The 56,426-nt window shown below is 71.9% G+C and carries 59 protein-coding genes (1 of these 59 running past the window's edge); 12 read left to right on the top strand and 47 right to left on the bottom strand.

Annotated elements, in window-relative coordinates; all coding sequences use genetic code 11:
- The 5 genes from ACYVP9_RS04770 to lgt form a co-directional block, all read right to left on the bottom strand.
- Window positions 1-804: the 5' portion of an acyl-CoA dehydrogenase family protein gene (locus ACYVP9_RS04770; RefSeq protein WP_460603550.1), read on the bottom strand. The gene continues 426 nt to the left of window position 1, outside the view; 804 of the gene's 1,230 nt are visible here — the first part of the coding sequence; the start codon lies at window positions 802-804; its stop codon lies beyond the left edge, outside the window.
- A 3-nt stretch (window positions 805-807) separates the two neighbouring features.
- The gene (locus tag ACYVP9_RS04765; protein ID WP_460603549.1) at window positions 808-1,824 is read right to left on the bottom strand and encodes a phosphotransferase family protein; all 1,017 of its coding nucleotides are present in this window, start codon (window positions 1,822-1,824) and stop codon (window positions 808-810) included.
- A gap of 34 nt (window positions 1,825-1,858) precedes the next feature.
- Window positions 1,859-3,196: a C40 family peptidase gene (locus tag ACYVP9_RS04760; RefSeq protein WP_460603548.1), complete on the bottom strand. Its 1,338-nt coding sequence runs from the start codon at window positions 3,194-3,196 to the stop codon at window positions 1,859-1,861.
- A 91-nt stretch (window positions 3,197-3,287) separates the two neighbouring features.
- The gene (locus ACYVP9_RS04755) at window positions 3,288-4,028 is read right to left on the bottom strand and encodes a VIT1/CCC1 transporter family protein (protein WP_460603546.1); all 741 of its coding nucleotides are present in this window, start codon (window positions 4,026-4,028) and stop codon (window positions 3,288-3,290) included.
- On the bottom strand, window positions 4,000-4,989 hold the full coding sequence (gene lgt / locus ACYVP9_RS04750) for a prolipoprotein diacylglyceryl transferase (protein ID WP_460603545.1): 990 nt from the start codon (window positions 4,987-4,989) through the stop codon (window positions 4,000-4,002). The genes ACYVP9_RS04755 and lgt overlap by 29 nt, the downstream gene beginning before the upstream one ends.
- A gap of 31 nt (window positions 4,990-5,020) precedes the next feature.
- Between lgt and ACYVP9_RS04745 the strand changes: the two genes are divergently transcribed.
- Together ACYVP9_RS04745 and ACYVP9_RS04740 are read left to right on the top strand one after the other, a co-directional pair.
- Window positions 5,021-5,998 carry a quinone oxidoreductase family protein gene (locus tag ACYVP9_RS04745; protein ID WP_460603544.1) on the top strand — a complete coding sequence of 326 codons (978 nt, stop codon included), beginning with the start codon at window positions 5,021-5,023 and terminating at the stop codon, window positions 5,996-5,998.
- A 101-nt stretch (window positions 5,999-6,099) separates the two neighbouring features.
- Window positions 6,100-6,792 carry a lysozyme gene (locus ACYVP9_RS04740; protein ID WP_460604290.1) on the top strand — a complete coding sequence of 231 codons (693 nt, stop codon included), beginning with the start codon at window positions 6,100-6,102 and terminating at the stop codon, window positions 6,790-6,792.
- 7 nt (window positions 6,793-6,799) lie between these two features.
- Here the strand turns inward: ACYVP9_RS04740 and trpA are convergent, their stop codons facing one another.
- Both trpA and trpB read right to left on the bottom strand, forming a co-directional pair.
- Entirely contained in the window at window positions 6,800-7,597 is a 798-nt protein-coding gene (trpA, locus tag ACYVP9_RS04735; RefSeq protein ID WP_460603543.1) for a tryptophan synthase subunit alpha, read from the bottom strand.
- Window positions 7,594-8,820 (bottom strand): tryptophan synthase subunit beta, encoded by a 1,227-nt coding sequence (trpB, locus tag ACYVP9_RS04730; protein ID WP_460603542.1) that lies wholly within the window; start codon window positions 8,818-8,820, stop codon window positions 7,594-7,596. Before trpB ends, trpA begins: the two co-directional genes overlap by 4 nt.
- A gap of 130 nt (window positions 8,821-8,950) precedes the next feature.
- On the opposite strand from trpB, the gene ACYVP9_RS04725 reads away from it, so the two are divergent.
- From ACYVP9_RS04725 to ACYVP9_RS04710, 4 genes are all read left to right on the top strand, one after another.
- Window positions 8,951-9,724, top strand: a complete 774-nt coding sequence (locus ACYVP9_RS04725; RefSeq protein ID WP_460603541.1) for a hypothetical protein — start codon at window positions 8,951-8,953, stop codon at window positions 9,722-9,724.
- Window positions 9,717-10,295 carry a class I SAM-dependent methyltransferase gene (locus tag ACYVP9_RS04720; protein ID WP_460603540.1) on the top strand — a complete coding sequence of 193 codons (579 nt, stop codon included), beginning with the start codon at window positions 9,717-9,719 and terminating at the stop codon, window positions 10,293-10,295. The genes ACYVP9_RS04725 and ACYVP9_RS04720 overlap by 8 nt, the downstream gene beginning before the upstream one ends.
- A complete protein-coding gene (locus tag ACYVP9_RS04715; RefSeq protein ID WP_460603539.1) occupies window positions 10,292-10,735 on the top strand; it encodes an HIT family protein in 444 nt (147 codons plus the stop codon). The genes ACYVP9_RS04720 and ACYVP9_RS04715 overlap by 4 nt, the downstream gene beginning before the upstream one ends.
- An 84-nt stretch (window positions 10,736-10,819) precedes the next feature.
- A complete protein-coding gene (locus tag ACYVP9_RS04710) occupies window positions 10,820-11,275 on the top strand; it encodes a hypothetical protein (RefSeq protein ID WP_460603537.1) in 456 nt (151 codons plus the stop codon).
- A 213-nt stretch (window positions 11,276-11,488) separates the two neighbouring features.
- On the opposite strand, the gene ACYVP9_RS04705 is transcribed toward ACYVP9_RS04710, so the two are convergent.
- Window positions 11,489-11,971, bottom strand: coding sequence for an RrF2 family transcriptional regulator (locus ACYVP9_RS04705; protein ID WP_460603536.1), 483 nt, complete (start codon window positions 11,969-11,971; stop codon window positions 11,489-11,491).
- Window positions 11,972-12,050: 79 nt separating this feature from the next.
- Between ACYVP9_RS04705 and ACYVP9_RS04700 the strand changes: the two genes are divergently transcribed.
- On the top strand, window positions 12,051-12,812 hold the full coding sequence (locus ACYVP9_RS04700) for an SDR family oxidoreductase (protein ID WP_460603535.1): 762 nt from the start codon (window positions 12,051-12,053) through the stop codon (window positions 12,810-12,812).
- A gap of 52 nt (window positions 12,813-12,864) precedes the next feature.
- Here ACYVP9_RS04700 and ACYVP9_RS04695 read toward each other — a convergent pair whose 3' ends face one another.
- Window positions 12,865-13,917 carry a DUF3533 domain-containing protein gene (locus tag ACYVP9_RS04695; protein ID WP_460603534.1) on the bottom strand — a complete coding sequence of 351 codons (1,053 nt, stop codon included), beginning with the start codon at window positions 13,915-13,917 and terminating at the stop codon, window positions 12,865-12,867.
- A gap of 79 nt (window positions 13,918-13,996) precedes the next feature.
- Here ACYVP9_RS04695 and ACYVP9_RS04690 point away from each other — a divergent pair, with 79 nt between their 5' ends.
- Window positions 13,997-14,617, top strand: coding sequence for a TetR/AcrR family transcriptional regulator (locus ACYVP9_RS04690; RefSeq protein WP_460603533.1), 621 nt, complete (start codon window positions 13,997-13,999; stop codon window positions 14,615-14,617).
- Between the two features lie 3 nt (window positions 14,618-14,620).
- Here ACYVP9_RS04690 and trpC read toward each other — a convergent pair whose 3' ends face one another.
- The 9 genes from trpC to ACYVP9_RS04645 all read right to left on the bottom strand — a co-directional run bounded on the left by trpC (window position 14,621) and on the right by ACYVP9_RS04645 (window position 22,612).
- Window positions 14,621-15,433, bottom strand: coding sequence for an indole-3-glycerol phosphate synthase TrpC (gene trpC / locus ACYVP9_RS04685; RefSeq protein ID WP_460603532.1), 813 nt, complete (start codon window positions 15,431-15,433; stop codon window positions 14,621-14,623).
- A gap of 64 nt (window positions 15,434-15,497) precedes the next feature.
- The gene (locus ACYVP9_RS04680; RefSeq protein ID WP_460603530.1) at window positions 15,498-16,124 is read right to left on the bottom strand and encodes a Trp biosynthesis-associated membrane protein; all 627 of its coding nucleotides are present in this window, start codon (window positions 16,122-16,124) and stop codon (window positions 15,498-15,500) included.
- Window positions 16,121-17,632 carry an anthranilate synthase component I gene (locus ACYVP9_RS04675; protein WP_460603529.1) on the bottom strand — a complete coding sequence of 504 codons (1,512 nt, stop codon included), beginning with the start codon at window positions 17,630-17,632 and terminating at the stop codon, window positions 16,121-16,123. Before ACYVP9_RS04675 ends, ACYVP9_RS04680 begins: the two co-directional genes overlap by 4 nt.
- Window positions 17,629-17,982: a phosphoribosyl-AMP cyclohydrolase gene (gene hisI / locus ACYVP9_RS04670; protein WP_460603528.1), complete on the bottom strand. Its 354-nt coding sequence runs from the start codon at window positions 17,980-17,982 to the stop codon at window positions 17,629-17,631. Before hisI ends, ACYVP9_RS04675 begins: the two co-directional genes overlap by 4 nt.
- 22 nt (window positions 17,983-18,004) lie before the next feature.
- Window positions 18,005-19,573 (bottom strand): sensor histidine kinase, encoded by a 1,569-nt coding sequence (locus ACYVP9_RS04665; RefSeq protein WP_460603527.1) that lies wholly within the window; start codon window positions 19,571-19,573, stop codon window positions 18,005-18,007.
- Between the two features lie 20 nt (window positions 19,574-19,593).
- Window positions 19,594-20,313: a response regulator transcription factor gene (locus ACYVP9_RS04660; protein ID WP_460603526.1), complete on the bottom strand. Its 720-nt coding sequence runs from the start codon at window positions 20,311-20,313 to the stop codon at window positions 19,594-19,596.
- A gap of 102 nt (window positions 20,314-20,415) precedes the next feature.
- On the bottom strand, window positions 20,416-20,970 hold the full coding sequence (locus tag ACYVP9_RS04655) for a hypothetical protein (protein ID WP_460603525.1): 555 nt from the start codon (window positions 20,968-20,970) through the stop codon (window positions 20,416-20,418).
- A gap of 58 nt (window positions 20,971-21,028) precedes the next feature.
- A complete protein-coding gene (gene hisF, locus ACYVP9_RS04650; RefSeq protein ID WP_460603524.1) occupies window positions 21,029-21,844 on the bottom strand; it encodes an imidazole glycerol phosphate synthase subunit HisF in 816 nt (271 codons plus the stop codon).
- 42 nt (window positions 21,845-21,886) lie between these two features.
- Complete coding sequence (locus ACYVP9_RS04645; RefSeq protein ID WP_460603523.1) at window positions 21,887-22,612, bottom strand: hypothetical protein; 726 nt, start codon at window positions 22,610-22,612, stop codon at window positions 21,887-21,889.
- Between the two features lie 146 nt (window positions 22,613-22,758).
- Here ACYVP9_RS04645 and ACYVP9_RS04640 point away from each other — a divergent pair, with 146 nt between their 5' ends.
- A complete protein-coding gene (locus tag ACYVP9_RS04640) occupies window positions 22,759-24,021 on the top strand; it encodes an MFS transporter (protein ID WP_460603522.1) in 1,263 nt (420 codons plus the stop codon).
- Here ACYVP9_RS04640 and ACYVP9_RS04635 read toward each other — a convergent pair.
- The 7 genes from ACYVP9_RS04635 to hisD all read right to left on the bottom strand — a co-directional run bounded on the left by ACYVP9_RS04635 (window position 24,018) and on the right by hisD (window position 30,173).
- On the bottom strand, window positions 24,018-25,418 hold the full coding sequence (locus ACYVP9_RS04635; RefSeq protein WP_460603521.1) for an APC family permease: 1,401 nt from the start codon (window positions 25,416-25,418) through the stop codon (window positions 24,018-24,020). The two genes, ACYVP9_RS04640 and ACYVP9_RS04635, sit on opposite strands and share 4 nt — an antisense overlap.
- 119 nt (window positions 25,419-25,537) lie before the next feature.
- Window positions 25,538-26,257 carry a 1-(5-phosphoribosyl)-5-[(5-phosphoribosylamino)methylideneamino] imidazole-4-carboxamide isomerase gene (gene priA, locus ACYVP9_RS04630; RefSeq protein WP_460603520.1) on the bottom strand — a complete coding sequence of 240 codons (720 nt, stop codon included), beginning with the start codon at window positions 26,255-26,257 and terminating at the stop codon, window positions 25,538-25,540.
- Window positions 26,254-26,589, bottom strand: a complete 336-nt coding sequence (locus ACYVP9_RS04625; RefSeq protein ID WP_460603519.1) for a hypothetical protein — start codon at window positions 26,587-26,589, stop codon at window positions 26,254-26,256. Before ACYVP9_RS04625 ends, priA begins: the two co-directional genes overlap by 4 nt.
- The gene (hisH, locus tag ACYVP9_RS04620) at window positions 26,586-27,188 is read right to left on the bottom strand and encodes an imidazole glycerol phosphate synthase subunit HisH (RefSeq protein WP_460604289.1); all 603 of its coding nucleotides are present in this window, start codon (window positions 27,186-27,188) and stop codon (window positions 26,586-26,588) included. The genes ACYVP9_RS04625 and hisH overlap by 4 nt, the downstream gene beginning before the upstream one ends.
- Complete coding sequence (gene hisB, locus ACYVP9_RS04615; protein ID WP_460603518.1) at window positions 27,188-27,781, bottom strand: imidazoleglycerol-phosphate dehydratase; 594 nt, start codon at window positions 27,779-27,781, stop codon at window positions 27,188-27,190. The genes hisH and hisB overlap by 1 nt, the downstream gene beginning before the upstream one ends.
- The gene (locus ACYVP9_RS04610; RefSeq protein WP_460603517.1) at window positions 27,778-28,872 is read right to left on the bottom strand and encodes a histidinol-phosphate transaminase; all 1,095 of its coding nucleotides are present in this window, start codon (window positions 28,870-28,872) and stop codon (window positions 27,778-27,780) included. The genes hisB and ACYVP9_RS04610 overlap by 4 nt, the downstream gene beginning before the upstream one ends.
- Window positions 28,869-30,173, bottom strand: a complete 1,305-nt coding sequence (hisD, locus tag ACYVP9_RS04605) for a histidinol dehydrogenase (RefSeq protein WP_460604287.1) — start codon at window positions 30,171-30,173, stop codon at window positions 28,869-28,871. The genes ACYVP9_RS04610 and hisD overlap by 4 nt, the downstream gene beginning before the upstream one ends.
- 64 nt (window positions 30,174-30,237) lie before the next feature.
- On the opposite strand from hisD, the gene ACYVP9_RS04600 reads away from it, so the two are divergent.
- Window positions 30,238-30,918 (top strand): LON peptidase substrate-binding domain-containing protein, encoded by a 681-nt coding sequence (locus ACYVP9_RS04600; RefSeq protein WP_460603516.1) that lies wholly within the window; start codon window positions 30,238-30,240, stop codon window positions 30,916-30,918.
- Here ACYVP9_RS04600 and ACYVP9_RS04595 read toward each other — a convergent pair.
- From ACYVP9_RS04595 to ACYVP9_RS04510, 18 genes are all read right to left on the bottom strand, one after another.
- A complete protein-coding gene (locus ACYVP9_RS04595; RefSeq protein WP_460603515.1) occupies window positions 30,829-31,530 on the bottom strand; it encodes a hypothetical protein in 702 nt (233 codons plus the stop codon). The genes ACYVP9_RS04600 and ACYVP9_RS04595 overlap by 90 nt on opposite strands.
- Complete coding sequence (locus ACYVP9_RS04590) at window positions 31,527-32,072, bottom strand: hypothetical protein (RefSeq protein WP_460603514.1); 546 nt, start codon at window positions 32,070-32,072, stop codon at window positions 31,527-31,529. Before ACYVP9_RS04590 ends, ACYVP9_RS04595 begins: the two co-directional genes overlap by 4 nt.
- A gap of 21 nt (window positions 32,073-32,093) precedes the next feature.
- Entirely contained in the window at window positions 32,094-32,492 is a 399-nt protein-coding gene (locus ACYVP9_RS04585; protein ID WP_460603513.1) for a DUF427 domain-containing protein, read from the bottom strand.
- 34 nt (window positions 32,493-32,526) lie between these two features.
- Window positions 32,527-36,042: a DNA polymerase III subunit alpha gene (gene dnaE / locus ACYVP9_RS04580; protein WP_460604286.1), complete on the bottom strand. Its 3,516-nt coding sequence runs from the start codon at window positions 36,040-36,042 to the stop codon at window positions 32,527-32,529.
- 169 nt (window positions 36,043-36,211) lie between these two features.
- Window positions 36,212-36,688 carry a hypothetical protein gene (locus ACYVP9_RS04575; RefSeq protein ID WP_460603512.1) on the bottom strand — a complete coding sequence of 159 codons (477 nt, stop codon included), beginning with the start codon at window positions 36,686-36,688 and terminating at the stop codon, window positions 36,212-36,214.
- A gap of 2 nt (window positions 36,689-36,690) precedes the next feature.
- Window positions 36,691-37,053, bottom strand: coding sequence for a response regulator (locus ACYVP9_RS04570; RefSeq protein ID WP_460603511.1), 363 nt, complete (start codon window positions 37,051-37,053; stop codon window positions 36,691-36,693).
- Window positions 37,050-37,538, bottom strand: coding sequence for a chemotaxis protein CheX (locus ACYVP9_RS04565; RefSeq protein WP_460603510.1), 489 nt, complete (start codon window positions 37,536-37,538; stop codon window positions 37,050-37,052). The genes ACYVP9_RS04570 and ACYVP9_RS04565 overlap by 4 nt, the downstream gene beginning before the upstream one ends.
- Complete coding sequence (locus ACYVP9_RS04560; protein ID WP_460603509.1) at window positions 37,535-37,903, bottom strand: response regulator; 369 nt, start codon at window positions 37,901-37,903, stop codon at window positions 37,535-37,537. The genes ACYVP9_RS04565 and ACYVP9_RS04560 overlap by 4 nt, the downstream gene beginning before the upstream one ends.
- Before the next feature lie 13 nt (window positions 37,904-37,916).
- On the bottom strand, window positions 37,917-38,741 hold the full coding sequence (locus ACYVP9_RS04555; RefSeq protein ID WP_460603508.1) for a CheR family methyltransferase: 825 nt from the start codon (window positions 38,739-38,741) through the stop codon (window positions 37,917-37,919).
- On the bottom strand, window positions 38,738-39,898 hold the full coding sequence (locus tag ACYVP9_RS04550; protein ID WP_460603507.1) for a protein-glutamate methylesterase/protein-glutamine glutaminase: 1,161 nt from the start codon (window positions 39,896-39,898) through the stop codon (window positions 38,738-38,740). The genes ACYVP9_RS04555 and ACYVP9_RS04550 overlap by 4 nt, the downstream gene beginning before the upstream one ends.
- Window positions 39,899-39,997: 99 nt before the next feature.
- Complete coding sequence (locus tag ACYVP9_RS04545) at window positions 39,998-40,864, bottom strand: hypothetical protein (RefSeq protein WP_460603506.1); 867 nt, start codon at window positions 40,862-40,864, stop codon at window positions 39,998-40,000.
- Window positions 40,865-40,939: 75 nt separating this feature from the next.
- Window positions 40,940-42,478, bottom strand: a complete 1,539-nt coding sequence (locus ACYVP9_RS04540; protein ID WP_460603505.1) for a GAF domain-containing protein — start codon at window positions 42,476-42,478, stop codon at window positions 40,940-40,942.
- A 41-nt stretch (window positions 42,479-42,519) separates the two neighbouring features.
- Window positions 42,520-44,154 (bottom strand): methyl-accepting chemotaxis protein, encoded by a 1,635-nt coding sequence (locus ACYVP9_RS04535; RefSeq protein ID WP_460603504.1) that lies wholly within the window; start codon window positions 44,152-44,154, stop codon window positions 42,520-42,522.
- Window positions 44,155-44,167: 13 nt separating this feature from the next.
- Window positions 44,168-44,593, bottom strand: coding sequence for a chemotaxis protein CheW (locus ACYVP9_RS04530; protein WP_460603503.1), 426 nt, complete (start codon window positions 44,591-44,593; stop codon window positions 44,168-44,170).
- Entirely contained in the window at window positions 44,590-46,947 is a 2,358-nt protein-coding gene (locus tag ACYVP9_RS04525; protein ID WP_460603502.1) for a chemotaxis protein CheA, read from the bottom strand. The genes ACYVP9_RS04530 and ACYVP9_RS04525 overlap by 4 nt, the downstream gene beginning before the upstream one ends.
- Window positions 46,948-47,103: 156 nt before the next feature.
- The gene (locus tag ACYVP9_RS04520) at window positions 47,104-47,601 is read right to left on the bottom strand and encodes a L,D-transpeptidase (protein WP_460603501.1); all 498 of its coding nucleotides are present in this window, start codon (window positions 47,599-47,601) and stop codon (window positions 47,104-47,106) included.
- A gap of 135 nt (window positions 47,602-47,736) precedes the next feature.
- Window positions 47,737-48,402 (bottom strand): YdeI/OmpD-associated family protein, encoded by a 666-nt coding sequence (locus tag ACYVP9_RS04515; protein WP_460603500.1) that lies wholly within the window; start codon window positions 48,400-48,402, stop codon window positions 47,737-47,739.
- A complete protein-coding gene (locus ACYVP9_RS04510) occupies window positions 48,399-49,781 on the bottom strand; it encodes a hypothetical protein (protein ID WP_460603499.1) in 1,383 nt (460 codons plus the stop codon). Before ACYVP9_RS04510 ends, ACYVP9_RS04515 begins: the two co-directional genes overlap by 4 nt.
- A 189-nt stretch (window positions 49,782-49,970) precedes the next feature.
- On the opposite strand from ACYVP9_RS04510, the gene otsB reads away from it, so the two are divergent.
- Complete coding sequence (gene otsB / locus ACYVP9_RS04505; RefSeq protein ID WP_460603498.1) at window positions 49,971-50,759, top strand: trehalose-phosphatase; 789 nt, start codon at window positions 49,971-49,973, stop codon at window positions 50,757-50,759.
- 34 nt (window positions 50,760-50,793) lie between these two features.
- Window positions 50,794-52,548 carry a serine/threonine-protein kinase gene (locus ACYVP9_RS04500; RefSeq protein WP_460603497.1) on the top strand — a complete coding sequence of 585 codons (1,755 nt, stop codon included), beginning with the start codon at window positions 50,794-50,796 and terminating at the stop codon, window positions 52,546-52,548.
- 3 nt (window positions 52,549-52,551) lie between these two features.
- Here ACYVP9_RS04500 and ACYVP9_RS04495 read toward each other — a convergent pair whose 3' ends face one another.
- From ACYVP9_RS04495 to ACYVP9_RS04480, 4 genes are all read right to left on the bottom strand, one after another.
- A complete protein-coding gene (locus ACYVP9_RS04495; protein ID WP_460603496.1) occupies window positions 52,552-53,979 on the bottom strand; it encodes an alpha,alpha-trehalose-phosphate synthase (UDP-forming) in 1,428 nt (475 codons plus the stop codon).
- 31 nt (window positions 53,980-54,010) lie between these two features.
- Complete coding sequence (locus ACYVP9_RS04490) at window positions 54,011-54,871, bottom strand: RluA family pseudouridine synthase (RefSeq protein WP_460604285.1); 861 nt, start codon at window positions 54,869-54,871, stop codon at window positions 54,011-54,013.
- 53 nt (window positions 54,872-54,924) lie between these two features.
- A complete protein-coding gene (lspA, locus tag ACYVP9_RS04485; RefSeq protein ID WP_460603495.1) occupies window positions 54,925-55,497 on the bottom strand; it encodes a signal peptidase II in 573 nt (190 codons plus the stop codon).
- 47 nt (window positions 55,498-55,544) lie between these two features.
- The coding region (locus tag ACYVP9_RS04480; RefSeq protein WP_460603494.1) for a TraR/DksA family transcriptional regulator at window positions 55,545-56,426 on the bottom strand (882 nt) is incomplete at its 5' end.

Here is a 56,426-nt window from a genome sequence, read left to right as displayed (position 1 = left end):
GATGCGGCCGGGACCCAGCCGGGCCTGGGCCATCATGAAGCCGCCGCCCTCGGGCCCGAGCAGGTTCTCGGCGGGCACGCGCACGTCGTACTCGATCTCGCCGTGGCCGCCGTGCGGACCGTCGTCGTAGCCGTAGACGCTGGTCGAGCGGTGGATCGTGACACCCGGGGTGTCGAGCGGTACCAGGATCATCGAGTGCCGCGCATGGCGCGGGCCGTCCGGGTCGCTGACACCCATGACGATCGCGACCTCGCACTCCGGACGCAGCGCCCCGGTCGACCACCACTTGCGACCCCGCACGACGTACTCGTCCCCGTCACGGGTGATGGCGGTCGCGATGTTGGTGGCGTCGGACGACGCGACGGCCGGCTCGGTCATCGAGAAGCACGAACGGATGGCGCCGTCGAGCAGCGGCTGCAGCCAGCGTTCGCGCTGCTCGTCGGTGGCGAACATGGCCAGCAGCTCCATGTTGCCCGTGTCGGGCGCGGAACAGTTCATGGCCTCGGGCGCGATCGCCAGCGAGCGGCCGGACAGTTCGGCGATCGGCGCGTAGTCGAGCACGGTCAACCCGGCGCCGAGGCCGGGACCGATGTGCTCGGGCATGAACAGGTTCCACAGCCCCTGCCGGCGCGCCTCCTGTTTCAGCCCGCCGAGCACCTCCGGGGTACGGAACGGCGTGCCGGCCGACCGGTTGGCCGCGGCCTGCCGCTCGAAGGTGTGCTCGGCGGGATACACGTGCTCGTCGAGGAACGCGCGCACCTGCTCCTGCAGCTGCTGCGAGCGCTCGCTGTGCGCGAAGTCCACGGGTCAGGCCTCCAACAGGTCGATGGACCGCTGCAGCAACACCGGGACGCGCTCGCCGAAGGTGTCGAAGCCCTCGCCGACGGTCTTGCCGGCGAGGAAGCGGTTGTGGATGCCCTCCGAGACGACGGCGAGCTTGAAGTACCCGAACGCGACGTACCAGTCGAGCCGGGAGAGGTCGCGCGGCGAGCGTCGCGCGTACCGCTCGACGAGCTGGTCGGACGTGAGGAACCCGTCCGCGGGCGCCATGAGGGGCATGACCGTGGCGTCCTCGGCGGCCAGGCCCTGATAGACGACGAGCAGGCCGACGTCGGCGAGCGGGTCGCCGAGCGTGGCCATCTCCCAGTCGACGACGGCGGCGATGCGCTCGTGCGACCGGTCGAAGATGACGTTCGTGAGGCGGTAGTCGCCGTGGACGATCGCGGACGCCGACTGCTCGGGCAGTGTGCCGTTCAGCAGCTCGACGGTACGGGCGAGTTCGGGGCGCTCCTGCGTCTCGGACGCCTGCCACTGCTGGCTCCAACGCTTGACCTGCCGCGCGAGGAAACCCTCGGGTCGCCCGTAGTCGGCCAGCCCCACGGCGGACGGGTCGACCTCGTGCAGGTCGACGAGGGTGTCGACGAGCACCTCGCAGCAGCGCGTCGCGTCGGCCGGGGTGAGGCGGTCGAGCGCCTCGCGGGTGTCGAGCACGACGCCGTCGACGAAGTGCATCAGGTAGAACGGCGCGCCGATGACGTCCTTGTCCTCGCACAGCGCGACCGGCGTGGCGACGGGGACGGCGGTGTCGCGCAGCGCGCTGATCATGCGCCACTCGCGGGTCATGTCGTGCGCGGTCGGCAACACGTGTGCCAACGGCGGGCGGCGCAACGCCCAGGTCGACGTGCCGTCCGAGACGCGGTAGGTGAGGTTCGACCGTCCGCCCGCGATCACGGACGCCTGCAGCGGGCCCCGTCGCACCCCGGGGTGCTCGGCATCGAGCCAGGCGGTCACGGCGTCCAGGTCGAGTCCGGGCAGGTCCGTCACGGAAGCCGACCCTAGAGACCGACCGGTCGGTCGGTCAAGGGGTCGCGACGCCCCCGGCCGACGAGGCCCCGACCGTCGGCAGCACGACCACCGGCGGGTTCGAGGACGCCGACGGCGCGGGACTCGGCGTCGTGCGCGACGGCGTCGGGCGGGGCACCGGCCGGACGGTCGGACGTGGCCGCGGCCGCGACGGCGTCGCGGAGGACGACGGCGCCGGCCGCGGCGTCGTCGGTGGTGCTGTCCGCGGTGCCGTCCGCGGGGCCGTCCGCGGGGTTGTGCGTGGCGGCGCCACGAACGCGATCGTGGACGGCTGCGAGGCCGCGCCCCACGACGTGTGCGCCACGACCTGGACGGCGCCGGGCCGGTGCGCGGGAAGGCGCAGGGTGAGCGAGGTGGCGGACCGGCGGACGAACGACCGGACGGTGCGCTGGCCGACGGCGACGTGGTCGACGCCGTCGAGCCCGGTGCCACGCAGGGTCACCGTGCCCCCACGGGTGGACGTCCGCACGCCGTCCGCGAGGGTGGGCGTCGCGCCGGTGAGCGGGCGCACGGCGCCGCGGTAGGTGCCGTCCGACCGCATCAGCTGCGCGAGCGGCACCCGCTGCACCACCCCGCCGCTCTGCGGCGCCTCGATGACCATGCCGTCACCGTCGTAGATCGCCACGTGCCCGATGCCGTCGGGGATGTAGCTCGAGAAGAACACGAGGTCGCCGGGACGCAGCTGCGCGACGGTCGGGCGGAACGCACCCGACTCCGCCTGGAACTGCGCGAAGTGCGGCAGCTGCCGGTACGGCGACCAGGCGTAGATCATGAGCCCGGAGCAGTCGAAGCCGACGATGCGGCAGTCGAGGTCGGCGCCGCTGCCCTTCTCGCAGCGCCCCGTCGACGGGCCGGTGCCGGTGCCCCCGGCCCACGAGTAGGGCAGGCCGAGCCACGACCGGGCGCGGGCGGCCGCCGCGAGACCCATGGCCGGGGTCCACCGTGGCGACGCCGGCGCTTCCGCGACGTCGCGGTGCGCGGCACGCACCGCGGCCGAGCGCGCCTGCGCCTGCCGCGCCGTCAGACCGCCCTGGATCGGGTCGTCCATCGACATCGGCGCCGGTCCGGGCGGCGGACCCGGTCGGACGGCCCGCGCCGGCGCGCCGACGCGCGTCGGGACCGCGGTCGACGCGGCGGGGGCGGCGGGAGCGACCCGGTCCGGCCCGGCGGCCGCCGCCGCCGGACGCTCGCCGACGACGTCGCGGACGGGATCGCCCGCGAGCGCGTACGAGGCGCTGGTGCCCACCAGCAGCACGGTCAGCAGCGCGCCCTTGAGAGCGTGGCGACGAGCGGACCGCGCCGTCACGGCGCGCAGGAACACGGGGGGCAGCACGAGGGGGAACACTCCGCACGGGGCGACGACTGAACAAGAACCACACACGTCGTACCCGCTCCGGTGACCGTGATCACCGACGTCCGCCAGGTCAGCCCACGGTCGCGCCGAACAGCGATCCGACCCCGTACGTGACGGCTGCCGCCACCAGGCCGAACAGCAACTGGCGCGCCCCGCCGAAGGCCCAGCCGCGGGAGGTGAACCGCGAGGTGGCGGCGCCGGCCCCGAACAGCGCGACGATCGCGATGATCAACGAGACGAGCAGGTTGGTGGCGCCGAGCAGGTACGGCAGCAGCGGCAGGATCGCACCGACGCTGAAGGCGGCGAACGACGACATGGCCGCCGTCCAGGGACTCGGCAGCGACTTGGGGTCGACGCCGAGCTCCTCCTGGGCGTGGATGAGCAGCGCCTGCTCGGGGTCGCGGGACAGCTGGCGCGCGACCTCACGGGCGGTCGTCTCGTCGACACCGCGGGCGATGTAGCTCTGCGCGAGCTCCTCCAGCTCGGCCTCCGGGTGGCGGCGCAGCTCGCGGGCCTCGACGTCGACCTCGTGCTCGGTCGACTCGTTCTGGCTCTGCACCGAGATGAACTCACCGGCCGCCATCGAGAAGGCGCCACCCACGAGCCCGGCCCAGCCGGCGAGGGCGACCTCGGCACTGCCGGACGACGCGCCGGCCACACCGGCGATGAGGGCGAAGTTCGAGACCAGGCCGTCCATCATCCCGAAGACGGTCGGCCGCAACCAGCCGCCGCTGACGTCGCGGTGCTGGTGGTGAGCTTCCTGCTCGGGCAGGTCGGGCAGGTCAGCCAGACCGGTCGTCGGCTGGGCCATCGGTGCGTACCTCCTCCTCGACGGCGACATCCGAGGTGGAGTCGCTGTCAGGAGAAGTGTCCCCCTCGCCGGCGTCTTCCCCACTGCCGGAGGACTCACGCGGGATGGGTTTCGTCACGTAAGGCGAGGGTTCCCTCTCGGCCCGGAAACCGCCGTGGCGGACGAACCAGGCCAGCCCGAGCGCGAACACGATGATCGACGTCCACACGTTCAGCCGCACGCCCAGGATGTGGTTCGCGGTGTCGGTGCGCAGCATCTCGATCCACACCCGTCCGAGCGTGTAGCCCATGACGTAGAGGGCGGCGACGTTGCCGCGGCCGAGCCGGAAGCGCCGGTCGAGCAGGATCAGCGCGACGCCGACGGCGACGTTCCAGACCAATTCGTAGAGGAACGTCGGCTGGAAGGTGCCGAGGTAGCGACCGGCCTCCCCGGTGGCGAGGTCCATCTCGCGGATCTTCAGGCCCCACGGCAGGTCGGTCCGCGCGCCGTAGAGCTCGTTGTTGAACCAGTTGCCGATGCGCCCGAGCGCCTGGGCGAAGATCACGCCCGGGACGGCCGCGTCCGCGAAGACCACCAGCTTGATGCCGCGGCGGCGGCAGCCGATCCAGGCGCCGACCGCGCCGAGCGCGATGGCGCCCCAGATGCCGAGCCCGCCGTCCCACACCTTGAGCGCGGCGACCGCGCCCTTGCCGTTGTCGCCGAAGTAGATCTCGGGGTCGGTGAGCACGTGGTAGAGCCGGCCGCCGATGATGCCGAACACGATGGCCCAGCCGGCGACGTCCCACACGTGGTCGGGGTCGCCGTGGCGCTCGCGCCAGCGGCGGGTGGTCACCCAGATGGCGACGACGATGCCGAGGATGATCGCCAGCGCGTAGGCCCGGACGGGCAGCGGGCCGAGGTGCCACACGCTGCGCGTCGGGCTCGGGATCGAGGCCAGGACGACGGCCGGGTCGGGTGCCACGGCGACCACCCTAAGGGGGTACTACTGAGGCATGCGCGCACTGGTGGTGAAGCAGCACGGAGGTATCGACGTCCTCGAGGTGCAGGAGCGCCCCGATCCGCAGCCGGCCCCGGGCGAGGTGCTGGTCCGGGTGGCCGCGGCGGGCGTCAACTTCAAGGACGTCTACATGCGCGAGGGGGTCTATCCCGGCGAGCCCCCGTTCGTGCTCGGTGCCGAGTGCGCGGGCACCGTCGAGGCGGTCGGGTCCGGCGTGACGGACGTGGCGGTCGGCGACGTCGTCGCCACCACCGATGCCGGCGGCGGGATGGCCGAACTGGCGACCGTCGCATCGGGCCGGGTGGTGAGGGTGCCCGACGGCATCGACGCCGAGACCGCCGCTGCCGTGATGTTGCAGGGGCTCACCGCCCACTACCTCGTCCGGTCGACCTACCCCGTCGCCGAGGGCGACGGCGTGCTCGTGCACGCGGCCGCCGGCGGCGTCGGACAGCTGCTGGTGCAGCTGACGAAGGCCCGCGGGGCCTTCGTCGTGGCGACGGTGGGCAGCGCGGCCAAGGCCGACATCGCGAGGGACCTCGGCGCCGACGCCGTCGTCCGCTACGACGAGGTGACCGAGCCGAAGCAGCTGGCGGCGGCGATCCGTGGGCACCGTCCGGACGGGCTGCACGTCGCCTACGACGGCGTCGGCAAGGCCACGTGGGAGGCGTCGCTGGCCGCGCTGCGCCCTCGCGGCATGTTCGTCCTGTTCGGCGCGGCGAGCGGGCAGGTGCCGCCGTTCGACCTGCAGCTGCTGAACCGCGGCGGGTCGCTGTTCGCCACCCGTCCGACGCTCGTCGACTACGTGCGGGCGACGGACGAGCTCCGCGCCCGCGCGGCAGAGGTGTTCACGGCCGTCGCCGACGGCACCGTCCGCCTCGAGATCGGCGGGCGGTACGGCCTCGACGAGGCGCCCCGCGCGTACGAGGACCTGGAGGGGCGCAGGACGACCGGCAAGCTGCTGGTCGTTCCCTAGTCACCTATTGGTCTAGTCCTCCCCATTGTCGGAATTCACAGGTTGTGTCAGGGTTTGTCCGGTTCGGACCGACCACACACCTGGAGGGTTCCGTGAAACGACTGGTCCTGTCCCTGTTCACCGTCGCGGCCTGCGCGGCCACCGTGTTGCTCGCCGGGCCCGCCCAAGCCGCGGGCAGCGTCGCCGGCCACGACGTCTCCCACTACCAGGGATCGATCAACTGGGCGGCGCAGTACTCGGCGGGCGCCCGGTTCGTCTACATCAAGGCCACCGAGGGCACGACGTACACCGACCCGAATTTCTCGGCCAACTACACCGGGTCCTACAACGCCGGCTACATCCGCGGCGCGTACCACTTCGCGCACCCGAACTCGTCCAGCGGCGCCACCCAGGCGAACTACTTCCTCGCCCACGGCGGGGGCTGGTCGAGCGACGGCAAGACGCTGCCCGGAGCCCTGGACATGGAGTACAACCCCTCCGGCGCCACCTGCTACGGCCTGTCGCCGTCGGCGATGGGTTCGTGGATCCGCGACTTCAGCAACACCTACCACTCGGCGACCGGCGTGTACCCCGTCATCTACACGTCGACGTCCTGGTGGAACCAGTGCGTGTCGGGTGACTTCAGCTCGACCAACCCGCTGTGGGTCGCCCGCTACAGCTCGACCGTCGGCGCGCTGCCGAACGGCTGGAGCTACTACACGTTCTGGCAGTTCGCCGACTCGGGCACGTACCCGGGCGACCAGAACACTTTCAACGGCGACTACAGCCAGCTGCAGGCGATCGCCCGCGGCTGACCGTCCGCTAGCGCCGGCGGACGCCGTCCGCGAGTTCAGCAGCGAGCTCGCGGACGGCGGCCACGCCGGCCGCGTCCGGTGAGTCGAGCAATCGCTTCACCAGCGCCGAACCCACGATGACACCGTCGGCGAAACGCGCCACCTCGCTCGCCTGGGCACCGGTCGAGACGCCGAGGCCCACGCACAGCGGCACCGAGTCGTCGATGGCCCGCACCCGGCCGACGAGGACGGACGCGGCGTCGCCCAGCGACTCGCGAGCCCCGGTGACGCCCATGACGGCGCTGACGTACACGAAGCCGCGCGAGGCGGCGACCGTCGTGGCGATGCGCGCGTCGGTCGAGGAGGGCGCGACCAGGAAGACCCGGTCGAGGCCGTGCTCGTCGGACGCCGCCATCCATTGCTGCGCCTCGTCCGGGATGAGGTCGGGCGTGATCGCGCCCGAGCCGCCCGCGGACGCGAGGTCGGCCGCGAAGCGGTCGACGCCGTAGCGCTCGACCTGGTTCCAGTAACCCATGGTGACCGCGGCGCCACCGGCGTCGACCACGGCCGCCACCGCGCGCAGCGCGTCGCCGATGCCGACGCCGTTGCGGACGGCCGGTTCGGTGGCGCGTTGGATGGTAGGGCCGTCCATCACCGGGTCGCTGTAGGGGACGCCGACCTCGACGATGTCGCACCCGCCCTCGACGAGCGCGCGGACGGCGTCGATCGAGGTGTCGACGTCGGGGAAGCCGACCGGCAGGTAGCCGATGACGGCGGCGCGGTTGTCGGCCTTCGCCTTCGCGAGGGCGTCCGCGACGGCGCTCACGCCTGCTCCGCGTTCTCGAGGCCGTCCTCGTCGACGAGGCCGAACCAGCGCGACGCGGTCTCGACGTCCTTGTCACCGCGGCCGGACAGGTTCACCAGGATCACCGCGTCCGGGCCGAGCTCGTGTCCGAGGTCGAGCGCTCCGGCGAGCGCGTGCGCCGACTCGATGGCCGGGATGATGCCCTCGCTGCGCGACAGCAGCGAGAACGCCGCCATCGCCTGGGCGTCGGTGATCGGGCGGTACTCGGCCCGTCCGATGTCGTGCAGGTACGAGTGCTCGGGCCCGACGCCCGGGTAGTCGAGGCCGGCGCTGATCGAGTGCGACTCGACCGTCTGGCCGTTGTCGTCCTGCAGCAGGTACGACCGCGCGCCGTGCAGCACGCCGGGCGCGCCGCCGGTGATCGACGCCGCGTGGCGCCCGGTCTCGACGCCGTCGCCACCCGCTTCGAGGCCGATCAGGCGGACGCCCTCGTCGGGCACGAACGCGGTGAAGATGCCGATCGCGTTCGACCCTCCGCCGACGCACGCCGCGACGGCGTCGGGCAGGCGGCCCGTCCGCTCGAGCACCTGCTCGCGGGCCTCGTCGCCGATGATGCGCTGGTACTCGCGCACCATCATCGGGAACGGGTGCGGACCGGCGACGGTGCCGAAGACGTAGTTGGTCGAGTCGACGTTGGTGACCCAGTCGCGCATGGCCTCGTTGATCGCGTCCTTGAGGGTGCGGGACCCGGTCTTCACCGGCACGACCTCGGCGCCGAGCAGGCGCATGCGCGCGACGTTGAGCGCCTGCCGGCGGGTGTCCTCCTCGCCCATGTAGACGACGCAGTCGAGGCCGAGCAGCGCGGCCGCCGTGGCGGTGGCGACGCCGTGCTGGCCCGCGCCCGTCTCGGCGATCACGCGCTTCTTGCCGATGTGACGGGTCAGCAGAGCCTGACCCAGCACATTGTTGATCTTGTGCGATCCGGTGTGGTTGAGGTCCTCGCGCTTGAGCAGGACGCGGGCGCCGCCGGCGTGCTCGCTGAACTTGGGGACGTCGGTCAGCGGCGACGGGCGTCCGGTGTAGTCGCGGTGCAGCGCCTGCAGTTCGTCGCGGAAGGCCGGGTCGGCCTGGGTGACGCGGAACGCCTCGGTGAGCTCGTCGATGGCGGCGATGAGCGCCTCGGGGACGAAGCGGCCGCCGAACCGGCCGAAGTGGCCGGTGGCATCAGGAACGGACGTGGTCATGACGGGTCCCTCTCGGGTGTTCGGACGGATGGGCTGACGGGGTCGTGAGTTGCGGTCAGCTGCGCCATCGCCGGTGCGTCATGACCGCGACGATACCGCCCCGCCCGGCACCGCCGGTTACCCTCGGTGCGTGACGTATCCGGGCGGGGGTCAGCCGGGCGGCGTTCAGGGCGAGGGCGACCCGCTGTACGTCGAGCCGTGGCAGCAGGGCTGGTACGCACCGGCCACGCCGCCGCCTCCCCCGGCCGCCGGACCGCCGCCGGCGCCGCCCGTCCCGCCGACGAGACGCCGCATCCATCCCGCGGTGATCGTCGTCGCCGCCATCTGCGTCGCCGCGGCCCTGGTGGGCGTGCTCGTGGCCACCCTGACCAAGGGCGACGTCGTCGACGCGCCGGGCACCGGCGGACGGACCCTGGCGGTGCCGGCGACCATCTCCGGCTTCAGGGTCGATCGCGACGTGCCCGTCGACGACCTCAAGGCACGCCTCGGGGAGGAACTCGCCGACAAGGGCGACGACCCGGACGACGTCGTCCGCCACGCCGCCGCGGGGGCCTGGACCCATGTGGCCACCGGCAAGCGGGTCGTCTTCATCGGGCTCGCGTTGCGCGACATCAAGTCCCTGCGCGCGCAGGTGCGTTCCGACGGCGTCCGCGGGTCCGTGGCGTTCTTCATGGCCGGCGCCAACGGTGACCTCAGCGATCCCGCCCGCTCGACGGAGTTCCCGCCCGGCCCGCGGGGCGGCTTCATGCGCTGCGCGCAGATCTCGCAGGGCGGCGGCAGCTCCACGGTCTGCGCCTGGGGCGACGAGTCGGCGTTCGGCATGACCCTGATCGACGGCACCGTCCCCCTGCCGACCGCCGCGGGCATGGCCCGGACGCTGCGTGCGGCGATCGAGAGTGACTGAACCGCGGTGGCTCACCGACACCGGGCCGGACCACTCGCACCGCTACGTCGAGCGCATGCGCGATCTCGCCGGGTCGGGCGCCGACCTCGCCGGTGAGGCACGCCTGGTCGACGCGCTCGTGCCGCCGCGCTCGCGCGTGCTCGACGCCGGCTGCGGTCCCGGACGGACGTCCGGCGCACTGCACGCCCGGGGCCACACGGTCGTAGGCGTCGACGTCGACCCCGTGCTGGTCGAGGCCGCGCGCAGCGACCACCCGGGTCCGCTGTTCGAGGTCGCCGACCTCGCGTCGTTGTCACTGAGTGAGACCTTCGACCTGGCGGTCCTCGCCGGCAACGTCATGGTGTTCCTGACACCGGGCTCCGAACGGCAGGTGCTCTCGCGCATTGCCGCGCACGTGCCGGGCGGACGCATCGTCACCGGCTTTGCGCTCGATCGCGAATATTCGCTGGCCGACTTCGACCGGGACTGCGCGGCGGCGAACCTCGTCCTCGAGCACCGTTTCGCGACCTGGGATCTCGGGCCCTGGCACGACGACGCCGACTGGGCGGTCACGATCCTGCGGGCACCATGACCAGCCGCGAACCCGTCGAGGGATGCCTTCTGTGCGAGCCGGACCGCGCCGCGGCCGAGTTCGGTCGTCGGACGGTCTGGCAGGACGCCCTGTGGCGGCTGTCGGTCGTCGAGCGCGATTCGCCGGTCGCGGGTTTCGCTCATCTCGAACCGCGACGACACCTGCCGGAGATCGTCGACCTCGACGGCGACGAGGCCGAATCGCTCGGCCCGACGCTCGCGCGCGTCACCGCCGCGCTCAAGAAGGCGACGTCCGCCGACCTCGTCTACGTGTACGTCTTCGGCGAGCGGGTGCGCCACCTGCATTTCAACCTTGCCCCGCACCGGGCCGGTGACGCCCTCGTCGGCGGGCCCGGGCTGGTCCGCCCGGGGGCCGATACCGTGCCGGCCGGTGAGCTGATCGATGTCGGCCGTCTGATCGAACGCACGCTGGCGGCGTAGACGCGGCAAACTGTCGTACGCCCTGATCAGCGTTCGGGGCATGACGGCGGTGTTGCGGTTCTCCCTGATCGAGGGGGCGCTCGCGTGGAGGCCATGCACGCCGGCCGCCTCGATGCCCGCTACACCGACCGGCTGCTCGAGTTCACCGCCCACCTGTCCGACAGCGAAGCCACCGAACTCGAACGGCGGGTGCTGCCCGACGTCGACGAACAGACCGTCCCCCCAGTTCGTCCGCCCGATCCGCCGCGCCGTCGCCGACACCGCCCCCGTCGCCGACGACCGACGCCGCGAATGGAGCCTCGGAAAGCGGCGCGTCGTCACAAGGCAGCGCAGCCGACGCCACCGGCGAACTGTGAGCTCACCTGTCGATCGAGGACATCACCGCCCTCTGAATCACTGCTGCAGCAACGCGCGAAGCAGTTCGGCGTCGACGACCGGCGCGCCCACCTGACCGAATGCCGCCCCTGCGCCGCCCCGCCTCCTCGACGTCACCTCCACCACCTACCGGCCACCGGCGCCCATGACATGGTTCGTCGGTGACGTGGTCGAGTTCGCAGGACACGGCGCGACGGTGGCAGGTGGGGAAGCGGCAGGTGCGGTCGCGCAGCTGCCGCTGCGAACCCGGCCGGACAGGCGACTCCGACTCCGACTCCGGCGGCCACGACCTGCGAGGTGCCGACGCCTGACCCGACCGCGTTCCGGGGTCGGGTCAGGACGCTCGCGCCCCGAGGTCGTCGATCTCGCCGGCGTCGATCAGCGACCGGACGGGGCGATCCATCCGCGGACGGCGGCGGCGATGTCGGTGTCGTAGTCCGAGGCGACCGAGGAACGCAGGTCCGCGATCGACACCGCGCGCAGCGCCTCGCGCCAGGCGGCGTCGGCCGCCGACATCGCGCGGCTGATCGCACAGGGCCGGGTGCACGCCTCGTCGGGCGCGGCGAGCGGTCCGCGGCGGCGGATCTCGGTGCACACGAACGCCGGCTGCGGGCCGTCCAGGGCTTCGACGACGTCGAGCACCGTGATCTCCTCGGCGGCGCGGGTCAGGGTGTACCCGCCGGCCTTGCCCTGGGCCGAGTGCAGGATGTCGGCGCGCGACAGCGCCTGAAGCTGCTTGGCGAGGTAGGTCGACGACACGTCGTGCAGCTCCGCGAGGCGGGTTACCGACACGGCGTCACCCGTCATGGACAGCACGGTGCAGCAGTGCAGCGCCCACTCGACGCCTCCGGACAACTTCACGACACCAGTGTATTGACTCGGACAGTCATTGTCCGGGTATGTTATCCGGACAGAAGTTATCCGCGTTCGGAGGTGCACCATGAAGGTCGTCGTGATCGGCGGAACGGGACTCATCGGACGGCAGGTCGTCGACCTGCTCGTCGCGGCGGGCCACGAGGCGGTGGCGGCCGCGCCGAGCACCGGGGTCGACATCCTCACCGGCGAGGGACTCGCCGAATCCTTGGCAGGCGCGGACGTCGTCGTCGACGTCACGAACTCGCCGTCGTTCGCGGACGACGACGTCCTGGCCTTCTTCCAGACCGCCGGACGGACCATCGCCGAGGCCGAGTCCGCCGCCGGGGTGCGCCACCACGTCGCACTGTCGATCGTCGGTGCCGACCGCGTTCCGGACAGCGGGTACATGCGGGCGAAGGTCGCCCAGGAGGCAATAGTCGAGCAGTCGGGCGTGCCCTACACGATCGTGCGGGCGACGCAGTTCTTCGAGTTCCTGCGCGCGATTGCCGACTCGGCCACCGTGGCCGGCGTGGTGCGCATTCCCGACGCCGACATCCAGCCGATGGCGGCCTCGGACGTCGCCCGCGCGGTCGCCGACGCGGCGGTCGCGGCTCCGGTCGGCGGACGCGTCGAGGTCGCCGGCCCCGAGCGCATCCCGTTTGCCTCGGCTCTGAGCGCGGTGCTCGACGCCGACGGCGACACCCGGACCGTGGTCGGCGAGCCGCACGCGCGCTACTTCGGCACCGAACTCGACGACGACTCCATCACCGCGGGCCCCGACGCCACCCTGGCAAGGGTGACATTCGCCGACTGGCTCGCGACGCGCCCGGCCGCCGCGCCGCACTGATGCCGGTCCGACCCCGCCCGTCGGAACCCGACGGGCGGTCCCGCCGGTCGGATCAGGCCCGCTCGTGCCGTCCGACCGGTTCGGCGGTTGCGGAGCGCGCGTGCCGGGCCGCTGCGACCAGCGCCACGACGACACCGACGACGGCCCAGAGGGCGATGACGAGCAAGTGGCCGCCGATGCCGTTGCCGTCGAAGTAGACGATGCGGCGCACGGCGTCGGTGCCTGCCCCGTTGGGCAGCGCGTTGCCGATGCCGCGCCAGAAAGCCGGCAGGACGCCGTCCTGGTACGCACCGCCCGCGCTGGGGTTGCCGAGGACGACGAACAGCAGCACCGCGAGGCCGATGCCGAGGATGCCGAACAGCACCTGCAACGCGGTGGTCGCCGCGGCGGCGGCGAACACGATCAGGGCACCGAGCCACCACAGCGCGACGGTGTGCCCGTCGATCGCACCGAGCACGGGTCCGGCGATGACCGCGCCGCCGAGGCCGGACAGCACGGCGTAGGGAACCAGCGCCCCCAGCCTGATGGCAGCCCGCCGGGTCGTGGCCGGACGGGCTCCGCCCGCGACGCCGAGCAGCGAGGCCACCAGGTAACCACCGACCATCCACCCGACGACCAGGTAGAAGCCGGACAGGCCACGTCCGTCGCCGGCCTGCAACGGCACGACGTCGTCCGTGGTGACGGTGCGGTCCTGCGCCTTCTCGACGGCGGCGACCACGCTCTCGACGGCGGTAGCGGTGGACGCTCCACCGCCCGAGGCGACGAGCAGCCGATCGGACGTGCCCTGCGGGTCGACGACGAGCGCCGCGCTGAGATCACCGGAGCGGATCTGCTCGCGCGCCTGCTGCTCGTTGCCGACGACGCGCGCCGACAGCGGGGCGCCGTCGAGCGCGTTCAGCCGCTGCACCGACGTCGCTGCGACCTGCTGCGGCGCCACCAATCCGATCTCGATGCGGTGTGGCCTCGGGTCGTGGAAGGCGCCGATGTACGACAGCACGAACCCGAGCTGCAGAAGCAGCACCGCCACGACGTAGGCGAACGCCTTCGGCGTCACCGCGTCCCGCAGGTCGGCACGGAACCCGGCAGTCGACGATGCCTTCGACATGACATACTTCCTTCCCTGAGCTCTCGATACATACTGTATTGAATACGATCCGAATCGAGCAACCGAGGGGGGGCGGACGGTGGCGGACGGAACACCTGCGCGCGGGGCGGCCCGTAACCGGGAAGCGACGCGCGCGCAGCTGATCGCCGCCGCGAGGGACGTGTTCCGCGAGACCGGGTCGCCGGTGATGGGTGTCGAGCAGGTGGTGCGGCGGGCCGGATACACGCGCGGCGCGTTCTACTCGAACTTCGGCTCCGTCGACGACCTGCTGTTCGCGGTGTACGAACACGACGCCGACGCCATGGTCGCCACCGTGCTCGACCGGGTCCGGGCCACGCTGCGTCGCCGCACCGTGTCGCTCGAGACGATCGCCGGCAGCCTCGTGACCACGCTGCCGGACGAGGAGACCTGGTTGGCGCTGCGCGCCGTGGTCGTGCCCCGCGCCCGTCACGACCCGGACGTCCGACGCGATCTGCGCGTCCACACGCGTCACCTGGTGACCGCGCTCGAACCCGTGCTGCTCGACGCGCTGGCGGCAGCGGGCCGCACCGCCACCGTCGGGGGCGAGGTGATCACGCGCGCGGTGATCGCGGCGTTCGTCGGCACCATGGCCCAGGCGACGGTGCTCGAAGAGGGGACGCGGCTGCGCCGCATCACCGTGGCCGCCGTGCTGTCGGGACTCAGCGCCCCGTCCGGGTGAGGGTCAGCGCGAGGCGCGCGGCGTGGCCGGGTGCGCCCCGGCGGTGACGAGGTCGGCGACCGCCTGTCGCGGGTCGCGTCCCGTCACCAGCGATTCGCCGACGAGCACGGCGTCCGCGCCGGCCCCGGCATATTCGATCAGATCGAGCGGGCCACGGACGCCGGACTCGGCGATCTTCACGACGTTGCTCGGCAGCCCCGGCGCGATGCGCTCGAACGTGGCGCGGTCGACGTCGAGGGTCTTGAGGTTGCGGGCGTTGACGCCGATGACGCGCGCGCCGGCGTCGAGGGCGCGGGACGCTTCGTCCTCGGTGTGCACCTCGACGAGCGCGGTCATGCCGAGCGACTCGGTGCGCTCGAGCAAGCCGATGAGCGCGTTCTGCTCGAGCGCGGCGACGATGAGCAGGATGACGTCCGCACCGTGGGCGCGGGCCTCGTGCAGCTGGTAGCTGCCGACGACGAAGTCCTTGCGCAGCACGGGGATGCGCACCCGGGCGCGCACCGCATCGAGATCGGCGAGGCTGCCCCCGAAACGGCGTTGCTCGGTCAGCACGCTGATCACGCACGCCCCGCCGGACTCGTACTCCGCCGCCAGTGCCGCAGGGTCGTCGATCGAGGCCAGCGCGCCCTTGGACGGACTGCTGCGCTTCACCTCGGCGATGACGCCGACCTCGGGCCGGCGCAGCACGGCCAGGGCATCGATCGCGGGGGGCGCATCGGCCGCGTGGGCCTTGACCTCGGCCAACGGCAGAGCGGCCTCGCGCGCCGCGACGTCCTCCCGGACGCCGGCGACGATGTCGTCGAGGACGTTCGCCACGGCTCTCCCCCCGTCTGCGCGTCGTGCTCGTGGGCTCCCGACGAGACTAAACGAGAGCCAGATCTCAGCTGCGGTCCGGGTCGCCCGACGTGTCCGTCGGGTCGTCACCACGGTCGAGCGCCGACCACATCGACGCTGCCGCACGGGATCCGTCGTCGTCGTCGGGCGGCGGCTGGGACTCCGCGCGCTCGTAGCGGCTGGACATCGACTGCCACCGCCCACCGCGCACCGCGATCGCCACACCGGCCAGCAGCACGACCACACCGCACACGACCACGAGCGCCGGCCACACGGTGTGCACGACGACGTCGGGCGAGACGGAATCGGGAACCGACACCGTCCGGTTCTTCGACTCGACGAGTGAGCGGGCGCGCGCCGCACCGACCGAGCCCGTCGACTCGATGCCGCGCCACACGAGGCCCGCGCCGGCGAGGGCGACCACGCCGCCGACGACACGGCGCCACACCCCCTTGGTCGCGAGCACCGCGACCACGCCGGCCAGCGCCACCAACCCGAGGGCCAGCGAGGCCGGATCGAGGTCCCGTCCGCTCGCGTCGGCCACCGCGTCGCTGAAGGGCGCCGGACGGTCGGCCGTGATCGTCTGCCACGTGCGCGACGTGATCAGCAGGACACCGCCGGCGCCGATGGCCTGCAGCAGCAGGACGGCGGCGAGCGCGCGGTAACGCCTCACGTGACCGTGCGCAGCGTCTCGGCGGTCGCGATCGCCTGCAGAACCGCGCGCGCCTTGTTGTGCGTCTCCTTCTCCTCCAGCGCCGGGACGCTGTCGGCGACGACACCGGCCGCCGCCTGCACGTACGCCTTGCCATCGCGCATCACGGCGGTGCGAATCGCGATCGCCATGTCGAGGTCCCCGGCCGCGTCGAGATAGCCCACGGCACCGCCGTAGACGTTGCGGCGCACCGGTTCCAGCTCGTCGATGAGCTCCATGGCGCGCACCTTGGGCGCGCCGGTCAGCGTGCCGGCGGGGAACGTCGCGACGAGCACGTCGAACGCGTCCTTGCCGTCGGCGACGCGCGCCTCGACCGTCGACACGATGTGCCACACGTGGCTGTACCGCTCGACGACCCCGAACTCGACGACCTCGACGCTGCCCTGCGCCGCGACCCGGCCGAGGTCGTTGCGGGCGAGGTCGACGAGCATCACGTGCTCGGCCTGCTCCTTCGGGTCGCTCACCAGCTCGGCCGCCATCGCGGCGTCCTCCTCCGCGGTGGCGCCACGGCGGCGGGTGCCGGCGATCGGGTGCAGCACGGCCCGCTCGCCCGACACCGTCACCAGCGCCTCGGGCGAGCAGCCGACGATGTCGACGGGGTCGGACTCGCTCCCCGCCCGCAGGAAGTACATGTACGGCGAGGGGTTGAGCGTGCGCAGCACCCGGTAGACGTCCAGGGGGTCGGCGGACGTCACGGCGACGAAGCGCTGCCCGACCTGGATCTGGAACACCTCGCCGGCGCGGACGGCCTCGAGCGCCGCCTCGACCGCGGGCTGGAACTGCCCGGCGGGCGTCCGCGACTCGGCCTGCTTCGGAGCGGCCGCCGTCACGGTCGCGACGGTGGGTTCCGCGGGCGTCGCCAGTGCCGCCTGCATGACGTCGAGCCGGCGGACGGCGTCCGCGTACGCCGCGTCGAGATCGGCGCCGTTCATGTCCGGCCGCAGCAGCGCGTTCGCGATCAGCACCACGGTGCACTCGTGGTGGTCGACGGCGGCGAGATCGGTGGTCAGCAGCATCGTCAGCTCGGGCAGGCCCAGCTCGTCGACCGCCTTCTCGGGCAGCCGCTCGATGCTGCGGACGACGTCGTAGGCGAGGTAGCCCACGAACCCGCCGGTCAGCGGTGGCAGCCCCGGCAGCCGCGGCCCGGTGATCGCCCGCCACGCCGCCCCGAGCGCGGCGAGCGGATCGCCGCCGGTGGGGACGCCGGGCGGCACGTCGCCGGTCCAGTGCGCCTCGCCGTCGCGGACGGACAGCGTCGCCGACGCGGCCACGCCGACGAACGACCAGCGGCTGAACGACGCGCCCGGCTCGGCCGACTCGAGCAGGAACGTGCCGGGCCGTCCGGCCGCGAGCTTGCGGTAGACCCCGACCGGCGTCTCGGCGTCGGCGAACAGCGTGCGGGTGATGGGGACGAGCCGGTGGGTGTGCGCGAGCCGTTCGAGGTCGGCCCGTCCGATCGGGCCGGTCATGTCAGGACGCCGGCGTCGAAGCAGGTGCGGTCGCCGGTGTGGCACGCCGGGCCGTGCTGGTCGACCTTGACGAGCAGCGCGTCACCGTCGCAGTCGAGCGCGACGGACTTCACCTGCTGCGTGTGCCCGGACGTCTCGCCCTTGACCCAGTACTCCTGCCGCGAGCGCGACCAGTACGTGCCACGACCGGTCGTGAGCGTGCGGTGCAGTGCCTCGTCGTCCATCCAGCCGACCATGAGCACCTCGCCGGTGTCGTGCTGCTGCACGACGGCGCAGACGAGACCGTTCGCGTCGCGCTTCAGGCGCGCCGCGACGGACGGGTCGAGGTCGGACGGGTCTCCGGGCGGCATGGGCACGATTCTGCCCGTCCGCTCATCCCTGCTCGACGGGCGGCAGCCAGACGGTGACGGTGCTGCCGTTCTCGACCGTGCTGTCGAAGCGGACGGTGCCGTGGTGCGCCCGCACGATCGTCGCCACGATCGACATGCCGAGGCCGCTGCCGCCGCGGGCGCGGGTGCGCGCCTTGTCGGCGCGCCAGAAGCGCTCGAAGACGTGGGCGGCGTCCTCGGGCGACAGGCCCGGGCCGCCGTCGATGACACGGATCGTCACGCCGCGCTCGTCGGAGGCCGCCTCGACGCGGATCGGACGCTCGGGCGCGGTGTGCACCGCGGCGTTGTTGATCAGGTTGCGGATGACGCGCAGCAGCTGGTCGGGGTCGCCGAGCACGACCGCGTCCGGGTCGATCTCGCCGGCCTCGATCGGACGGTCGGGGAACGCCGCGCGCGAGCCGTCGACCGCGTCGTCGACGAGCACGGACACGTCGACGAGCTGCTGCTGCATCGGCAGGTCGTCGCGGTTGCCGTCACCGCGGGCGAGGATCAGCAGGTCCTCGACGAGCCGGGACATGCGGGTGCCCTCGAACTCGATGCGGTCGATGTTGTCCTCGTTGCTCTCGCCGACCGCGCGTTGCATGCGCGCGAGCTCGGCGTAGCCGCGGATGGACGTCAGCGGGGTGCGCAGCTCGTGGGACGCATCGGCCAGGAACTGGCGCATGCGGTCCTCGGACTCGAGCCGTGCCGCGAACTGCGCCTCGACCGCCGACAGCATCATGTTGAACGAGGTGGCGAGCTGGCCCACCTCGGTGTCGGGCTCGTCCTCGGGGACGCGGCGGTCGAGGCCGGCGCCCTCGGGTGAGAGTTCCGTCGCGACCTCCTGGGCGGTGACGGTCACCCGCCGCAGCCGTCGGAGACTGAAGCGAACGCCGGCCGTCGTCACCAGCAGAGCCACGACGAGTGCCGCGGCACCGATGAGAATCGCGCGGGACACGAAGGTCGCCAGGATCTCGCGCACCTCGTCCGTCGCGAGACCCGACACCACGGTGAACTGCCCGAACGGGGTGCTCACGACCCGCGCGCTCACCCGCAACTGGTGGCCGTCGGTCGTGGTGATGGTGCGGAACGCCTCGGGGTCGTCCTCGATCGCCGACATCTGCGCATCGCTGAGCCGGATCGCGCGGAGCGACTCACCGTCCGTGATGTCCACCCGGGCCTGCCCGCCCGGATTCAACACCGCGATCCACTCGAGCTCGGGCGCCTTGTAGGTGCGCTCCTCGTTGCCGATGCGGCACATGGTCTCGCCCGTGCCGAAGCAGCGGACGATCTTGCCTGCGTTACCGGTCGCGACCGTCGCCAGCTGGCCGTCCAGCTGGTCGTAGAGGAACGAGCGCTGCGTGAAATAGGTGGCGGTGGCGATCGTGGTGACGAGGACGACGACGAGCGCGACCACGAACGTCGTGATCTTCGAGACCAGGCTGCGCGGGCCTCGGCGGCGACGCTGCTTCGGTGGGTTTGGTTCGGGATCGGGGGACGACGACGGACCGCCGCCGGGCGCCGCGGGAGGCGGCGCGGTCGGCGGCGGTCCGGAGTAGCTCGTCGTCGTCACTCAGTGGTCAACTCGGCAGCTCAGCTGCGCGGGGCCTTGATGACGTAGCCGGCGCCGCGGATCGTGTGGATCAGCTTCGGCTCGACGTTGTCGACCTTCTTGCGCAGGTAGCCGATGTAGAGCTCGACGATGTTCGACTGGCCCTGGAAGTCGTACTTCCACACCCGGTCGAGGATCTGCGTCTTGCTCAGCACGACCCGCTCGTTGCGCATGAGGTAGCGCAGCAACTCGAATTCGGTGGCGGTCAGGTGCACCTCGACGCCGGCGCGGGTGACCTCGTGGCTGTTCTCGTCGAGCTCGAGGTCGGCGACCTTGAGCACGCCCTCGCGGCCGGCGTCGGGGGCCGAACGGCGCAGCACCGCGTGCACGCGGGCGAGCAGCTCTTCGATGCTGAACGGCTTCACGACGTAGTCGTCGGCGCCCGAGCGCAGACCGACGATGCGGTCGGACGCGGTGTCGCGGGCGGTCAGGAAGATGACCGGCACCTGCGAGCCCGCGGCGCGGAGGTTCTGCAGGACGCCGAGGCCGTCGAGGCCCGGCATCATCACGTCGAGGACGATGAGGTCAGGGTCCTCCTCGGCGACCTTCGCGAGGGCGGCGGTGCCGCTGTCGGCGGTGACGGTCTCGAAGCCGTCGAAGCGGAGGGCGGACGAGACGAGGTGCGTCACGTTGTCTTCGTCGTCGACGACGAGGACCCGCCGTTTGGTGCTGGTGTTGCTCACCACGGTTGCTGCGCTCATCTCTGTCACTCCCAGTCAGTGTGCTTGCGCTGTGTCCATCCTGAGCGCGCACGCTGAGCCGAACATGGGCGGTGCCTGTGAGCAGGATATGCGGCGGAGACGTCAGGCGCCGCGGCGACGGCGCAGGCTGGCCGGTTCCACCGCGGAGGGCTCGGCGCTGCCGGGCAGCGCCTTCGGGTCGCCGGCGCGCGCCGTCCGGCCCTCCCGGAAGAGGCGGGAGATCCAGCCGGGCGGCGTCCGTCCGACGTGCCGCCAACCGTCCGGCGCGAAGCTGAGCACGAGCGACACCAGCGACGTGAGCAGCAGCAGCGCCGAGATCATGGCGCCACCCTTGGTCTCGTCGGTGAGGAACCAGATCGTCGTGCCCAGGACGGCGGCCTCGCCGAGGGCGGCGGGCCACCGCCGCCGTCCGCCGAGGAACATCCACAGCGCGACCGACAGGGCCACGAAGAGCACTGCCGCCACGATGCCGGCGATCAGTTCGCCGGTCTGGCTGTCGGTGATGTCCGGCGGGTGGGCCGGGCTGATCGTGCCGTGCAGGATGAACAGCGTCGCGTACACGGCGAGGAACGGCAGTGGCGCGGTGCCGATCGAGACGGCTCCGACGACGACCGCGGGCGACTCGTGGTCGAGGTCCGGATCCCGGTGGTGCGGCATCGTCCCGCAGATCCCTTCACGTCAGCCGAACATGCTGTCGCAGGCACCCTAACCCGGGTCAGCGCACGACCGCGCCTCCCGCGCGCAGCGCGTTCTTCACGTCGCCGACCGTGAGGGTGCCGAAGTGGAAGACGCTGGCCGCGAGCACCGCGTCCGCGCCGGCGTCGATCGCGGGCGGGAAGTGCTCCACGGCCCCTGCGCCGCCGGAGGCGATGACCGGTACCGCCACCGCCGCACGGGCCAGCCGGATCAGCTCGAGGTCGAAACCGTTCTTCGTGCCGTCGGCGTCCATCGAGTTGAGCAGGATCTCCCCCGCCCCCAGCTCGGCCGCGCGGGTGATCCACTCGATCGCGTCGAGGCCGGTGCCCTTCCGCCCGCCGTGCGTGGTGACCTCGAAGCCGCTCGGGGTCGGCGGGGCGTCGGCCGGCACCCGCCGGACGTCCGCCGACAGCACGAGCACCTGGTTGCCGAAACGCTCGGCGATCTCGCGGACGAGTTCCGGACGGGCGACCGCGGCGGTGTTCACGCCGACCTTGTCGGCGCCCGCGCGCAGCAGCGCGTCGACGTCGGCGGTGCTGCGCACTCCCCCGCCCACGGTCAGCGGGATGAACACCTGCTCGGCGGTGCGGCGCACGACGTCGTAGGTGGTCTCCCGCCCGCCGGACGACGCCGTGATGTCCAGGAACGTCAGTTCGTCCGCACCCTGCTCGTCGTAGCGACGGGCGAGCTCGACCGGGTCACCGGCATCACGCAGCCCGGTGAAGTTGACGCCCTTCACCACCCGTCCGGCGTCGACGTCCAGGCACGGGATCACGCGGACGGCGAGGCCGTCCGCACTCGACGGGGACTTCCCCGTGGACGACGAAGCGGGCACCCGGCAGAGTCTGCCGGATGCCCGCTCGCGAGGGTGCAGGTGTCAGTTGGTGAAGCGTGCGTACGACCAGTAGTAGGTGTTGCCGCTGTTCGCCGCGTCGCCGCGGTAGTACGAGCGGATGCGGTAGTACGCCCCGACGACGCCCTTGAAGGTGACGCCGGCGACGCTGCCCTTGCGGATGGTGAAGTGGCGCGTCTGGATGGTGCGCCATCCGGCGGACGAGTGCCGCTGCAGCTGGAAGTACATCTGCTTGCCCACCTTGCTCGGCGCGACGGCCGCGCTGAGCTTGCCGCCGGACGAGACACGGTAGATGCGGTAGCTGCCGACCGTCTTGTAGTAGCCGCTGGGCCGCTGCGCGAGGCGCACGTGGACCCGCGCGGTCGTGCTGGCCGACCGGCCCGCCCAGTGCAGCGAGAAGGCGGACGAGTAGCTCGCCTTGCCGCTGATGACCACGTTGCCCTTGCTGTTGGTGCGGCCGCGGTAGATGACGTGCGCGTCCTTGTGGTTGACGAACCGCTGGTAGAAGGTCACGGCCGCGTTGGCCGCGGGCACGTGGCCGAACAGCGTGATGCGGTCACCCGCCACGTAGTCGTTGCGGCCGGTCGCGATGCGCACCGTCGCGGCGGACGCGGCGCTGCGGGCCTGCTGCGTCGAGGCGTGGTCCGGCGTGAACGCCGGCGCCGCGGCGGCGATGCCCGGCACGGCGGTGACGATCAGCCCCGCGGCGAGCGCGAGCGTCCCCCGGCGGGCGGTGGTGGAGATGGGCATGTGGCTGTTCCCTCCCGCGGGACGACGATCGGTGTCGGCCCGCAATCCGATGATGGCGAACCTGATCTTCCCTGATCGGATTGGAAATTCACGGAGGTGGACATAAGTGGCGTAGGTCAGCACTGTGTTCGCGTCAGGAGCTCCCTATGAGTGATGCCGCCACCACCCCGCAGCGGATGACGGGCGCGGACATCCGCGCGGTCGCCGCCGCCACCCTCGGGTGGGCCATGGACGCCTTCGACTACTTCGTCGTCGTGCTGGTCTACGTCGAGGTCGGCGACGATCTCGGCGTCGACGCCACCCGCATGGCGTTCCTGACCACGGCGACCCTGCTCATGCGGCCGATCGGCGCCGCCCTGTTCGGCGCCTGGGCCGACCGGGTCGGACGCCGTCGCGCACTGATCGTCGACGTGCTGTTCTACTCGTCGGTCGGGTTCCTGTGCACGTTCGCCCCGAACTACACCTACCTGCTCGTGCTCCGCTTGCTCTACGGCATCGGCATGGGTGGCGAGTGGGGTCTCGGCGCGTCGCTGGCCATGGAGAAGGTGCCACCGAAGCGCCGGGGCGTCGTGTCCGGCATCGTCCAGCAGGGCTACGCGATCGGCTACATGATGGCCGCCGTCGCCTACCTGCTCATCGAGAACCTGACGACGTGGGGCTGGCGCGGGCTGTTCGCGTTCTCGGTGCTGCCGGCCCTGGTGTCGCTGTTCGTCCGCACCCGCGTCACCGAGTCGGAGGTGTGGCAGGAGACCCGGGCCAACGTGGTGGCCAACAAGACCCGCTTCCGCGACGTCATGGGCAACGTCAAGGTCCTGCGCCGTTTCGGCTACCTGATCCTGCTCATGACGGCGTTCAACTGGATGAGCCACGGCACCCAGGACGTCTACCCGACCTTCCTGAAGAAGGGACTCGGGTTCGAGGAGAACACCGCGCTGTACGTCGCGATCCTCTACAACGTCGGCGCGTTGTTCGGCGGCACGATCATGGGTGCGGCGTCCGAGAAGTACGGCCGGCGGGCCATCGTCGTCTTCTGCGCGGTGCTGGGCCTGCCGATCCTGCCGCTGTTCGCGGCCTCCACGTCGCTCGGCCTGATCTGCCTGGGCTCGTTCCTGATGCAGTTCGTCGTGCAAGGTGCGTGGGGCGTCATCCCCGCACACCTGACCGAACTGTCGCCCGCCGAGATCCGCGGGTTCTACCCCGGCGTCACCTACCAGCTCGGCAACTGCCTCGCGGCCTTCAACCTGCCGATCCAGGAGCACCTCGCCGAGACGCACAGCTACACCTTCGCCCTCACCGCCACGATGGTCCCGGTCTTCATCGCCGTCGCCGTACTCGCCGCTCTCGGCAAGGAGGCCCGCGGCGGCGAGCTCGCGCGAGCGGAAGCACCGCGCGAGAAGGCGCTCGCCTAACCCGCGAGCTTCGTCGGGTCCTCGATGCGGGAGGCGTTGGAGTCACCCGAGTGCCGGTGGATCGCGGTGGCGATCCAGAGCAGGACGCCGACACCGAGCAGCACGCCCGCCGTCTTGTAGACCTCCGCGTCGCGGTCGATCGCCGGCGTCACCAGGTAGATGCAGACGATCGCCCCGAGCACCGGCAGGACGGTCGGCGTGCGGAAGTGCTCGTGCTCGACCTCGTCCTTGCGCAGCACGAGCACGGCCACGTTCACCACGCTGAACACGGCCAGCAGCAGTAGCGTCGTGGTGTCGGCGAGGGACGTGATCTCGTTGACGAACCCGATCAGGGCCAGACCGAGCACGGTCGTGAAGGTGATGGCGACCCACGGCGTCCGTCGCCCGCGGTGGACGCGACCGAGCGGCCGCGGCACGACCCGCTCCTGCGCCATGCCGTACACCAGGCGGCTCGCCATCAGCATGTTGATCAGCGCGGTGTTCGAGACCGCGAACATCGTGATGAACGCGAAGATCGTGAGCGGGAACCAGCTCGCGCCGGCGTCGACCACCTGCAGCAGCGGTGTGTTGCCCTGCGAGAGCTGGTCGAGGGGCACCAGGGCCACGGCGATGACCCCGATGACGATGTAGAGCGTGCCCACCACCGCCAGCGCCGTGAGCATCATCTTCGGGAAGATCTTCGCGGGGTTCTTCGTCTCCTCGGCCATGTTCACCGAGTCCTCGAACCCGATGAGGGCGAAGAATGCGAGCGCCGTGGCGCTGCCGACCGCGGCGAACATGCTCTTGCCCTCGGGCAGGTCGATCTCGGTGACGCGGCCCCAGTCGCCGTCGCCGCCGCCCAGCGCCCAGACACCGATGAGCACGATCGTGATGAGACCGGCGGCCTCGATGCAGGTCAGGACGACGTTGAGCTTCACGCTCTCGCCCACGCCGCGGAAGTTGATCGCGGCGATCACCAGCAGGAACGCCAACGCGACCAACGTGATGCCGAGGCCCTCGCTCAGCGTGATGTCGAACGCCGCCGCGAAGTTGGACGCGAAGGACCGCGAGGCCGTCGAGGCGGACGTGATGCCCGAGCACAGCACCGCGAACGCGACGATGAACGTCAGGAAGTGCACGCCGAACGCCTTGTGCGTGTACAGCGCGGCGCCTGCTGCCTTCGGGTACTTGGTGACGAGTTCGAGATAGCTGCACGCCGTCAGGGTCGCGACCAGGAACGCGATCAGCAGCGGGATCCAGACCGCGCCGCCGACGATGCCCGCGACCTTGCCGGTGAGCGTGTAGATGCCCGCTCCGAGCATGTCGCCGATCATGAACAGCAGCAGCAGTCCGGGACCGAGGACCCGCTTCAGCTCGGTGTCGGAGCCGGTCGACTTGTCCAACTGAGTGGCGGCCATGCGCCTACGTTGCCCGAATTCTGAGGAACCTCCGCTGTGTGCGGGTTATGTATGGTCCCGGGCGTGTTAGCCGGTAGGCGGGACGGACACTCCTCGCGGAGGCCAGGCGTCCCGCACGGTCAGCGGACGGCGGCGAGCGCCTCGGGCAGCGTGAACGCCCCCGCGTAGAGCGCCTTGCCGACGATGGCGCCCTCGACGCCCAGGTCGGTGAGCGACGCCAGCGCGACCAGGTCGTCGAGGGACGAGACTCCCCCGCTGGCCACGACGGGCTTGTCCGTACGGGCGCAGACGTCGCGCAGCAGCTGCAGGTTCGGGCCCTGCAACGTGCCGTCCTTGGTGACGTCCGTGACGACGTAGCGGGTGCAGCCGTCCGCGTCGAGGCGGGCGAGCGTCTCCCAGATGTCCCCGCCGTCCTGGGTCCACCCCCGGGCAGCGAGGGTCGTGCCGCGCACGTCCAGGCCGACGGCGATGCGGTCGCCGTACTCGCCGATCGCCTTGCGTACCCACTCGGGCGACTCGAGGGCGGCGGTGCCCAGGTTCACCCGACGGCAACCCGTGGCGAGCGCGGCCTCGAGCGAGGCGTCGTCACGGATGCCGCCCGAGAGTTCGACGGCCACGTCGAGGCGTCCGACGACCTCGGCGAGCAGCTCGCGGTTGTCGCCGCGGCCGAACGCCGCGTCGAGGTCGACGAGGTGGATCCACTCGGCGCCGTCGGTCTGCCACTGCAGGGCGGCGTCCAGAGGCGCGCCGTAGTCGGTCTCCGACCCGGCCGCACCCTGCACGAGGCGGACGGCTTTGCCGTCGGCGACGTCGACGGCGGGCAGCAGGGTCAGGGTCACGGTTTCCTCCGGTCGAAGAACAGCAGGGCGAACATCGGCAGCGCGATCACGAGCACGAGGGCGGTCGCGACGGTGGCCGCGGCCGATCGGGTGAACACGAACATCAGGGCCAGTACGACCACGGCGAGCATGACGAGCACCGCGGTGCGTTCGCGGGTCTCGCGGCGCTGGTTCGTGTTCTGCCACAGGCGCAGCCGGCGCCAGGTGAGTGCGCGCTGCTCCCGGCGACGGCGCACGAGCGCGTCCCGCTCGCGCCGCTGCCGCTGCTCGGCCTCGCGTTCGGCGGCGGCCACCTCACGCGCGGCGCGCGCCCGGGCCCGGTCCTTGCTCAAATCGAGTCGAGCCAGTTCTCGAGCAGGGCGGCGCCGGCATCGCCCGACTTCTCCGGGTGGAACTGGGTGGCGCTGACCGGCCCGCGTTCGACGGCGGCGACGAAGGGTTCGCCGTGGGTGGTCCAGGCGATGTCGCCCTCGGTGTCGTGCGCGGCGTAGGAGTGCACGAAGTAGAAGCGGGTTCGATCGTCCAACCCACTGAACAGCGTCGAGCCCTGCGGTGCGGCCACCGTGTTCCAGCCCATGTGCGGACGGATGGGCGCCCGCAGCTGCTCGACCCGTCCGGGGAGCACGCCGAGACCGACGGACTCGACGCCGTGCTCGACGCCGGCGGTGAACAACACCTGCATGCCGACGCAGATGCCGAGCAGCGGACGCCCGGAGCGCACCCTGGTCTGCACGATGGTCTCGCCGCCGACGGCGTGCAGCCCGGCCATGCACGCGGCGTAGGCGCCGACGCCGGGCACGACGAGACCGTCGCAGTTGTCGGCGGCCTCGCGGTCGGCGGTGACGGTGACCTGCGCACCGACGCGCTCGAGGGCGCGCTGCGCCGAACGCAGGTTGCCCGAGCCGTAGTCGAGGACGGTGACGCGCTTGATTACAGGACGCCCTTCGTGGACGGCACGCCCTGAACCCGCGGGTCGTGCTCGGCGGCGGCGCGCAGCGCCCGGGCCACGGCCTTGTACTGCGCCTCGGTGACGTGGTGCCAGTCGCGGCCGGCGTGCACGGTCACGTGCAGCGCGATCGCCGCGTGGTACGTGAACGACTCGAAGACGTGCCGGGTGAGCGTGGTGGCGTACTGCGTGCCGATCATCGGCGGGGCGCCGTCGGGTTCGGTGTGCACGAGGTAGGGGCGTCCGGACAGGTCGACGGCCGCGTGCACGAGGCACTCGTCCATGGGGATCGTGGCATCGCCGAAGCGGCGGATGCCCGCCTTGTCGCCCGCGGCCTGCGCGAACGCCTGGCCCAGCGCGATGGCGGAGTCCTCGACCGTGTGATGGGCGTCGATGTGCAGGTCGCCCTCGACCTGCACGGTGAGGTCGAACAGCCCGTGCTTGCCGAACGAGCTCAGCATGTGGTCGTAGAAGCCGACGCCGGTCGAGACGTCGGTGCGTCCGCTGCCGTCGAGGTCGATCTCGACGAGCACCTTCGTCTCTTTCGTGGCCCGTTCGATACGGCCGGTACGGCTCATGACGTCACCTCGTCGAGTGCGGTGCGGAAGGCGGACATCTCGTCCGGCGTGCCGATCGAGACCCGCAACCAGCCCTCGGGACCGGTCTCACGGATCAGGACACCACGGTCGAGCAGCCCCTGCCAGACGGCGTGCCGGTCGGCGAAGGTGCCGAACAGCACGAAGTTCGCGTCGGAGTCGGCCGCCTGCAGGCCGCGGCCGCGCAGCCACGACACGGTGCGGTCGCGCTCGCCGCGCAGGTCGTCGACGCGGGCGAGCAACTCGTCGGCGTGGGCGAGAGCCACACGCGCCACCGCCTGCGACACCGCGGACAGGTGGTACGGCAACCGCACGATGCGCACCGCGTCGACGACGGCCGGGTCGGCGGCCAGGTAGCCCAGACGTCCGCCGGCCAGCGCGAAGGCCTTGCTCATCGTGCGAGTGACGACGAGGTGCGGGTACTGCGCCAGCAGGGTCGCCGCGCTGCGCACGCCCTCGCGGCGGAACTCGCCGTAGGCCTCGTCGACGACGACCACGCCGGGTGCGGCGTCGAGGACGGCCGTGATGTCGTCGAGCGGCAGCGCCGTCCCCGTCGGGTTGTTCGGCGAGGCGAGCAGCACGACGGACGGCTGGTGCTCGGCGATGAGCTCGAGAGCGTGACCGACGTCGATGGTGAAGTCGTCGGCACGGCGACCCAGCACCCAGAAGGTGTGGGTGTCGCGGGCGTACTCGGGATACATCGAGTACGTCGGCGCGAACGAGACCGCCGTGCGGTCGGGGCCGCCGAACGCGAGCAGCAGCTGCTGCATGATCTCGTTGGACCCGTTCGCCGCCCACAGGTTCGCGGCCCCGAGTGCGACGCCGGCGTCGCGGGACAGGTAGGCCGCCAGGTCGGCGCGCAGGGCGTCGCAGTCGCGATCGGGATAGCGGTTGAGCGTGCGCGCGGTCTCGGCCACCGCGGACGCGACGTCGGCGACGACCGCCTCGCTCGGGCCGTAGGGGTTCTCGTTGGTGTTCAGGCGGACGGGCACCTCGAGCTGCGGCGCCCCGTACGGCTTCGCGCCGCGCAGCTCGGGGCGCAGCAGCAGTTCGACGTCCAGGTGCGCGTTCACGTCTGTCGCACGGCCACGGCCTGGCCGTGTGCCGGGAGGTCCTCGGCCTCGGCCAGGGCGATGACGTGCGGGGCGACCTCGGCCAGCGCCTCGGCCGAGTACTCGACGAGGTGCAGGCCCTTGAGGAACGACTGCACCGACAGCCCGGAGGCGTGGCGCGCCGTGCAGCCGGTCGGGAGCACGTGGTTCGAGCCGGCGCAGTAGTCGCCGAGGCTGACCGGCGCGTGCGGGCCGACGAAGATGCATCCGGCGTTGCGGACGCGCTCGGCCCACCGCCGGGCGTCCGTGGTGATGATCTCGAGGTGTTCGGCGGCGTAGGCGTCGACGACGGCCAGGCCCTGCTCGAGGTCGCGGACGATCACGGTCGCCGACTGGACGCCGCCCAGGGCCTCGGTGACCCGCTCGGTGTGCTTGGTGGCGGCGACCTGCGTGGCCACCTCGGCGTCGACGGCGTCGGCCAGCTCGATCGAGTCGGTGACGAGCACGGACGCCGCGAGGGTGTCGTGCTCGGCCTGGCTGATCAGGTCGGCGGCCACGTGGCGCGGGTCGGCGGTGGCGTCGGCGAGGACGGCGATCTCGGTCGGGCCCGCCTCGGAGTCGATGCCCACGCGGCCCTGGACGAGCCGCTTGGCGGCCGCGACGTAGACGTTGCCCGGGCCGGTGATGACGTCGACCGGTTCGATGCCGAGCGACAGGTCGCCGTACGCAGCCAGCCCGACGGCCTGGGCACCACCGACGGCATAGACCTCGTCGACGCCGAGCAGCGCGCACGCGGCGAGGATCGTGGGGTGCGGACGGCCGTCGAAGGCCTGTTGCGCGGGGGTGAAGACCGCGATCGACTCGACGCCGGCGACCTGCGCGGGCACGACGTTCATGACCACGCTGGACGGGTACACGGCGAGCCCGCCCGGCACGTAGAGCCCGACGCGCTGCACCGGCACCCACCGCTCGGTGACGGTGCCGCCGGGCACGACCTGCACCTCGACGGTGTCGCGGCGCTGCGCCTCGTGCACGATGCGGGCGCGGCGGACGGACTCGGTCAGCGCCGCCCGGACCGCCGGGTCGAGGTCGGCCAGCGCCTTCTCGAGCGCGGCCTCCTCGACGCGCGGCTGCGGGACGTCGACCCCGTCGAAGCGAAGCGTCGCCTCGCGGACGGCGGCGTAGCCGCGCCCCTCGACGTCGGCCAGCAGCGGCGCCACCGTCGCGACCGCGGCATGCACGTCGACCCCCGCGCGCGGCAGCGCGCCGCGCAGCTCGCCGGCGGTACCGGCGAAGTCGGTGAGGTCGAGTCGGCGGAGCAACGGTTGGGCCACGAGCCCCAGTTTACGGACGCCCGCTCGTCGGCCCGGGCACTAGCGTGGGGACGTGCCCGAGGTCATCCCGCTGTTCCCGCTGAGTCACGTCTTGCTGCCGGGAATGCCGCTGCCGCTGCACATCTTCGAGCGGCGCTACCGGGAGCTGCTGTCCGACATCGCCGAGGCACCCACCGGCCCGGTGTTCGGGGTGGTGGCGCTGCGCGCCGGCACCGAGGCGATGACCCGGCACGTGCGCCACGGCGAGATGCCCGAGGTCGAGCCGATCGGCACCACGGCCGAGATCCTCGAGATCGAGACGTCCGACGACGGCACGTCCGACCTGCTGTCCGTCGGCAGCCGCCGCTTCGAGGTCCGCCAGCTGCTCACCGTCGGCAAGCCCTACCTGCGCGCCGAGGTCGAGTTCCTCGACGAACCGGACGGCGACCTGACCCTCGAGCAGGAGGACCGGGCGCGGGAGCTGATCGACGTGTACGACGCCATCCTGCTGCGACTCGCCGGCCGCGGCACCGGCACCGAACTGCCCCGCGACGCCAACCAGCTGTCCTACCAGCTGGCGGCCCGGCTGCCGTTGCCGCCGGACGAGAAGCAGCAGCTGCTGTCCGACGGCACCACCGCCGAGCGCCTGACCCGGGTGACGCGCCTACTGCGGCGGGAGATCTCGCTGCTGCAGGCGACCCGGAGCATTGCCGTCTCCCCCGCCGTACTGCGGCTGTCCACCGGCACCAACTGACGGGTCGGCCGGGTACGGCGCCTGTCCCGGCAGGGGCGGCGGCACCGGCTGCATCGCGAACCGTGCCTGGTAGGCGGCCCTCGCGGCGTGGGCCTGCTCGCGCGCCGGGTCGGGCCGGCCGAGGTCGTCGTGGGCGGTGAACGACACGAGCACGGCGTAGACGAGCACGGCCAGCCCCGCCTGCAGGAACATCAGCCCCGGGATGTGCACGGTCAGCGGCAGCTGGTCGATGATCGTGTTCGGACGGCCCTCGTCGGTGCCGCCGCCGAGCACGCGTCCGACCAGCCAGGTGAGACCGGCGCCTGCGGTGCCGCCGAGCGCGAGGGCGAGCAGCATCGGCAGGCCGCGGGTGCTGCGCCAGGACCAGGCGACCACGGCGCTGAGCAGGCCGGCGGCGCCCACGAGCACGAGGTACCGGCCGTCGCCGCCGATCCACGACTCGGACTCCTCGACCTGGATGGCACCGGGCCGGACGATCAGACCCCGCGGACGCTCGGGCGCCCACCACTGCCACGCCACGCCCAACAGCACGCCCAGCACCACGAGCGCGCCGGCGGCGATGGCGGCCGCTTTCAGCTCCTGACGGCGCGCGGCGGTGAGCGGCCCGCTCACCGGACGGCTCCCGCCCGCTGCAGCAGCAGGTGGAGCTGGTCGACGCGGGCCTGCGACACGGCGCGTTCGACGTCGAAACGGCGCAGCCGCGCCAGCGTGTCCTCGCGGCGGCGGGCCCGCAGCAGACGCAGCGCCAGCAACGGCAGCGTGGCGGTGCGCGACGGCAGTCCCACCCGGCGCAACTCGGCCAGCACCTCGGGTGCCGCGCCGTCGACCACCTCGTGCAGCTGCGTGCCGAGCTCGCCGTGCTCCGCGGCCGCCATCACCCGGTTCAGCACGAAGCGCAGCAGCGCGCGCATCGCCAGCACGCCCAGCATCACCAGCACGAGCAGCACGGTGACCACGGTCAGGTGCAGCACCAGCTGGCAGACGACGGCCAGCGCGAGCAGCACCACGGCGAGGCCGAGCAGGGTCCAGGACACCCGCTGCAGCACCACCCGTCCGACGACGAAGCGCGACAGCGCCCACCGGCTGAACGGGTCGCCCTGCCGGAACGCGCCGACATCGGGCTCCTGCGGGCCGACGGGCAGCTGGGGTTCCACGCGGCCGAGACTACCCAGGCTCTACCGGGAAACAGCTGGGTCGGCGACGCCGACCGCGACCGTCACCCGGTCCTGGTAGAACGCGATGTGGCCGAGCAACTCGGCCACCTGCGGGTAGGGCTCGGCGTAACCCCACGCGACCGGCTCGGTGCCGTCGGCGAGACGCCAGTAGTGGGCCCAGCCCTTGTACGGGCAGCGGGTGCTGTCGTCGGTCGGGGTGAGCGCGCTCAGGTCGACGTCACGCTCGGGCACGTAGACGACCAAGCCGTGGTCCTGCTCGTCGACGACGATCGGCGACGTGGTGTCGGCGAGCACGCGGTCGCCCGCCGTCACCCGGACGCGGTTGCGGCGCCGCAGCAGGTCGACGCGGTAGTCGGGGCGGGTGTCGTAGCCGGTCTCGACCGGCGTGCTCGTGGTCATGTGGTGGCAACCGCGGCCGTGGGCGAGGTGTTCCTCACGCCGCGAGGGCAGCCGGGCCCAGCAGCGCCTTGAGGTCGCCCATCAAGGCCGCGGACGGGGTGACGCGGTAGCCGTCACCCAGCCGCAGCGTGTGCACCTTCTCGCCGCTCACGAGGGTCAGGTGCACCTCGGTGGTGCCCGGGTGCTGGGCGAGGATGTCCTTCAGCCGGTCGACCATCGGGGGCGTGCACCGCGCGGTGGCCATGGTGACCTTGACCGGGCCGCGCTCGCCGTCGGCGGCGGTGACGTCGATCGGGGTCACGTCGCTGGCGATGAACTTGACGGTGTCCTCGCGGGCGTCCGTCCGCCCCTTGATCGCGACGATGGCGTCCTCGGCGACGGTCAGCGCCACCTGCGCGTAGGTGGCGGGGAAGAACATGACCTCGATCGAGCCGTCGAGGTCCTCGAGCTGGGCGCTCGCCCACGGCGCGCCCGCCTTCGTGACGCGGCGGCTGACTCCGGACAGGATGCCGGCGAGCGTCATCGTCTGCGCCTCGGCCTGGCCCTCGGCCTGCACCGAGGCGATCGTGCCGTCGGCGGTGGTCGCCAGCACGTGTTCGAGCCCGAACAGCGGGTGGTCGGACACGTAGAGGCCGAGCATCTCGCGTTCGAACTGCAGCTCGACCTTCTTGTCCCACTCGACCTCGGCGACGCGGACGGCGAAGACGTCGTCGTCTGCGGCCGTCGCGGGCTCGTCGCCGAACCCGGCGAACAGGTCGAACTGGCCGTTGGCCTCGTTGCGCTTGATGTCGAGCACCGCGTCGACGGCGGGCTCGAACACGTTCATCAGGCCGCGGCGCGGGTGGCCGAGCGAGTCGAAGGCGCCGCCCTTGATCAGCGCCTCGATGGTGCGCTTGTTGCACACCACCGCCTCGACCTTCTTGAGGAAGTCACCGAAGTCGACGTAGGGACCCTGCTCGCCCTCGCGGCCGCGGACGATCGCCGACACCACGTTGGCGCCGACGTTGCGGATCGCGGTGAGGCCGAAGCGGATGTCGGTGCCGACGGCGGTGAACATGGCCGCCGACGAGTTCACGCACGGCGGCAGCACCTTGATGCCCATGCGGCGGCACTCGCCGAGGTAGAGGGCCATCTTGTCGCGGTCGTCCTTGACCGACTGCAGCAGCGCGGCCATGTACTCGGCCGGGTAGTGGGCCTTGAGGTAGGCCGTCCAGTACGAGATGACGCCGTACGCGGCCGAGTGCGCCTTGTTGAACGCGTAGTCGGCGAACGGGACGAGGATGTCCCACAGCTTCTTGATCGCGGGCTTGGTGAAGCCACGCTCGATCATGCCGGCCTCGAAGCCGACGAACTCCTTCTCGAGGACCTCGCGCTTCTTCTTGCCCATTGCCCGGCGCAGGTTGTCGGCCTGGCCGAGCGTGAAGCCGGCGAGCTCCTGCGCGATCGACATGACCTGCTCCTGATAGATGATCAGGCCGTAGGTCGTGCCGAGGATCGGTGTCAGCGCTTCGGTGAGCTCGGCGTCGACGTACTCGATCGGCTGGCGGCCGTTCTTGCGCAGCGCGTAGTTGGTGTGGCTGTCGGCGCCCATCGGACCCGGGCGGTAGAGCGCGATGACGGCCGAGATGTCCTCGAAGTTGTCGGGCTGCATCAACCGCAGCAGCGACCGGAGGGGGCCGGAGTCGAGCTGGAAGACGCCGAGCGTGTCGCCGCGGCACAGCAGCTCGTAGGTCTCGGGGTCGTCGTACGGCAGGTTCTCGAGGACGAGGTCGATGCCCCGGTTGGCCTTGATGTTGTCGACGGCGTCGCCGAGGACGGTGAGGTTGCGCAGGCCGAGGAAGTCCATCTTGACCAGCCCGAGTGCCTCGCACATCGGGTAGTCGAACTGGGTGATGATCGCGCCGTCCTGCTCGCGCTTCATGATCGGCACGACGTCGACGAGCGGGGCGCTCGACATGATCACGCCGGCGGCGTGCACGCCCCAGTTGCGGATCTGTCCCTCGAGGCCGAGCGCGGTCTCGTAGATCTTCTTGACGTCGGGGCTGGTGTTGGCGAGCTCGCGGAACTCGCCGCCCTCGCCGTAGCGCGGGTGGTCGGTGTCGTACAGCGCGCCCAGCTTGATGCCCTTGCCCATGACGTCGGGCGGCAGCACCTTGGTGATCGTGTCGGACATCTTGAAGTCGTAGTCGAGGACGCGGGCGGCGTCCTTGATCGCGGCCTTCGCCTTGAGCCGCCCGAAGGTGGCGATGTAGGCGACGCGGTCGCTGCCGTACTTCTCGGTGACGTAGCGGATGACCTCGGCGCGCCGGCGCTCGTCGAAGTCGATGTCGAAGTCGGGCATGGACGGGCGCTCGGGGTTGAGGAACCGCTCGAAGATCAGCCCGTGCTGCAGCGGGCACAGGTCGGTGATGCGCAGCGCGTACGCCGCGATCGAACCCGCGCCCGACCCGCGGCCCGGACCGACGCGGATGCCGTTGTCCTTGGCCCACTGGATGAAGTCGGCGACGACGAGGTAGTAGCCGCAGTAGCCCTTGGCCGCGATGACCTCGAGCTCCATGTCGACGCGGTCCTTGACCTCGGCGGTGAGCTTCTCGCCGGGGTAGCGGTTCTCGATGCCGCGCCAGACCTCCTGGCGGAACCAGGACTCCTCGGTCTCGCCCTCGGGGACGTCGGCGCGGGCCATGAAGCCGCCGGTCGACTCGGTGAACTCGACGTCGCAGCGCTCGGCGATCAGCAGCGTGTTGTCGCACGCCTCGCGCATGTCGAACTTGTCGACCCAGAGCTCGCGCATCTCGGCGGCGGACTTGATGTAGTAACCGCCGCCGTCGAACTTCAGCCGGTTCGGGTCGGACAACCGCTTGCCCGAGGCGACGCAGATGAGCGCGTCGTGGGCGGCGGCGTCGTCGGGGTGGTTGTAGTGGGAGTCGTTGGTGGCGACCGGCGGGATGCCGAGCTCCTTGCCCAGGCGCAGCAGGTCGTCGCGCACGCGGCGCTCGATCTCGATGCCGTGGTCCATGAGCTCGAGGAAGAAGTTCTGCTTGCCGAAGATGTCCTGGAACTCGGCCGCGGACTTCTTCGCCTCGTCGTACTGGCCCAGGCGCAGCCGGGTCTGGATCTCGCCCGACGGGCAGCCCGTGGTGGCGATGAGCCCCTCGTGGTACTCGTGCAGCAGCTCGCGGTCGGCGCGCGGCTTGTAGTAGAAACCCTCGAGGCTCGAGCGGGAGGACAGCCGGAACAGGTTGTGCATGCCGACGGTGCTCTCGGCCCACATGGTCATGTGCGTGTAGGCGCCGCCGCCGGCGACGTCGTCGCCGCCCTCCTCCGCGGTGCCGCCGCGGCCCCACCGGGTGCGGGCCCGCAGTGACCGCGGGGTGTTCGGGGTCAGGTAGGCCTCGATGCCGATGATCGGCTTGACGCCGTGCTTGCGGGCCTTGGACCAGAAGTCGTAGGCGCCGTGCAGGTTGCCGTGGTCGGTCATGGCGATGGCCGGCATGCCGAGCTCGGCGGTGCGCGTGAACAGGCCGTCGAGCAGCGACGCGCCGTCGAGCATCGAATACTCGGTGTGCACATGCAGATGCACGAACTGATCGCTCGAACCGCTCACCACACAGGCGATTCTGGCACCCCCCACCGACACCCCTCGGCGTGTCGCCGAGGTGTGTCGGTCCGGGTCTCTCGACCTCCGGTGGAGGGTTACCCGGCGCGAGGGGTGGACGTGCTCAGAGCAGGACGACCGACCAGGCGCCGGTGCCGTAGTTGGCGATGCTGACCGTCAGGTCGAGCCGGTTGGCCGGGTGGGCGGCGAGCTCGGCGGCGTCCGACGGCGCGCCCGCCAGTCCCGGCGAGCTCGCGACCAGCCGCAGGTGCTCGTCGCAGTGCTCGTTCAGGACGCTGGCGAAGACGTTGAACACCTCGCTGAGGTTGTCGAACACCGTCGGCGAGAGCACGCCGTCCTCGATGGCCGCCTCGGCACCGCCCTTGGGGATCAGCGCGATGGACGTCCCGAGGAACGCCGCGAGCGGCAGGTCCGCCAGCACGACGGCGGCCAGCCGGCCGAGGTCGGTGTGGTAGACGCCGACGCCGGCGCACGAGCCCGGCGGTACCGGGTGCCCGAGCGCGACGTCGACGTCGCGGCCGAGCATGCCCTCGAGCAGGTCCTTGACCGCCTTGGGGTCGGGAAGGGTCGTGGTCGCCATCGTCAGACCCCGGCGGTCGCGAGCACGTCGCTGAACGTGTCGGGCGTGAACGGCTTCGCGATGAGCCCCAGAGCCCCGGCGGCGGCGGCCTGGCTGCGCATGTCCTCGGACCCCTCGGAGGTCACGAAGGCGAAGGGGACGGTGTTGCCCGCGGCCCGCAGGGCGCGCAGGAACTGGATTCCGGTCATGTTCGGCATGTTCCAGTCCGACAGCACGAGATCGGGGTTCTCGGCCGACACCTTGGCGAGCGCGTCGGCGCCGTCCTCGGCCTCGACGATGTCCCAGCCGGAGTAGCCGGCCTGGCGCAGGGTGCGGATGACGATCTGCCGCATCACGCGGCTGTCGTCGGCGATGATGACCTTCACGGTGACTCCTCGAGCGGGGTAGCGGGCAGCGGGCTGACGAGCAGGGTGGCGCGGCCGTCCGGCCAGAAGACGTCGACGACGCAGGTCGGGTCGGTGCCGGCCTCGATGACCTCGCCCGCACCCACCTCGGGCAGCGTCAGGCGCGACTCGCCCAGTCCGAGCGACTTCACGTTGCCGCCGACGATGTTCGCCAGTTCGCCGAGGGCGTCCGAGACGGCCTCGTCGTCGACCGCGGCGTCGTCGGCGAGCTTGAACAGGCGGCGGGTCAGCGACGCGGCCGACTGCGGGTCGCAGCGCACCACGACCACCCCGGTGGCGTCGCCCTCGATCGAGACGCGGCCGGCCAGGTCGTCACCCGCGGTGGGCAGCACGTCCTCGGCGGGGACGGCAATCGCGTCCTCGGCGACGAAGGTCGTCCAGACGTCGGTCGTGATGGTGCCGAGCGCGTCGACGTCGACCTCGATCGGCGCGGTGGGCGCGCTCACGCGACACCCGCCGGAGCCAGGCCCAGCAGGCTGAGCTTGTCGAGCATCGCGTCGGCCGTGAACGGCTTGATGAGGTATTCGTGGGCGCCCGCCGCGAGCGCGCGGACGATCTGCCCGTGCTCGCTCTCGGTGGTCACCATCATGAGCGTCATCGCGCGCAGCTCGACCCGGGAACGGACCGCGGTCACGAACTCGAGGCCGGTCATGACCGGCATGTTCCAGTCGATGCACGCGAGCTCGGGACGCGCTCCGGCATCGAGCAGGTCGAGTGCGGCACGGCCGTGTTCGGCCTCGAGGGTCTCGAACCCGGCACCGGCCAGGATCGAGGACACGATGCGCCGCATGGCACGGGAATCGTCGATCACCAGGGCTTGCACGTCAGGCTCCAATCGCCGGCTGGTAGTAGGAACTGCGACCGGCCGTCGAACGACGCCAGCCCTCGTCCACACCGATGGTCACCTCGGCGGACCCGAGGAACAGGTAGGCGTCCGGACGCATCACAGCCCGCACCCGCTGCAGGATCTGCCGCTTGGTGGGGACGTCGAAGTAGATGAGCACGTTGCGCAGGAAGACGATGTCGAACGTGCCGAGCCCGGCGAAGGGGGCCGCCAGGTTCATCTGGCGCGGCTGCACCATCGCGCGCAGGCGCGGCGAGACCACCCAGTCGGTGCCCTCGCGGGTGAAGTGCTGCACGAGCCGGGCCGCGGGCATGCCCCGGTTGACCTCGAGCTGGCTGTAGCGGCCGGCGCGGGTCCGCTCGACCATCGTCGGGGACAGGTCGGTCGCGAGGATCTTCGCGCTCATCGGACGCGACGACGCGAAGTCGGCGACCTCCATCGCGATCGTGTACGGCTCCTGGCCGCTGGAGCAGGCCGCGGACCAGATCGACACCGTCCCGTCGAAGCCCGGACGGGCCGCGACGGCAGGCAGGATCGTGTTGCGCAACGCGACGAACGGGTCGCCGTCGCGGTACCACGAGGTCTCGTTCGTGGTGAGCGCGTCGACGACCTTCGCGCGCAGGGCGACGTCGCGGGCGGTGCGCACCTTGGCGACGAAGTCGTCGACGGTCGTCGTCCCGACCGACCGGGCCAGGGGTGTCAGGCGTGCCTCGACCAGGTATTCCTTGCCGGGGGCCAGCACGATCGCGCTGTCGCGCAGCACCATGTCGCGGACGAAGTCGAAGTTCTCGGCGGTGAGGGTCATCGGGAGCTCGCCAGGGTCGGGGTCGACGACGCGGCCGACAGCACGGACGTCGCGCCGGGGCCGACGCGCTTGAGGATCGCGGTGGCGACGGTGTCGAGCGGGAGGATCTCGTCGGCCAGTCCGGCAGCGGCGATGGCACCGGGCATGCCCCAGACGACCGACGTGCGCTCGTCCTGGACGAGCACGCTGCCGCCGGCGGTGCTGATGCGCCGGGCACCCTCGCGGCCGTCGTGGCCCATGCCGGTGAGTACGACGGCGAGCGTCGCCGCGCCGAAGCACGCCGCGACGCTGGCGAAGAGCACGTCCACGGCGGGACGGCAGAAGCACACCGCGGGTTTCTGGTTCAACCGGACGACGGGCGTGGCCGACGCCTCGAGTTCCATGTGGAAGTCGCCCGGCGCGATGTAGACGGTGCCCGGGGCGAGCACCTCGCCGCCCTGGGCCTCGAGGACGCGCACCTTGCAGCTGCGGTCCAGCCGCGCCGCGAACTGCGCGGTGAACACCGGCGGCATGTGCTGCACGACGACGACGGGCACGGGGAACGAGGCGGGCAGGGCCTCGAGGACGCCGGCGAGGGCCTGCGGTCCGCCGGTGGAGCAACCGATCGCGAGCACCTTGGGCGTGACGCCCGGGGCGGACGCGCGCCGCGGGGCGACGGCGGTGTGCCCGACCGACGGCGCGGACGGGCGGACGGGGGCCGTCCCCGTGCGGGTGACGGCGCTGCGCCCGAGCCCGGCGGCGGCGCCGGCGAGGGCGTGCACGCGCGGGATCAGCTGCTCGCTGACCGCCTGCATCGACTGCGCGACGCTGCCGACGTTGGCGGGCTTGGTGACGTAGTCGCTCGCGCCCGAGGCCAGCGCCTCGAGGGCGACGGCCGCGCCCGGCTCGGTGAGCGTGCTGAACATGATCACGGGCAGGCGCTTGTGCTTCGCGCGGATCGCGCGCAGCGCGGCCAGCCCGTCCATCTCCGGCATCTCGACGTCGAGCGTCACGAGGTCCGGCTGCAGCAGGTCGACCTTGGCCACCCCGAGCCGGCCGTTGACGGCCGTGCCGACGACCTCGATGTGCTCGTCGGCGGACAGGACGTCGCTGACCAGCCGGCGGACGACGACGGAGTCGTCGACGACCAGCACCCGGATGCGGCGCGGCGCGCTCACGGGGCGTCCGCGCGCGGCGTGGGAGAGGTCGGGGTGGTCACGCCCCCACCATCGGACGCCTGCGCCCCGACTTGAGGCGCTGCGACCGTCGGGTGACCGTCAGGCGGCGAGTGCCTTGTGGAGGGTCGCGGTGAGCCTGGTGGCGGCGTCCTCGCCGAGCAGGTCGGCGACGACGGTGGCCTGCACGGCGCCGCTCAGCACGTTCCATACGCCGTACGCGCCGTCGCGCGCGGTGAGGCCGGCCGCGGCGAACGCGCGGACGGTCAGCAGCTGGGCGGCGGCCGCGGGGCGCAGCCGGCCGGCGAGGTACACCGCCCAGCTGGCGTCGTGGACGGCGGCGGCCCACGCCGGGCGGGAGTCGTCACCGGCCGCGGCGCGCAGGACCGCCAGCTGCGCCGGCGTGAACGACGCGATCGCGTCGAGCAGGGCGAGGACCTCGGCGGTGCGAGGACCGAGGTCGAGGTCGTCGGTGCGCGCGGCGCCCGGGGTGATGTGCGGGACGTCCGGGCCCGCGGGGCCGGACGCGCCGTCCGCCGCCGGCGCGGTGCCGTAGCCGTGTCCGTAGTGGTCGGCCAACAGGTCGACGATCACGTCGACCGCCGCGACGGCGTCCGGGTGCTGCCACCGGATCGAGCCGCTCTCGTGCCACGTCCACGACAGGATGTCGTCGCGCACCAGGCGCACGAGCGCGTCGAAGTCGCCGAGCATGCTGGTCTCGAGCGTGCGGACGGCGCGCACCGGGATCTCCGCCGGGTCGGGCTCGTCGCGCATCGCCCGCAACACCCCGGTGACCGCCGGCACCGCGGCCGGGCGGGGCCGCGGCCCGCGCGGGACCGCGGCGAGGTCACGCAGCTGGTGTTCCTCCAGGCGCAGTGCGCCCAGCAGGATGTCGGCGAGCTCGGTGCCCCCCGCGAGCCGGCACAGGTCGAAACCCAGCACCGGCATGTTGACCAACGAGTACGTCATCGTTCTTCCCCTCCCTGCACGGACCGACGGACGCGCGGGTCCGGCGCGACGCGGGGGGACGAAGGCCAGACGTGCTCAGTCGAGTATCGCGCGGGTGACCGCAGCCTGCTCGGTGAGAACGCCGCTGATGAGCACCTGGGTCTCGTTGATCTTCTCGACCGCCTGCTTGATGTCGTTCAGCGACACCGAGACCTGCTCCACCTGGCGCTGGATGGCGCTCACCTTGGCGTCGACGTCCGTGGTCGCGCGCGCGGTCTCCGTGGCCAGTTCCTTGACCTCGCCGGCGACGACGGCGAATCCCTTGCCCGCCTCCCCGGCGCGTGCCGCCTCGATGGTGGCGTTGAGCGCGAGCAGGTTGGTCTGGGCGGCGATGCCCTGGATGACGTGCACGACGTTGCTGATCTCCTGGCTCGCGTGGCCCAGCGTGGCCATCTGCGCGTCGGCCTCGTCGGCCAGCCGGCGTCCGTTCTCGGCGACGGTGGTCGCCGAGACGACGTTGCGCTCGACCTCCTCGATCGACTGCGTGAGCTCGCTGCCCGCGCGCTGCAGCCGCTCGGCGGCCGCCATGCGCTCGAGGGCGTCGCCGAGCAGGTACGCGGTGTTGCGCAGCGCCGCTGCCCGGCTGTCGGAGATGATCAGCTTGCGGGTGGCGAAGAAGTCCATCGTGCCGACGACCTCGCCGTTGACCAGGACCGGCAGGCACACGCCCGACTTGACGCCGGCGCGCTGCGCCGCGGGGGCGCGGACGCAGTCGGTCATCTCGGCGAGGTCCTCGACGAAGTACAGATCCCGCCGCTCCCAGGTCCGTCCGGACAGGCCGACGCCCTTGGCGAACGACGCCGCCATGGTGACGTTGCGGAACTCCTGGCCGGCGTCGCCGGACTCGATCTCGAAGCGCAACACCTGCGCCGCCTCGTCCAGCTGCCAGAACGAGCCGTACTGCCAGTCGAACTCGCTGCGGATGGTCTGCAGCGCGATCTGCAGCGCCGACTGCTTGTCGTGGATGTTGGTCAGCTTGCGCAGCACCGTGGTGACGGCCTCGGTGTCCTGCGCCGCCTTGCGCTGCTTCTCGACGTCGGCGATGCGCTCGAGCGCCTGCGACACGAGCACGCCGACGCTGCGCAGCACCGCCAGCCGCTCCTCGCTCGGGTCGAGGGTCTCGGTGACGAAGAAGTCCATCGTCGCGACGACGTCCTTGCCCGAGAAGAGCGGGAAGCAGACGCCGCTGCGGACGCCGGCGCGGACGGCCGCCGGGCGGCGGACGCAGTCGTGCACCTCGCCGAGGTCGGCGACGAAGACGAGGTCACGCTGCTTCCAGGCGCGGCCGTTGAGCCCCACTCCCTCCGGGAAGCGTGCGGTGGCGGTGACCCGGGCGAACTCGTCGTCGACGCTGCCCGACTCCGCCGCGTACCGCAGCTCCCCGGCCTCGACCACCCAGTAGGAGCCGTACGCCCAGCCGAACTGCGCGCGCACGGTGTCGAGCGCGATCTGCGCCGCCTGTTCGGTGGTGGTGGCCTCCGCGAGGGCCACGACGATGCGCGACATGGTCGCGACGTCGGCGCGGGACTCGGCGACGCGCGGGTCCTCGGCGGACACCTTGTGCTTCGTGAACACGGACGTTCTCCTGACGGGCGGTGAGGTGGTGAGGGAGTGACTCAGACGGTGAACTGCGCGACCTGCGAGCGCAGCTGGGCGGAGGTGGCCTGCACCGAGGCGACGGCCGACTGGCTGGTGTTGAGGCCTTCGGAGGTCGACGAGGCGGCCTCGGACACGGAGATGATGTTCGCGGCGATCTCACCGGACCCGGCGGCCGCCTCGGTCACCGAGCGCGCCATCTCGTTGGTGGTGGCGGTCTGCTCCTCGACCGCCGAGGCGATCGAGACCTGGTAGTCGTTGATCTGGGCGATGATGCTCGAGATGTCGCCGATGGCCGCGACCGCGGCGTCGGTGTCGGCCTGGATCGTCTCCACCCGCCGGGCGATGTCCTCGGTGGCCCGCGCGGTCTCCTGCGCCAGCTCCTTCACCTCACCGGCCACGACCGCGAAACCCTTGCCGGCCTCCCCGGCCCGCGCCGCCTCGATGGTGGCGTTGAGCGCCAGCAGGTTGGTCTGCTCGGCGATCGAGGTGATCACCTTCACGACCGAACCGATCTCGGCCGACGACTCACCCAACCGCGACACCGTCGCGTTGGTGCTGGCCGCGGCATCGACGGCCGAGGCCGCGACCCGGGCGGCCTCGGAGGCGTTCTGGGCGATCTCGCGGATCGAGGCACCCATCTCCTCCGAACCGGCGGCGACGGTCTGCACGTTGCGTGACACCTGCTCGGCCGCGGCCGACACGACCTGCGACTGCACCGAGGTCTCCTCCGCCGACGCGCTGATCACGCCCGAGGACTCCGACAGCTGGTCCGCCGCACCGCTCAGCACGGTCGCGGACTCGGTGACGTGGCGCAGCATGTCGCGCAGCGACTTCTGGGCGTTGCCGAGCGACCGGGCCATGGACCCCATCTCGTCGCCGTTGTCCACCTTGGCCTCGCGGGTGAGGTCGCCCTTCGCCATGGCGCCGAGAGCGGTCTCGACCTCGCGCACCGGGCGGACGACCAGGTTCGCGATCCAGCGCGCCACGACAAGGCCGAGCAGGAGAGCGATCGCTGCGACGATCGCGAGCAGCAGTTCCGCCTCGGTACCGGCGTCGTCGACCGACTTCAGATTCGCGTTCAAGCCCTTTGCCTCGGCCGCCTCGGTGGTGTCGAGGGCGTCGGCGGCCTTGCCGGCGAGCGTCTCACCCTGGTCGATCACGGCGGCCAGCTTCGCCATGGCCTCGGGCGCGGTCGACTTGGCGAGCGGCAGCATCTGGTCGTCACGCAGGGTGCGCCACTGCTCCCATACCGACTGGAAGGTGCGGAACGCGGGCTGCACCTCACCGATGGACAGGTACTCCTTCGTCGCGTCGTCGAGCTCGCCGTCGGTCTCGGCGATCTTGTCAGTGAAGGTCTTGAGCACCGCCGCGTCCGACGTGTCCGCCAGTCCCATCTGGGCCACGAGCATGCGCGACTTCAGCTCCGACTGATGCACGAGTGCGAGCGGCGTGACCTCGTCGTTGATCGCCGTCGACACGTTGTGGGCGGTACCGGAGACGTTCTCGAAACTCATCCAGGCGACCGCGACGACGGCGATCAGGCCGGCGATCAGCAGGCCTGCGAGGCCGTAGATCTTCTTGGCCACGCCGGCGTCACGGATGACGGACAGCGGCGAACGGGAGGACGGGCGGGGGGCGGGGGAAGTGGTCATGTCATGTCCTCGGTCAGGCCGCAACGGTGACGGCACGGTCGACGTCGAGCGCCAGGAGCAGGCGGTCGTCGAGCTTGTAGGCGCCCTCGATGAGGTCTCGGGCGATGCCGTCCACGGTGTCCGGCGGGGCTTCGAAGATGCTGGTGTCGACATCGACGACGTCGCCGATGCGGTCGACCAGCAGGCTGATCACCTCGCCGTCGATGCGCACGACGACGTTGGTGGGGGTCTCGTCCTCACCGCGTTCGGCGAGGGCGAGGCGGCGGCGCAGGTCGAGCACGAGCACGACCTCGCCACGCAGGTTCATCAGGCCCGACACGGCACCGGGGGCGAGGGGAACACCGGTGGAGCGATGGTCCTGCAACACCTCCTGCACCCGGGACACGGGCACGCCGTACAGGTTGTCGCACAACGTGAACGTGGCGAGCTGCTGGTTCATGCGGGCACCTCCATCGGGTACGCGGCGGTGTCGACGGCGGTGTCGACGGCGGCGTCCGCGTCGAACGGGCGGTAGAAGCGGGGGTCGGCGGCGAGGATCGCGGAGCGCACGTCCAGCAGCTCCGTGACCCGCTCCTTGACCACGAGCGAGCCGAGCAGGCCGCTGTCGTCGATGTCGCTGCGGGTGGCGGCGGACGCGTCGACGATGTCGATGATGCTGTCGACGCCCATCGCCACGCTGCGTCCCTCGCTGGCGTAGACGACGACCGGCAGGGTCTCGCGCGCGGCGTCGCCGTAGCTGCCCAGCAGCTGTCCGAGCCGGATGAGCGGCAGGATGCCGTCCTGGCGGCGGATGACCTCGCGCTGGCCGACCCGTTCGATCTCGGCCGTCCGCACCTCCTCGAGGCGGGTGACGCTGGCCAGCGGGATCGCGACACGGCGGTCCTCGCCGAGGCCGACGAGCAGCATGCGCTCCTGGTCGGTGCTGACCAGACCCTCGCCCTTGCCGGCGTGGTCGACCCGCTCGGTCGCCTCGGCACGCAGCGCGGTGCGGGCGATGCACTGGATGTCGAGGATCAGCGAGACGCGGCCGTCGCCGAGGATGGTGGCGCCCGAGAAGATGCCGATGCCCTTCAGCAGCCGGCTCAGCGGCTTGACCACGATGTCCTCGGTGTTGACGACGCGGTCGACGACCAGGCCGAAGCGCCGGCCCTCCGACTGCAGCACGGCGATGACACCCGAGTGGCGAGCACCCTCGTCGTCGCGCTTCTTGTGCAGCAGCGCGTCGAGGCGGACGAGCGGCAGTAGCTGTCCACGCAGCCGGTAGACCTCCGCCCCGCCGACGTGCTCGATCGCGTCCCGCGAGCGGGCGGCGGCCGAGTCGAGGGCGACGAGCTCGAGCAGGTTGACCTGCGGCACGGCGAAGGTGTCGCCCGCGCAGTCGACGGTCAGGGCCGGGACGATCGCGAGCGTCAGCGGGATGCGCAGCCGGCAGGTGGTGCCGCGGCCGGGCTGCGACTCGACCTCGATGGTGCCGCCGATGTTCTCGATGTTCGTCTTGACGACGTCCATGCCGACCCCGCGACCGGACACGTTGGTCACGGCGGCGGCGGTCGAGAAGCCGGGGCGGAAGATGAGCTGCAGCAGGTCGGTGGGCGACATGGCCGCGGTCTGCTCGGCGGTGACGAGCCCCTTGCGGACGGCACTCTCGCCGATCTTGACCGGGTCGATGCCGCCGCCGTCGTCCGACACCTCGACGACGACCTGACCGCCCTCGTGGAACGCGCGCAGCGTCAGCGTGCCCTGCTCGGACTTGCCGGCGGCGCGGCGGGCGGCGGGCGCCTCGATGCCGTGGTCGACGGCGTTGCGGACGAGGTGGGTCAGCGGGTCCTTCACGGCCTCGAGCAGGGTGCGGTCGAGCTCGGTGTCCTTGCCGACCATCTCGAGCTGCACGCTCTTGCCGCACTGGGTGCCGAGGTCACGCACGACGCGCGGCAGCTTGGACCAGAGGTGCTCCATCGGCTGCATGCGGGTCTTCATGACCTCTTCCTGCAGCTCGGTGGCGATGATGTTGAGCCGCTGCGTCGCGCGGACGAGATCGGCGTCGCCCGAACCGGACGCGCGGCGCATGACCTGGTTGCGGGTCAGCACGAGCTCGCCGACCAGCCGCATGAGCGAGTCGAGCAGCTCCACGTCGACGCGGATCGAGGAGTCGGCGATCGTCCGGCGGGCGGCGCCCTCCTCGCCGGCGGGCGGTGCGGCAGGGGCGGCAGGGGCGGCCGGTGCGGGCGGCACGGGTGCTGCCGGCGGCGCGGGCGTGGCCGCGGGTGACGGGGTGGCGGCCTGGACGGGCTCGGGCTCGCCGTCCGTGTGCTCGTCCGCTGTCTCCTCGTCGGTCTCGTCGGTCTCGTCGGTCTCGTCCGTCTCGTCTGCCTCGTCGACGACCTGCGGCTCGGGCGCGGGAGCGGCGGTGCCGTCGAGCACGGCGCGGACGGCGACGACCGCGTCGGCCACGTCGACGCCGGCGTCCGTCCCCGTGGCCTCGATGGCGGCGAGCAGCTCGCGGACGGAGTCGACCGTGGCGAGCAGCGCGTCCGTCGTCGCCGGGGTCATGCGCATGACCCCGTCGCGCAGCTTGGCGAGCAGGTTCTCACCGACGTGGGTGAGCTCCTCGAGCCGGGAGAACGCGAGGAAACCGCTCGTGCCCTTCAGCGTGTGGATCGTGCGGAAGATGCTGGCGAGCAGGTCCCGCGAGTCGGGTGTCCGCTCGAGCGACACCAGGTCACGGTCGAGCTGGTCGAGGTTCTCGTAACTCTCGACGAGGAACTCGGCGACGATCTCGTCCATACCGTCCATCGGCGGACACTCCCCGGTCGATCACGAACCGCAGAACTGTTCCGCGGATACCGGACCATCGGTTCGTCCACCACGCGCATGAGAGGTTCTCAGGACGAAGGGACCAAAGTCCCGTTCCTTCGCCTGCCGGACGAAGATCGACCTCAGGCGGACGGATCAGGTGAGGATGCGCACGATCGTGCCGACCGTCCCCCAGCGGTACAGGGTCGCGATCGCGGTCAACGGCATGCGGACGCAGCCGTGCGACCCCTCCCGCTTCCACCGCCAACTGCCGAACGGGAACGTCTGCCATCGCGCGTCGTGGAAGCCGTACAGCGGGGCGTCGAAGGTGATCCAGTAGCGCACGTGGAAGGCCCCGCCGCCCGACGGGTACAGCGTCGTGTTCCGCGTCCGCGTCTGGATGCGGTAGGTGCCGCGCGGGGTGTCGGAACCGACCCGTCCGGTGGTCACCGGGCTGTGGAACGCGACCTTGCCGTACCGGCACAGCCAGAGGTGCTGGCGCGACACCTTCACGATGACCTTCTTCGGCGCCGTGTTCCACCGACAGTGGTTGCCGGTGACCGGCATGAGCGGCGCGGCCGACGCCGGTGCGACCGCGACCAGGCCGGCCGCCAGGAGCGTGATCGTGACGAGCAGACAGCGCAGTCGGGTCATGGCCTGATCCTCACCGGGGTGCCCACGGGCGCCCACCTGTAGAGCTTCGCTATCGCCCGGACGGGCAGGTGGACGCCGCCGAGGAACCGTCGGTGCGCCACCGCGCGCAGCGCTGTGGTCAGCACGGCGAGCCCCTCACGGCGTCGCCTCCCGGGCGGCGCGGGCGGCCCGCTCGACCCACTTGGGTGGGGTGCCGTAGCGCTGGGTGGGGACGAGGCGGCCGTGCGCGCAGTCGTCGACCAGCTGGGCCATGCGCTTGTCGCGGGTGGCCTGCTGCTTGGCGCCGAGCACCCAGCTGATCGCCGTCCGCCGGTAGGACGGCGTCGTCGCGTCCCAGAAGGCGGACGCCGCCGGGTTCGCGGCCAGCAACGCAGCATGCTCGGGCGGCAGCTGCCGGTCGGCGTTCTCGTAGGCGTAGGTGCCGCTGCGGTCGGCGCGGCGGCGCTCGAACGCGGCGAGCCCGGCCGGGTGCATCCGTCCCTCGACCGTCAGCCGTTCGACGAACGCGATGTTGACCTTCGACCAGGTCGAGCCGGGGCGGCGCGGGGTCCAGCGCTGCCGGCCGGTGTCCTCGTCGATGCGCTCGTACCTCGAGTCGATCCAACCGAAGCACAGCGCCTCGGGTACCGCGTCCTCCCAGGTGAGCCCGCGGTCGGGCACGTGCTTCTTGCGCAGGCCCATCCAGAGGTCCGGCGCCGTCTCGTGGTGGGTCTCGAGCCACGCGCGGAACTCGTAAGCGTCACGGAAGAACAGCGCAGGTTGCGCGTCCGTCCCGCCGGGGGTCCCCGCTGTGCCGGTCACTGCCCCGGGGGCACCGGACGGCCGTTGAGCACGACGTCGCCGTAGCCGTTGCGGGGGTCGGTGATGTAGCGCTCGAGACCGCGCATCTCGCGGTCGTGCTCGCGGCGGATGTCCTCGCGCATGATGGTGGTCGTTCGCCATTCGGCGAAGATCATGCCGAGGAAGATGGTGCTGAACACGACTGCGGCGACGATGCCGCGGGCGATGACCTCGATGGTCGTCCGGGAGACGTCCAGCACCGTGAAGACGGACGTGTCGGAGTCGGTGCCCACGACGTCCTGCTGACCGACCTTGCCGGTGAACAGGAAGATCACGATGAAGGCCACCGCCACCCACATGAGGTAGCCGCCGAGTCGGGAGGCGCGGGCCAGCTCGCCGCGGGCCTCCGCGAGCGACAACGGCCGCGAGTAGACCTTGCGGTAGATCACGAACAGCCACGGTGTGAAGGCCAGGACACCGACACCGACCATCAGGACGCCGTTGCCGACGATCTGCTCGATCAGGCCGAACACGACGATCGTGAACAGCGAGTAGAACGGCGCGATCGTCACCAGGAACCACCCCGGCAGGCCCGAGGACGGGAAGAGGCTCTTGACCCGGGCCGCGCCCTTCAGCATGCCGCTGGGCACGGACAGCACGACCGGCAGCAGCGTGAGCGCGTACTGGACCGCCAGCGACAACCTGATGCCGCTGATCGCCTCCTCCACCGCCTGCAGCGTGCCGTTCTGCGCGCCGATCGCGCGCAGGCGGTCGACGTCGGCGATGACGTCGACGGGCGCGAGCGCAGCCAGCATCGGCAGGACGATCGACACCAGCCAGCAGGCGAGCAGGGTGCGCGACGAGCGGCGCAGCTCGGTCCACCGCGTGATCACGACGAAGCAGCCGACGGGCACGAGCACCAGCGAGATGACCGGCACCCAGTTGATGAACTTGCCCAGGCCGGTCAGGTACTCGGTGTCGGCCTTGGCGGCGTCGACCACCGACAGGATCACCGACAGCAGCAGCACCGGCAGGGCGACCATGAGGCTGCTGCGCCGCCAGGCGAACATCCCCTGCAGCCGGTCGAAGATGCCGGCCTGCTCCAGCGCCACCCGCTCCTTCGGCGAGACGACGACCTGGGCGACGTTCCAGTCGACCGCCCGCCGGATGTGGGTCCAGAGGCCGGCGCCGGGCGGACCCGCCGGGGGGCCGTAGGGCTGCGGCCCGAACTGCTGCCGTCCCTGCTGCGGGCCCTGCGGGAACTGGTTCGGCGCGAACTGCTGCTGCGGGAAGTGCTGCGCTTGCGGCTGCGGCGGCACCGGCCCGGAGTGGAACGGCGGCTGTCCGGGCTGATCCGTCTGCGGGTACTGGCCGGGAACCGGTGGGTTCGGGTGGGTCACGGTGCTCTCCTGCTGTCGCGCGTCCGCGGGGTGGGGTGATTCTGGCAGTCGGCTGAGCCCACGTCTGTGGGTAGAAGGACCCGCTCGGGCGCCGCGACGGACCTTCGCACCCGATCGTCCGTCGGGCGTCCGTCCGGGTCAGGGGTGCTGGCATGCCTCCCGCGCGGGACGTCCAGCAGGATGGGCGGGGTGGATGCCGACGAGCTCGCCGCCGCCCTGCGACCGCACCTGGACGGCGCGCTGATAGCGACCGACTTCGACGGCACGCTCGCGCCGCTGCAACCGGACCCCGAGGACTCCCGCCCCGTGGCGGGCACGGTCGAGGCGCTGACGGCACTGTCCGTGGCCGGTGCGCAGGTCGCGGTCGTCACCGGACGCGACGCCCGCACCGTCGTGCGGCTCGGCGGCCTCGACGCCGTCCCCGGGCTGGTGGTGGCCGGCGTCTACGGCGCCGAGACCTGGCGCGACGGCGAACTCACCACGCCCGACACCCCGGAGGCGATCGAGGCATTGCGCGAGCGGCTGCCCCGCGTGCTCGACGACGCCGATCCCGCCGTGTGGATCGAGGACAAGCGACTGTCGCTGGTCGTGCACGCCCGCAGGGCCACGGACCCGGCCGCCGCTCTCGAGGCGCTCACTCAGCCGGTGTCGGCGGTGGCGGACGAGCTGGGTTTCGAGGTGCATCCCGGCAGCGGAGTCATCGAGCTGCGCCTGCCGGGCTTCGACAAGGCGGGAGCGGTCGCCTCGCTGATCGAGTGGCGCCACCCGACGTGCGCCCTGTTCCTCGGCGACGATCTCGGCGACGTGCCCGCGCTGGAGGAGATGCAGCGGCTGCGGTCGTCGGGCACCCCGGCCTGGGCGGTCGCGGTCGCGTCGTCGGGCGTGGCCGAGGCGTCCGCGGCGGCCGACGTCGTCGTGCCGGACGCGGACGCCGCGGTCGCGCTGCTGTCGGCCCTCACCGCCGGCCGCGACCGGTAGGGTCGCAGTCCGTCCGCCTGGCGAAGGGACCGGCGTGAACGACGCCCCCGGTGAGGAATTCGGCCCGTACGTGCTGGAGCACGTGCTCGGCCGCGGCGGGATGGGGGTCGTCTACCGCGCTCGCGACCGCGTGAAGGGGCGTGTCGTCGCCCTCAAGCTGTTGCCGCGCGAACTCGCCGCGGACGAGACGTTCCGGCTCCGGTTCCAGCGCGAGTCGCGCGTCGCCGCCAAGCTGCGCGACCCGCACGTCATCCCGATCCACGACTTCGGCGAGATCGACGGCCGGCTGTTCATCGACATGCGGTTGGTCGACGGCCACGACCTGGCGGACGCGATCGCGGCCGCGGGACGGCTCGCGCCGGCGCAGGCGGTCGCGATCGTGGCCCAGGTGGCGAGCGCGCTCGATGCCGCCCACGCCGCGGGCCTGGTGCACCGGGACGTGAAGCCGGCGAACATCCTGCTCACGGGCGCCGACCGGCCCGGCCGGCCCCCGTTCGCGTACCTCGTCGACTTCGGCATCGCTCGTGCGGCCGCGACCTCGACGACAGCAGGCCAGGTCACGACCACCGGGACGATCGGCACGGTGTCGTACATGGCGCCCGAACGCATCCTGGGCGGCCCGGGCGACGGCCGTGCCGACGTCTACGCGCTCGGCTGCGTGCTGTACGAAGCGCTGAGCGGGCGGCGGCCCTTCGACGGCGAGCCCGCGGCGGTGCTGTACGCCCAGGTCAACCAGCCGCCCCCGGACCTGGCCACGGCCGTGCCCGGCCTGCCGGCAGGCCTGATCGCCGCGGTCGAGCGCGCGCTCGCGAAGGACCCCGACGACCGTTTCGACACCGCCGGCGCGTTCGCGGACGCTGCCGCGGCGGCCGTGGCGGTACCCGCCGCGACGGGTTCGACGGTTCCCGCCGGGGACGACGCCCCCACGGCCCGCCTCGGTGCCGCGCCTGCGCCGGTCACCGACCCGCTCACCCCGGTACCTGCCGGTCCCGGTCCGGACGAGCGCACCCGGCGGGCCGGCGGCGTCACGCCCCGGCCCCCGGACCCGATACCCTCGCCCACCGAACCACGACGCCGGCGCACCCCCGTCGTGCTCACCGCCGCCCTGGTGCTCGCGGCCGCCGTCGCCGTCGTGGTCGTGGTGGCGACGAGCGGCGACGACGGCGACGACCCGGGCGCGGCAGGCCGACCCGGCGGCGGCACCTCGGCGCAGGCGCCCTCGATGTCGGTCGGATCGCCTGTCGGGTCAGTGCCGCCCACCTCCCCGAGCACCTCACCGAGCACCTCACCGAGTACGTCCCCGAGTACGTCCCCGAGTACGTCCCCGGGCAGTTCGTCGCCGGTGCGTCCCGCCCCGCCACCCGCGCCGTTCCGGTCGGCCGGGCTGTTCGCGCTGGCGGCGCCGTACTTCCTCCCCCGCCAGTGCGTCGCCGACCCGCCCGCGTCGGACGCGCCGTTGGCGACCCGGCTGCGCGACGTCGAACTCGTGCGCTGCGAGTCCGGGACGTACAGCGCCGTGTTCTTCCGCAAGGCCGACCGGGCGGGGCTGCTGGCCGAGCGCGAGCTGTACCTGGGCGAAGCCGTCGACGGCACCCTGCGTCCCGTGACCGGCGGCGCCGGCAGCGCCCGCGTCAGTCTCGCGCGGTCCTTCACCCACAAGCCCTACAGCGGACGGACTCCGCCACGGGTCTACTGGGAGAGCGCGTCGACGTTGTGCGCCGCCGAGCTGCAGCCGCGCGGCGACCAGGACACCCGGACGGTCGTCGCGTTCTACCGCTCCGGCCGCTGACCCCTACCGGGTTGTCTTCTCCAACTCGTCGAGTTGCGCCTGGAACCAGGCCGTCGGCGGCAGGCCCACCGCGGCCTCGCGCATGCGCGCGGCGCGGGCGGCGCGTTCCTTCTGCGGCATGATCAACGCCTCGACGAGCGCCTGCGCGGTGCCGGCGACGTCGAACGGGTTCACCTGGATGGCGTCGTCGCCGAGCACCTCCGCCGCCCCGGTCTCGCGCGACAGCACGACCGCCGGTTCGTGCTCCGACAGCACGAGGCCCTCGAGCACCACCAGGTTCATGCCGTCGCGGATCGAGTTCACGAACACCACGTCGCTGCGCCGCATGATCGCCAGGGCAGCGGGGTAGTCGTCGCCGATGTCGAACAGCAGCGGCGTCCAGTCGTCGGTCTCGAACTCGGCGACGATCTCCTCCGCCAGCCGCTCGAGCCGCGCGGTGTACTCGCGGTACGCGGGGACGTCCTCGCGGGACGGGTTGTTGTAGACGGCGTGCACCACGCGTCCGCGCCACTCGGGACGTGTCCGCAGCAGTTCGCGATACGCGAGCAGGCCGCGGTAGACGTTCTTCGACAGCTCGGTGCGGTCGACGCGTCCGATGAGCAGGCGGTCGCCGACCACCTCGTCGAGCAGGCGCAACTGGTTGTCGACCTGCTTGCGGGACGCGAGCTGCCGCATCTCGTCGCCGTCGACGCCGAGCGGCCACACCCGCGCGGCCGGCGCGTCGACGCCGACCACCTTCTGCGCCGTCTCGCGGAAGAGGCCCGCCCACCGCTCGGTGTGGAACCCGATGACGTCCGCCCCGAGAATGCCCTCGACCAGCTCGCGGGCGACGTCGTCGGGCAGCACCTCGAAGTCGGACGGGTTCACCCACGGCGTGTGGGTGAAGAAGCCGATGCGGACGTCGTCGCGCAGCTCGCGCAGCATGCGCGGCACCAGGAACAGGTGGTAGTCCTGCACCATCACCCGGGCGTTCGGTGCGGCGGCCTCGGCCAGCGCGTCGGCGAAGGCCTGGTTGAACCTCACGTAGCTGGACCACTGGCGCCGCCAGCCGGCGTCGAACGCGGGCTCGGTCGAGAGCCCGTAGAGGCGGTGCAGCACGAACCAGAGCGTCGAGTTGGCGATGCCGTTGTAGGCGTTGCGGAACGTCTGGGCGTCGAGCGGCAGCATCCGCACGTCGAAGTCGCCGGCGAGCGCGTCGGCGACGAACGGCACCTCCGAGATCCGTCCGCCGGGCGAGCGGCGGGCGAGCACCCGCTCGCGGTCGTTCATCGCGGCGCTCACCCACACGGCGTCCTCGGTGCTCGACAGCGCCGCCTGCATGCCCGACACGAGGCCGCCGCTGCCGCGGCGGACCTGTTCCTCGTCGGACTCCTCCCCCGCCACGACGGTCAGCGGTCCCCGGTTCGATGCGACGAGCAGTGGCGCGGTCATGCCGTCCGTCCTACCCCAACGCCGGTTGAGGTCACTGTTCGTCGCGCAGGACGTCCAGGGCGTGGGCGAGGTCGTCGGGCAAGGGGGCCACGACCCGCAGTTCGGTGCCCGTGCCGGGGTGCTCGAACGCCAGCTCGCGGGCGTGCAGCCACTGCCGGTGCAGCCCGAGCCGCGCGGCGAGGGTGGGATCGGCGCCGTAGGTGAGGTCGCCGACGCACGGGTGCTTGACCGCGGCCATGTGCACGCGGATCTGGTGGGTGCGGCCGGTCTCGAGGTGCACGTCGAGCAGCGACGCCGCCCGGAACGCCTCCTCGGTCTCGTAGTGCGTGACGGACGGACGGCCGCCCGCGACCACGGCGAACTTGTAGTCCGAGCCCGGGTGGCGTCCGATGGGCGCGTCGATGGTGCCCCGGGACGGGTCGGGATGGCCCTGGACGAGCGCGCTGTAGCGCTTGTCGACGGTGCGTTCCTTGAAGGCCCGCTTGAGCAGCGAGTACGCCCGCTCGCTGCGGGCGACGACCATCGCCCCGGTGGTGCCGACGTCGAGACGGTGCACGATGCCCTGGCGCTCGGCGGCCCCCGACTCGGCGAGCCGGTAGCCCATCGCGGCGAGACCCGACGTGACGGTCGGACCGGTCCAGCCCGGGCTCGGGTGGGCGGCGACGCCGACGGGCTTGGCGACGACGACGACGTCGTCGTCCTCGTGCAACACGATCAGCCCGTCGACCGGGGTGGGCGGGGCCGCGGGGACGGCGGACGGCTCGTCGACCCCGAGCAACGAGCCCGCGTGCACCTTGGCGCTGCGGGCGGCCGGGGCACCGTCGACCGTCACGTGACCGGCGTCGATGAGATCGGCGGCGGCGGTGCGCGAGTAGCCCAGCAGCCGTGACATCGCCACGTCGAGGCGCAGCCCGTCCAGCCCGTCCGGCACCGGGAGCAGGCGGCTCACGAGCGCTTCCGGGTGCCGGACGACGGCGCCCGGCGGCCGTCGAACTCGACGCCGCGCAGCGCGAGCACCGCCGCGAGCACCGCACCGACGACGATCGCGGAGTCGGCCAGGTTGAAGATCGGCCACTTCTCGCCGTTGCGGGCGAAGACGCTGATCCAGTCGACGACGTGGCCGCGGCCGATGCCCGGCTCGCGGAAGATGCGGTCGCCCAGGTTGCCCAGCGCGCCGCCGAGGATCAGGCCGAGCGAGACCGCCCACCCGGTCGAGCGCAGCCGCTTCGCCGTGCGGATCAGCACGACCACGACCACGAGCGCGACGACGGTGAGGATCGCGGTGAAGCCGGTGCCCAGCGAGAACGCGGCCCCGGAGTTGCGCGCCTGCTGCAGGTAGAACAGCCCGTCCAGGATGCGGACCGGGTCGTCCGTGCGCTTCAGCTGGGCGACGACGACGATCTTGGAGACGACGTCGAGCGCCAGCGCCAGCACCGCGACGACGGCGAACAGGACGACGCGGCGGGGCCGCTCGACGCGGACCGTCGCCGCGGGATCGTCGGCAGCGGGCTCGGTCACCGCGCCATCATTCCAGGCGGTGCCGAGGGAACTGCTGGGTGACCGGTCTACCGGCGTTCCTCGAGCGCCTTGCAGGTGACGTCGAGGGTCGCGGCCGGGAAGGCCTGCAGCCGCGCCTTGGCGATCGGCTTGCCGCAGCGCTCGCAGAAGCCGTAGGTGCCCTTGTCGATGCGCTCGACGGCCCGCTCCATCTGGGTCATCAGGTCGAAGCGGTTCGCCGCGATCGACTGCTCCTGCTCGCGCTCGAACGTCTTGCTGCCGGCGTCGGCCTGGTCGTCGCCCGCGCCGTCGGAACTCGAGCGCTGCAGCTCGTCCAGGTCGTGCATCGACACGTCGTACGCGTCGTGCATCTCGGTCAGCTCGTCGACGAGCTGCGCGCGGACCTCGGCCAGCTCGGCCTGGGTCCAGTCGGAACCGCTCGGCACGGCGACCTCGTCGTCGGCCTTCTGGGCGGGCGGGGTGATCGGGGTGGTGGTCACAGGTGGGGTTGCCTTCTCGTCCGGTGGCACCGGCGTCGACGAGGTCGTCGACGCGGACGGTGCGGGTGTCGGTGAGGTCTTCACCGGCGCGGCGCTCGGGGTAACCGCGGCGGGGGCGATCTTCGTCGCACCCTCGGACACCGGACCAGCCGGACTCACCGACTTCTCGGCTGCCGCCCGGGGGGCGGACGCGGCCCGGGTGGCGGCCCGGGTGGCCGACTTCTTCGCCGGGGCCTTTGTGGCCGGGGCCTTCGTGGCGGGAGCCGCCTTCTTCGCGGGAGCCGCCTTCTTGGCCGGTGCCGCCTTCTTGGCCGGTGCCGTTTTCTTGGCCGGTGCCGTCTTCTTGGCCGGTGCCGCCTTCTTGGCCGGAGCCGCCTTCTTGGCCGGAGCCGCCTTCTTGGCCGGAGCCGCCTTCTTGGCCGGAGCCGCCTTCTTGGCCGGAGCCGCCTT

This window comes from Jatrophihabitans fulvus, assembly GCF_054781375.1.
The sequence above is the reverse complement of the archived record's forward strand: the minus strand, read 5'-3'. Positions and strand labels throughout refer to the sequence as shown.

Coding starts and splice junctions, on each gene's coding strand:
- ACYVP9_RS04755 (WP_460603546.1), bottom strand. CDS start 4,028: ATGGCCCAGCCGACGACCGGTCTGGCTGACCTGCCCGACCTGCCCGAG.
- ACYVP9_RS04745 (WP_460603544.1), top strand. CDS start 5,021: ATGCGCGCACTGGTGGTGAAGCAGCACGGAGGTATCGACGTCCTCGAG.
- trpB (WP_460603542.1), bottom strand. CDS start 8,820: ATGACCACGTCCGTTCCTGATGCCACCGGCCACTTCGGCCGGTTCGGC.
- ACYVP9_RS04715 (WP_460603539.1), top strand. CDS start 10,292: ATGACCAGCCGCGAACCCGTCGAGGGATGCCTTCTGTGCGAGCCGGAC.
- ACYVP9_RS04700 (WP_460603535.1), top strand. CDS start 12,051: ATGAAGGTCGTCGTGATCGGCGGAACGGGACTCATCGGACGGCAGGTC.
- ACYVP9_RS04695 (WP_460603534.1), bottom strand. CDS start 13,917: ATGTCGAAGGCATCGTCGACTGCCGGGTTCCGTGCCGACCTGCGGGAC.
- ACYVP9_RS04675 (WP_460603529.1), bottom strand. CDS start 17,632: ATGACCGGCCCGATCGGACGGGCCGACCTCGAACGGCTCGCGCACACC.
- hisI (WP_460603528.1), bottom strand. CDS start 17,982: ATGCCGCCCGGAGACCCGTCCGACCTCGACCCGTCCGTCGCGGCGCGC.
- ACYVP9_RS04660 (WP_460603526.1), bottom strand. CDS start 20,313: ATGAGCGCAGCAACCGTGGTGAGCAACACCAGCACCAAACGGCGGGTC.
- ACYVP9_RS04655 (WP_460603525.1), bottom strand. CDS start 20,970: ATGCCGCACCACCGGGATCCGGACCTCGACCACGAGTCGCCCGCGGTC.
- ACYVP9_RS04645 (WP_460603523.1), bottom strand. CDS start 22,612: ATGCCCATCTCCACCACCGCCCGCCGGGGGACGCTCGCGCTCGCCGCG.
- ACYVP9_RS04640 (WP_460603522.1), top strand. CDS start 22,759: ATGAGTGATGCCGCCACCACCCCGCAGCGGATGACGGGCGCGGACATC.
- ACYVP9_RS04635 (WP_460603521.1), bottom strand. CDS start 25,418: ATGGCCGCCACTCAGTTGGACAAGTCGACCGGCTCCGACACCGAGCTG.
- hisB (WP_460603518.1), bottom strand. CDS start 27,781: ATGAGCCGTACCGGCCGTATCGAACGGGCCACGAAAGAGACGAAGGTG.
- ACYVP9_RS04585 (WP_460603513.1), bottom strand. CDS start 32,492: ATGACCACGAGCACGCCGGTCGAGACCGGCTACGACACCCGCCCCGAC.
- dnaE (WP_460604286.1), bottom strand. CDS start 36,042: ATGCTCGACGGCGCGTCGCTGCTCGACGGCCTGTTCACGCGCACCGCC.
- ACYVP9_RS04575 (WP_460603512.1), bottom strand. CDS start 36,688: ATGGCGACCACGACCCTTCCCGACCCCAAGGCGGTCAAGGACCTGCTC.
- ACYVP9_RS04555 (WP_460603508.1), bottom strand. CDS start 38,741: ATGACCCTCACCGCCGAGAACTTCGACTTCGTCCGCGACATGGTGCTG.
- ACYVP9_RS04545 (WP_460603506.1), bottom strand. CDS start 40,864: ATGACGTACTCGTTGGTCAACATGCCGGTGCTGGGTTTCGACCTGTGC.
- ACYVP9_RS04535 (WP_460603504.1), bottom strand. CDS start 44,154: ATGACCACTTCCCCCGCCCCCCGCCCGTCCTCCCGTTCGCCGCTGTCC.
- ACYVP9_RS04530 (WP_460603503.1), bottom strand. CDS start 44,593: ATGAACCAGCAGCTCGCCACGTTCACGTTGTGCGACAACCTGTACGGC.
- ACYVP9_RS04525 (WP_460603502.1), bottom strand. CDS start 46,947: ATGGACGGTATGGACGAGATCGTCGCCGAGTTCCTCGTCGAGAGTTAC.
- ACYVP9_RS04520 (WP_460603501.1), bottom strand. CDS start 47,601: ATGACCCGACTGCGCTGTCTGCTCGTCACGATCACGCTCCTGGCGGCC.
- ACYVP9_RS04495 (WP_460603496.1), bottom strand. CDS start 53,979: ATGACCGCGCCACTGCTCGTCGCATCGAACCGGGGACCGCTGACCGTC.
- ACYVP9_RS04490 (WP_460604285.1), bottom strand. CDS start 54,871: ATGTCACGGCTGCTGGGCTACTCGCGCACCGCCGCCGCCGATCTCATC.